This window comes from Burkholderia sola (genome assembly GCF_905400185.1).
Lineage (GTDB): Bacteria > Pseudomonadota > Gammaproteobacteria > Burkholderiales > Burkholderiaceae > Burkholderia > Burkholderia sola.
This window is the reverse complement of sequence record NZ_FR989675.1, coordinates 397903-455573: the sequence shown is the minus strand read 5'-3', so window position 1 is coordinate 455573 and position 57671 is coordinate 397903. Positions and strand designations below refer to the sequence as shown.

The following is a 57671-nucleotide window of genomic DNA, read 5'->3' as shown; positions in this document are numbered from 1 at the left end:
CGCCCCAGTAGTTCAGCATGAAGTAGACGACGACCAGCACGGCCGACAGCAGCAGCCCGAGCGTCTGTAATTCACCGTTCACGAACAGGGCGTGCGCCCACGGATACGGCCACGTGCTCATGTACTGGATCGATGCTTCGGCCTCGATCGGGATCACGGATACGATCGCGATCCAGTTGGCCCATGCGCTGATGAAGCCCACCAGCGAACCGTGCGAGTAGCGCGCGTAACGCACCATGCCACCCGATTCGGGGAACATCGCCCCCAGTTCCGCATACGTCAGCGCAATCGCGAGAATCACGACGGCGCCGATGATCCATGCGCAAATCGCCGCCGGACCGGCGATCTTCGCGGCCTTCCAGGCACCGAACAGCCAACCCGAGCCGATAATCGAACCCAGCCCCGTCAGCATCAATGCAAACGGGCCGATGTTCCGTTGAATAGAACTCTTCACATCCTCTCCTGTGTCTCAAAAAGCATGGTCGGCCTGCGATCCGGGATCGGCTCGGAGCGCGCCGCGCACGCATTCTTGGGGAGGAGGGTTACCCGATCGGGGCAACCCGTCCACGCGGCGCGTAGTTTAACGGTTGCACCTCGAACGTGGCGCCAAAATCGATCGCCCCCTACAAAAAATTCGCATCGCTTGCAAGCTTTGTAAACCAGATATCCGCAATAACCCTGAGAGCATGGGAATACGGTTGACCGTCAGAAGGATTAGCCGTATAAAGGACTTCGCAGGATTTCAAGCGGCGAGTGAATTGGTTCTTTCGTAGTTCGCCCATCAACGGTACTCCGGTTGGTCCTATTACCCCTTCCTTGATTTTCCGCACCCCATGGGCCTCGGCCCCGTTTTATTTTTTTAGGAACAAGTAACATGGCAACCGGTACCGTCAAGTGGTTCAATGACGCAAAGGGCTTCGGCTTCATCACCCCGGAAGGCGGCGGCGACGATCTGTTCGCGCACTTCTCGGAAATCCGCGTCGAAGGCTTCAAGACGCTGCAAGAAAACCAGAAGGTTGAATTCGAAGTGAAGACGGGCCCGAAGGGTCTGCAAGCTGCGAACATCCGTCCGGTCTAAGCTTGGCGCGATTATTCGTGTAAAAAAGCCCCGCTTCGGCGGGGCTTTTTGTTTTTGCGCGCCGGTCGTCCTACATGGTGGCGCATGGCGGCCCGTAGCCGCCCGCCGTTCAGCCGAACAGTCGCTGCGCGTGAATGCCGAGCCCCGTCGCGACACTCGCGAGGCGATCGCCGAACACCGGCTGCGCATCCGGGAACGCACCGGCGAGCGCGCCGGACAGGAATGCAAGCCCCGTCGAACCGCCGGTGAAATACAACGCACCGACGTCGCGCGGCGCCACGCCCGCGAGCCGCACCGTCTCGCGCGCGGCGTCGACGATGCGCGCGGTATCGTCGCGGCTCGCGTCGACGAGGCGATTCGCGTCGAATGCGATCAGCAGATCCTCTTCCACGTCGTTCAGGTCGATCATCGTCTCCCCGCCCGCCGCGACGCCGATCTTCGCTTCTTCCGCACGCGCCATCAGCGCGTGCCCGAGCCGCTGCTCGACCACGCTCGTGAGCCGGTCGTACTGCCGCACGTCCTGGTACAGGTGCTTCATCAGCTTCAGCTCGCCGACGCGCTTCGGCGTGTAGACGGTGTTGATCAGATGCCAGGTCGCGAGATCGAAGTAGATCTTGTTCGGCAGCTCGCGCCCTTCCGGGTCGAGCGAACGGTAGCCGAATGCGGGCAGGATCGCCGCCAGCTCGACACGCCGGTCGTAGTCGGTGCCCGCGACGTGCACGCCGTGGTGCGCCAGCACGTCGTCCTTGCGCTCGAGCCGCGCCATCCGCCCCGGGCCGACGCGCACCAGCGAGAAGTCGGACGTGCCGCCGCCGATGTCGGCGACCAGCACGAGACGCTCGGCCGGCTGGCGCGATTCGTAGTCGAATGCGGCGGCGATCGGTTCGTACTGGAAGTGAACGTCCGCGAAGCCGACCGATTGCGCGGCCGCCTCGAGCTGATCCTGGGCGAGACGGTCGGCGCGCGGATCGTCGTCGACGAAGAACACCGGCCGGCCAAGCACCGCGCGGCCGATCGGCGCGCCCGCACGCGCTTCGGCCTTGCGCTTCAGGTGCGTCAGAAAGCGCGCGATGATTTCGGTGTACGCGATCGCGCTGCCGTCGCCGAGATCGGTCGTCGTTTCCGCGAGCGGCGAGCCGAGGATGCTCTTCATCGAGCGCATCAGCCGGCCGTCGAAACCGTCGATATAGGAGGCCAGCGCCGCCCGGCCGTATTCGACCGTCTCTTCGTCGTTGTTGAAGAAGATCGCGGTGGGCAGCGTCAGGTGGTCGCCCTCGACGGGCGCGAGGCGCATGCCATCGCCGTCGGGCAGCGCCACGGCCGAATTGGACGTGCCGAAATCGATCGCGCAGTAAGTCATGGGAAATTGCCGCAGCAGGCCGGCGCGAAAACGGAAAGGACCGGCTTTTTAACATGAAGCCCGCGGGATCACAACCGGGGCCGGCCACCGGGGCCGCGCAACGGGCGCCGGTGGCGACGGCGCGCGGCGTGGCGCGCCGGAAACGGGCGCGGACAGGATGCGCGACGCAGCCTGCCCACCCGCGGGGTCAGGCCGCTGCGTCGAAGCTCTTCTTCCACGCACCCGCGTAGACGACTTCGCCGAGCGCGTGGCGCGTGCGCGGCGCCTTCTCGCGATCGCGCAGCACGGGATCGAGCTTGTCGACATTGCCGTAGTGGCCGAGCGAAATGATCGACACGATCGCGACATCCGCCGGAATCGCGAACGCGTCGCGGAATGCCTTCGCGTCGAACCCGCTCATCTGGTGCGCGGCGAGGCCGAGCGCGTGCGCCTGCAGCACCAGCGACATCGCGGCGGCGCCGGCGTCGTACAGCGCGGTCGGCGCCGGCTCGCCCTTCGGCGTCAGCGTGTGCGCGGTGACCGCGATCAGCACCGGCGCCGGTGCATTCCAGCCCTGGTTGAACGGCACCAGCGTCGCGAACGCGCGCTTGAACGCGTCTTCGTCCTGGGTGCGATCGAATACGATGAAACGCCACGGTTGCGCGTTGTACGCGGACGGGGCCCAGCGTGCCGCTTCGAGCACCGCGTGGAGATCGCCGGCGCTGACGGCTTCATCCGAATACGCGCGGGGGCTCCAGCGGCCCGCGATCAGATCGTGAATCGAAACAGTGGTGGGAGCAGGTTTGACGGACATGCGGTTCCTCGCTGACATCGATGAAGGGGCGCGAACGCCCGGCGAACCGCAAGCATACCCGCTTGAGCGACAGCGCGCCCGATCCTGCCGCGCTATGCAAATCGCCGCGCGTGCAATGGCCGGCCGCAGCGTGTGCGGCCGGCCGGTCCGCCGCGCTCAGGCCGCCTGCGCGGCCGCGCGCGACGGGCCGCGATTGATCCGCAGCACGATCAGCGCGCCGACGATACACAGCCCGCCCGAGATCATCGACGCGATCGTGTAGGTGCCGAGGCTCGCGCGCAGCAGCCCGGCGCCGAGCGCCGCGAACGCCGCGCCGAGCTGGTGGCCGGCGACGATCCAGCCGAACACGACCGGTGCGGCGGCCTTGCCGAACACGTCGGTAGCGAGCCGCACGGTGGGCGGCACGGTCGCGATCCAGTCGAGCCCGTAGAACATCGCGAACAGCGGCAGCCCGAAGAAATCGATCCCGAACGCATGCGGCAGGTAGATCAGCGACAGCCCGCGCAGCCCGTAGTACCAGAACAGCAGCACGCGGTTGTCGTAACGGTCGGACAACCATCCCGACAGCGTCGTGCCGAACAGGTCGAACACGCCCATCGCCGCGAGCAGCGACGCGCCCTGCACTTCGGTCATCCCGTAGTCGCTGCACATCGCGATCAGGTGCGTGCCGACATAGCCGTTGGTGCTCGCGCCGCAGATGAAGAAGCTGAAGAACAGCAGCCAGAAGTCGCGCGAACGGCTCGCCATCAGCAGCGTGCGGAACGCGACCGCGAGCGGATTCTCCTTCGTCGCATCGGGCGCCGCCGGCGTATCGGCCGGCTCGCCGTACGGGCGCAGCTTCACGTCGGCCGGCCGCTCGGGCAGCAGGAACGCGACCAGCGGAATCACGATCGCGGCCGCCACCGCGACGACCAGCACGACCGGCCGCCAGCCGTGGCGCTGCGCGATCGCCGCGAGCATCGGCAGGAACACGAGCTGGCCGGTGGCCGTGCTCGCGGTCAGGATCCCCATCACGAGGCCGCGCCGCGCATGGAACCAGCGCGTGACGAAGGTCGCGGACAGCGTCAGCGCGACGACGCCCGTCGAGCAGCCGACCATCAGCCCCCAGATCAGTACCATCTGCCAGCTCTGCGTCATCATCGACGACAGCGCGACGCCCGCGCTCATCGTCACGAGCGCGGTGAGGATCGTCGGACGCAGCCCGAAGCGCTGCATCGCGGCGGCCGCGAACGGGCCCGTCAGGCCGTACAACGCGATGTTCACCGAAATCGCCAGCGAAATCGCCGCGCGGCTCCAGCCGAGCTCGCGTTCGAGCGGCACCATCAGCACGCTCGGCGTCGCGCGCGTGCCGGCCGCCGCCAGCAGGATCAGGAATACCACCGCCGCCGCGAGCCATCCGTAATGGAAGCGCCCGCCGATTCGTGTCACTGCCCAGTTCATCTTCACGTTCTCCAGTTGGCGGTTCCGGCGCCATCGCACCACGCCGCCCCGACCAGGCCACCTCCGCCGCGCATTTCAACATCGGCTGACCCGGGCCGACGCTTGGCATTCGTCTGTCGATCCGGCCGCGATTGTTACCGACCGGTCACAACTGTGTTGCGATCGTAGTTACCAGTCGGTAACATGTCAAGCAATCCATTACGTAGTCGAGGGCCATCATGTCGGGCATCGAGGTCGCCAAACCGCTGGCGCGGCGCACGCGCCGGCCGATCGACGGCGCCACCGCGCAGGAGCATCTGCTGCGTGCCGCCGAGGAGCTGTTTTACAAGGAAGGGGTGCGCACGGTCGGCGTCGAGGCGGTGGTGGAACGCGCGGGCGTCAACAAGATGAGCCTGTACCGCCAGTTCTCGTCGAAGGACGAGCTGATCCTCGCGTATCTGGAACGGATGGACGCGTGCTTCTTCGAGCGGCTCGACACGAGCGCCGCGAAGCATCCGGGCCAGCCGAAGGCGCAGTTGATCCAGTACTTCGCCGATCTCGCCGAGCGCGCGACGCAAAAGGACTATCGCGGCTGCCCGTTCGTCAACGTCGCCGCCGAATTCCCGGATGCGTCGCACCCGGCGCGCGAACGCGTCGCGCAGAACAAGGAGCAGCTGATGAAACGGCTCGTCGCGCTGTGCGAAGGCGCCGGCGCGCGGCAGCCGAAGGCGCTCGCCGATGCGCTCGCGCTGGTGGTCGAAGGCATCTATGCGGCCAGCCAGACCTACCGGCATGGCGAAACGCCGATCGGCACCGCGCCCGCACTCGTCACGCAATTGATCGAGGCGGCCTGCGCGTGACGGGCCGCGCGCGTTCGTCCCCGGCGCGCCCGCTACAATGCGGCCCTCTTCGCCCTTCCGCCCGACTGGTATCACGATGACCGACACCCGCCCCGATTCGCACGACGACATCCTCGCCGCCACGCGGCACTGGCTCGCGCGCGCGGTGATCGGGCTCAATCTGTGCCCGTTCGCGAAAAGCGTCTACGTGAAGGAACAGGTGCGCTACGCGATCAGCGAAGCGACGACGCTGGAGGACGCGCTCGCCGAACTCGAAACCGAGCTGCGCGCGCTGGAAGCGGCGGACCCGCAGCAGGTCGATACGACGCTTGTGATCTACCCGCACGCGTTCGCCGATTTCGTCGACTACAACGATGCGCTGTTCTTCGCCGAGCGGCTCGTGCGGCAATTGCGGCTCGACGGCGTGCTGCAGATCGCGAGCTTCCATCCGCAATACCGGTTCGACGGCACCGAACCCGACGACATCGAGAACTACACGAACCGCGCACCGTATCCGATCCTGCACTTGCTGCGCGAGGACAGCATCGCACGCGCGGTCGACGCGTTCCCGGACGCGTCCGCGATCTACGAAAAGAATCAGGAAACGCTGCGCCGCCTCGGCCACGAAGGCTGGCGCGAATGGATGCGCCGGCCGGGCGACGACGTGTGATGCGGCGTGCCACGCGCGGCGCGGGCGCCATGCCCGCGCGACCGCGTCAGCCTTCGGCCGGCTCGACGGCGGCGTCGCCCGCCGCGGCGGCTTGCGCGACGAAGAAGCGCTCGTTCAGCTCGGCCAGCCCGAACATCGCGAGGATCTCGTTCAACCGCTCGCCCGGCTTGCGGCGCGGCAGGTTCTTGTACTGCGCGATGATCAGCTCGTTCTTCATCGAATGCTCCCAGCCGACGAGCTCGGTCACGCTGACCTGGTAGCCATGCGCCTCGAGCTGCAGGCAGCGCAGCACGTTGGTGATCTGGCTGCCGAATTCGCGCGTATGCAGCGGATGCCGCCACACCTCGGTCAGCGCATTCGCGAGCGACTTGCCCTTGTTCCTGCGCAGCACGCCCGCGACTTCCGCCTGGCAGCACGGCACCAGCACGATGTGCTGCGCGCGCTTCGCGAGCGCGAAGCGGATCGCGTCGTCGGTCGCCGTGTCGCACGCATGCAGCGCGGTGACGACGTCGACCGTGTCGGGCAGTTGCGGCGACGTGATCGAATCGGCGACCGACAGGTTCAGGAACGACATGCCGCCGAACCCGAGCCGCGCGGCAAGCTCGGTCGAGCGCGCGACGAGTTCTTCGCGCGTCTCGATGCCGTACACGTGCGACGCGAACGCCGGTGTGCCGTGCCCCGGCTGCTGCTTGAAGAACAGGTCGTACAGGATGAAACCGAGATACGACTTGCCGGCACCGTGATCGACGAGCGTCACGTGGCCCTTGTCGGCCTGCACGCCGGCGAGCAGCGGCTCGATGAACTGGAACAGGTGATAGACCTGCTTCAGCTTGCGGCGGCTGTCCTGGTTCAGCTTCCCGTCGCGGGTGAGGATGTGCAGTTCCTTCAGCAGCTCGACGGACTGCTCCGGGCGGATTTCGTGGGTCTTGTTCGACATCGTGAAGCGCCGCCGGGCCACGGTCGGTCGACCACGGCCCGGCGGCGGAAATTCGTGAGGAATGGCGGTAGTTTACCGAAAATACGCGGTCAGGCCCGGGCGCCCAGCCGCCACAGCGACGTGACCTCGGCGCGACGCGCCGCATGCAGCGGATCGTCGGCGTCTGTCGACTTCGGATGCGCGGGGCGGATGTCGTCGCGGCCGAGCACGACGAGACCGGCTTCGTCGATCCATTGCAGCAAGGTGTCGCGCGGCCGCAGCCCGAGATGCTCGGCGAAATCGGACAGGATCAACCAGCCCTCGCCGCCCGGCTCCAGATGCGCGGCCAGCCCCGCGAGGAAACCGCGCAGCATGCGGCTGTCCGGGTCGTAGACCGCGTATTCGATCGGCGCGCTCGGCCGGGCCGGCACCCATGGCGGGTTGCAGACCACGAGCGGCGCACGGCCGGTAGGAAACAGGTCGGCCTCGACGATCTCGACCTGGCCCGCATGGCCGAGCCGCGCGACGTTCTCGCGCGCGCAGGCGAGCGCGCGCGGATCCTGGTCGGTCGCGACGACGCGCTCGACGCCGCGCGACACGAGCACCGCCGCCAGCACGCCGGTGCCCGTGCCGATATCGAACGCGAGCGACGTCGCCGGCAGCGGCGCGCGCGCGACGAGCTCGACGTATTCGCCGCGCACCGGCGAGAACACGCCGTAGTGCGGATGGATCGGCGCGCCGCCGAGCGCCGGGATCGGCACGCCCTTCTTGCGCCACTCGTGCGCGCCGACGAGGCCGAGCAGTTCGCGCAGCGACACGACCGACGGCACACCGCCGGGGCCGTACGCCTCCTCGCAGGCCGCCCGCACGTCGGGCGCGCGGCGCAGCGGGATCGTGTAATCGGCGTCCAGCGGGATCAGCAGCATGCCGAGCGTGCGGGCGCGCTGCGATTGCGCGAGACGATGCAGGTTGAACGCATCGACGCCGGCCGCGGCTTTCGCCTTCTTCGGTTTGCGTTCGACACGGCGCGCCATCGCCTGCAGGAGCTGGCGCGCATTCTGGAAGTCGCCCTGCCAGACGAGCGCGGCGCCCTCGCAAGCGAGACGGTAGGCCGCATCGGCCGTGAGGCGGTCGTCGGCGGGCACCGCGCGCTTCGGCGGTTGCACGCCGGCTTCGGAACGCCAGCGCACGGCATGATCGACGCCGTCGGTGTCGGTCCAGTGGAAAAGGGGGAAATCGGTCACGCGAACTCGGTACGGTTGGCTTCAACGGCGGCGAGAATTCACCGCGCGGACCACACCATACCGCGCTTTGCCCGACCCGGCAAAACGGGCGCCGCGACGGCCGCCCGAAGGCATCCGCGCGGCGCCACCGTCAATCAGCCGAGATCGTAGGCTTCCGCAGTGGGCGCATCGCGCTTGACGGCCGCGATGCCGTTGTCGCGTGCCTGCGCGCTGCTGTACGTTTCGCTCGTGCCGATGACCTGGTGGTTCGCTGCCTTCAGGTTGAACATGGGCTCACCGTTGTGGGCGAGCTTGCGCTCGTAGCGCTCGTCGAGCGGCGCGTTTTCCCGCACGGACGCGATCCCGTTTCTCGCGCCGCTTTTCTCCTCGTACCGCTCGCTCGCGAGGATGATCTCGCCGTTCGCCGACTTCAGGTGGAAGTAGTACTGACCGTTCGTGGCCTTCTTGAGCTCGAATTTTGCCGCCATGGAATTCCCCTAAAAGAATGTCCGACCCTCGGACATCGACAAGTGTAAGGGGGCCCATCGACTAAAGTCGACATCTCGCGAAGATAAGCGTCAAAGACTGTCAAATGGTGAATTTTCCGACACATTTGGCCGCCGTTGAAGTCAGCCGAACGATCTATCCGCCCCACCCCGGCAGGGTCGGCAGGCGCAGCGTGCCCGCGTCGCTGAAGTGTACGGTGCCCAGCCCGCTGCCCGCGAGGCGGCCGCGCAGCGCATACGGCAGTTCGCCGTTCGCGGCCGCGCCGGGCAGGTTCCACGCCTGCCGCGCAGCCGCGAACGCCGACACCGAAACCGGCACGTCGAGCACGGCCTCGCCGAACCGCGGCACGGTGCCCGCCCGGTCGCTGACGCCGCTCGCGAACGGCGTGCCGTTCAGGTCGAGCGAGACCGAGATGCCGTCGTAGTCGATCGGCGCATCGGTCGGATTCTGCACGCGCAACTTCAGGCTGAAGCGCATCTCGAGACCCTGCCCGACGAGCGGGTCGAGCCCGGCGACCGACACGCGCACCGGCTCGCGCATGAGCCCCGCGCAACCGCCCAGCAGGAACCCGACGACGAACAGCAGCAGCACGGCGCGCAGCGGCGCGAGACGGGACTGGGTGCGTGGCATGGGAAGGTCTCCTCGCGGCAAGCGGTGAACGGGGCGCGTCGCTGCATTGTACCGACCGAGCCTGTACCGGCCGTGCCGCCCGTCACCGGATTTCGTAGTTTCCGCGGCAACGCAAGATCGTTAATAGATTAAAACTACGAAATTTCCGGCTAAACGGAAAGCGCATTAATGACTTCCAGCATTCAATGAAGCGCCCGGAATTCAATAGATGCTCTTTCTAAATTTTTCGTTTCCTTTACCCAAAACCATCAAGTATATTTACGCATCCTTGGAGCAAGCCGACAAACCTTGAAGCCGCATGACGGCGAATTTACGGGACGGCGACACGCTGTCCATCCGTCCTGCGGCCTGGCCCGGCCAGCCCCGTAGGTCGTCGGTTCAAAGGGATTGCGCGCCCGCGCCGGGCGCGCGGCCCCGTGTCGTGCGCGCGAAATCAATTCAGTACAACACGCGCCCGGCCATTTTGAACCGGCCAGTTAAACGACATCCGGAAATTCAGAGGGGGCAGTAAACCATGATTACCTTCACGTAGTCGGCCGCCGTCTTTTTCGAATAATCCGTCATTGGCATTTTTTCGCTGTTGATTAAACGGCGAGGGGATCGCTTTTGCCGGTGTTTTCGCAGCACTGAACGATTCATTCAACAATCGAGGTTTCAGTCATGTCGATTCATATTCGCAAGATGCGTTATCTGCCGCTCGTCGCCGCACTCGCGCTCGGCGGGTGCGGCGGCGACGACGGCGGTGCGGGCTCCGCTTCCGCGCTCAGCTCCGCCGGCGCGCCGCATACGGGCTCGTCGCCCGCCGTCACCGCGCCGCCGAGCGCATCCAACGTCGACAAGAGCGTCTCGCCTGTCGAATTGCCGGACACCGTGGTGCCTGTGAACTACCGGCTGTGGTTCCGCCCGAACGACGCGTTGAACGCGTTCGACGGCCGCGCCGACGTCGAGATCAAGGTGCTGAAGCCCGTCAACAACATCGTGATCGCCGGCCACCGGATCAAGTTCACCAACGGCCGCATCACGCTGCAGCCGGGCAACATCCAGCTGATCGCGACGCCGCAGGACAAGGGCGACTTCTATCAGCTGCGCCCCACTGCCGGCACGATCGCACCGGGCAACTATTCGCTGCACATGGAGTGGTCGGGCATCATCAACTTCAAGTCGTATGACGATCCGGTCAACCAGACGGGCGGCAGCTGCGGCGACGATCCGTACCCGGGCTGCTCGGCCGCGGAAGGCGTGTTCCGCGTCGACCTGAAGGGCACCGATGGCAAGACGAGCGGCGCGATCCTGACGCAGGGCGAAACCAACCTGTCGCGCCAGTGGTTCCCGGGCTGGGACGAGCCGGCGTTCCGCCCGACCTATGAAGTGACGGCCGAAGTGCCGCAGAACTGGCGCGTCGTGTCGAACGCGGCCGAGAAGCCGTCGACCAACGTCGGCGGCGGCTACAAGCTCGTGCAGTTCGAGAAGACCCCGCCGATGCCGTCGTACCTGCTGTTCTTCGGCGGCGGCCTGTTCGACACCTACGAGGACGACTTCACGAGCCCGCTGCCGGGCGGCAAGGGCGGCCTGCACCTGCGCGTGTTCACGCCGCCGGGCATGAGCGACTGGGCGAAGCCGGCGATGGACCGCACCAAGCAGGCGCTCGACTACTACTACCGCTACACGGGCATCCCGCTGCCGCTGACGAAGTTCGACACGGTGGCCGCGAACGACGCGTTCAAGGAGCAGAAGGACCTGAATTTCGGCGGAATGGAGAACTGGGGCTCGATCCTCGAATTCGCCGACGACATCCTGCCGCAGCCGGGCCAGCCGATGTCGCGCTACGGCAACGAAGTGCTGACGCACGAAGTGGCGCACCAGTGGTTCGGCGATCTCGTGACGACCGACTGGTGGGACAACGTGTGGCTCAACGAATCGTTCGCGACGTTCTTCGAGACGAAGACGACGATCCAGTTCTTCCCCGACGAGTTCAGCTGGCTCGACCAGGTGAAGAACAAGTATCGCGTGATCAATCGTGACATCGGCCCGAACGCGTTCCCGGTCGCGCCGAACTTCAACGACTGGGCGTCGAACGACTTCGTGCTGAGCGCGAGCGCGTTCACGTACGACAAGGGCGGCCACGTGCTGAAGACGCTCGAGAACTATCTCGGTGAGCAGACGCTGCGCAAGGGTCTCCAGCAGTACCTGGTCGACTACTCGTTCGGCAACGGGACGCCGAAGCGTCTGTGGGACGCGCTGTCGAAGGAAAGCGGCCAGTCGGTCGGCCCGATCGGCGACAGCTACGTGCGTCAGACCGGCGTGCCGCTGATCTCGCTCGACACGCAGTGCGACATGACGAAGAACCAGACGATCGTCACGCTGAAACAGCAGCCGTTCCCGAACAAGAACGCGTATCCGGGCCTGCAATGGACGGTGCCGATCACGCTCGCGTACGGCCAGGGTCTCGCGAAACGCACGACGCTCGCGCTGAAGGACACGCAGGCGCAGACGCGGATCGACGGCTGCACGGGCGTGGTCGCCGACCCGAGCGGTCTCGACTACTACGTCGTGAACTACAGCGACGCGGCGTGGAGCGGGCTGCTCACGCAGGTGAACGGCTCGACCGATCCGGTGCTGCTGGCAAACCTGAAGAGCGAAGCGGCGCTGCTCGTCGCGAACAACCTCGCGCCGGCTTCGCGCTCGACGTCGATCGGCTCGGTCGCTTCGCCGGCCGCGATGAAGCTGCGCCAGACGCCGACCTTCGGCGGCATCGAGCCGGTGACGAAGGAACGCCCGGCACGGCAATACCAGGGCCTCTTCAAGCCGCGCAAGGTAGTAACGCAGTAACGGTGCAGATCCGGCCGGCGCCGCGCGACCCGCGGCGCCGGCCGGCGTACCGGTTTCTCCGACCTGTTGACGGGCCTCGCATGCGAGGCCCTTTTTTCATGCGGCACGGCGTTCGCCGACCGTCACGCCCATGCGGCATCCCACGCCGGCTGCGCGAACCACGTGGCGAGGAACGCGACGAGCCGCGACGTGCGCGCACTGCCGCGCGGCTGCTGACGCAGCACGTGAATCGTCGCCGGCTCGGGCGCCGCCGCGTACTGCGGCAGCAGCGCGCGCAACCGTCCGTCGCGCAGCGCGTCCGCCACGAGCCAGGTCGGCAGGTGCGCGAGACCGAGCCCGTCGATCGCCGCCTCGAGCAACGCTTCCGAATGATTGCTGCGAAACCGCGGCTGCGCCGGCACGTGACGGCGCTCGCCGAAGCGCCATGCGCCGGGCGGCGGTGCGCCATGCCACGCGAGACAGTCGTGGCCGGCGAGCGCGTCGGGCGAGGCGGGCTCGCCGCGCCGGGCGAGGTAGGCCGCGCTCGCGCACAGCACGCGCCGCTGCGGCGCCAGCACCGTCGCGACGAAACGCGTGTCCTCGAGCGGGCCGATGCGCACCGCGAGATCGACGTCGGAGCCCAGCCGTGCGCCCTGCAGGTCGACCATGCTGTCGGTCAGCACGAGATCGACCTGCAGCGCCGGATGACGCTGCATGAACGCGGCCAGCGCAGCCATCAGGTGCCGCCGGCCGAACGGCGCCGGACAGTCGATGCGCAGCAGGCCGCCCGGTTCGTCGTGCTGGCTGTGCAGGTCTTCCTGTAGTCCGCGCAGTTCGGCCAGCATGCGGGCCGCGCGCCCATATAGAAGCTGCCCGGCCTCGGTCGGCCGCAGCGCGTGCGTGGTGCGATGCAGGAGCCGGATGCCGAGCTGCGTCTCGAGCCGGTCGATGCGCCGCGTGACCGACGACGCGGCGACGCCGAGCCGGCGCGCGGCCGCCGAGAAGCTCTGCTGATCGACCACGTCGACGAACAGCGCGAGGTGCGGGGAAAGGAAGTCGTCCATGCGGGGGCCTGCTGATTTGGCTATGCGGATAACGCAAAACAATCATCCACCTTTGCACGTTTCCGTGTCAAACCGGGCCCACTAGACTGCATTCACCGGTTTCATCCGCCGCACGCGCCGGCCCGCCGGGCCGGGCAGCCGCCATCTTCACGGAGATCATCATGCGCAGCATCCGCTTCGACACCCCCGCCGCCGACATCGAGTCGCTCGACGCGCGGGTCCGGGACATCGCCCCGCCCGTACCGGCCGACGGCCAGGTGCTGATCGAGGTGCGCGCGGCCGGCGTGAATCCGAGCGACGTGAAGGCCGCGCTCGGCCGCATGCCGCATGCGGTGTGGCCGCGCACACCAGGGCGCGACTGGGCCGGGATCGTGCGCAGCGGCCCCGACGACTGGATCGGCGCGCCGGTGTGGGGCTCGGGCGGCGATCTCGGCGTCGGGCGCGACGGTTCGCATGCGGAATGGCTCGTGCTGGACGCCGCGCACGTGCGTCGCAAGCCGGGCGTGCTGACGCTCGACGAGGCGGCCGGCGTCGGCGTGCCGTTCGTCACCGCGTACGAAGGCCTCCGTCGCGCCGGGATGCCGACGGCCGACGACGTCGTGCTCGTGTTCGGCGCGAACGGCAAGGTCGGTCAGGCCGCGATCCAGCTCTCCACCGCGCGCGGCGCGACCGTGATCGGCGTCGAGCGCGGGCCCGGCGACTATCGCGGTCACGCGTCGGGCGACGTCCACATGATCGACGCGTCGAGCCGCACGGTGGCCGACGCGGTGCGCGAGTTGACCGGCGGCCACGGCGCGGACGTCGTCTACAACACGGTCGGCAGCCCGTATTTCGACGCGGCGAACGCGTCGATGGCGATCGGCGCGCGGCAGATCTTCATCTCGACGATCGAGCGCAGCGTGCCGTTCGACATCTTTTCGTTCTATCGCGGCCAGCACACGTTCGTGGGCATCGATTCGCTGCAGCTCGGCGCGGCCGCGGTCGCGCAGATCCTCGACACGCTCGCGCCCGGCTTCGGCAACGGCACGCTGCGCCCGTTCCCGATCGGCGACGACCACGTGTACCCGCTCGAGCGTGCGCACGACGCGTATCGCGCGGTGCTGGCCGGCGCGCGCGAGCGCGTCATCCTCAAGCCCTGACGCCGGACCTACAGGAGACCGCCATGATGGATTACGTGACTTCGCTCGCGGTGGGCATCGGTGTCGGCGTGTTGTACGCGCTGCTGCACGTGCGCTCGCCGGCCCCGCCGCTCGTTGCGCTCGTCGGCCTGCTCGGGATGGTGATCGGCGAACGCGCGATCGCGCTGCTGCGTTGATGCGACGCCCGATGCCGCGCTAGCGATCGTCGCGGCGTCGGAACGCCCACCACGCGGCCAGCGCGGTGAAGCCGGCAACGAGCAGCACCATCAGCCAGAAGCCGTGCTTGTTCTCCGAGAACGGCACGCCGCCGACGTTCATCCCGAAGAAGCCCGCGACGATGTTGATCGGCAGCGCGATCACGGTGACGAGCGTCAGCGTGAACAGCGTCCGGTTGTTCTGCTCGTCGAGGCGCGAACCGATCTCTTCCTGCAGCAGCTTGATCCGCTCGTTGAGCCCCGCCAGATCGGCGAGCACCAGCGAGAATTCCTCGGTCGACTCGCGCAGCTCCTGCACGTCTTCCGTGTGCAGCCACGCGGGCGGCTTCGCGAGCAGCCGGAAGACCGAGCCGGGCTCCGGCGCGAGCATGCGCTGCAGGCGCGTCAGCGTGCGGCGCATCGCGCCGAGCTCGCTGCGGCTCGACGTGAGCCGCTGCGACAGGAAGCGATCCTCGATGCGGTCGACGTCGATGCTCGTGCGCCGCATGATCTGGATCAGCAGGTCGGCCTGATCGCGCAGCAGATGCACGAGCAGCTCCGCGGGCGAGCGGAACAGCTCGCCGTCGCGCACGGACGCGCGCAGCGTGTCGACCGAGCGCAGCGGCTTGAGCCGCGCGGTCACCATGATGCGCCGCTCGACGTGGACGAACAGCGTCGCGATCTCCGACGGCGTGAGCTCGAGATTGAACATCACGTCGTTGACGATCGCGCGCAACGCGCCGTCCTCCTGCTCGATGCGCGTCGAGCGCGAGCCTTCGTGCAGGAATTCGAAGAAGCTGTCGGGCAGCCCGAGATGCGTGCGCATCCAGCGCTCGCTCGCGCCGTGCGCGAGATTGAAATGCAGCCAGACGAAATCGCCCGATGCGGCCGCGCCGTGCTCGCGGCACGTGCGCAGCCACGCGGCGGCCGCGTCGGCATCGAGCAGCGCGCCGGCGCCGCCCGGAACGAAGCGGAATCCGCACACCATGCCGGACGTATCGGCGCCGTAAGTCTGTACGATCAGGTCCATCGTGTCGAAGGGGGTGCGGCGCGCGGCGCGCCGCACATCGCGGGTCGCGGACCCGCGCCGGGAAAAGAAAGGAAACGTATGCCCGACGGGCGTGACGCGTTCGTGACAGCGTCACGCGGCATCATACCGGCAGCTTCTCCGCGCCTCCGAAATCAACGCGCCGCCCGATGGGCGGCGCTGACAGGGAAGCATCGTGGCGTGCGCGACGCGCGTTACTGCCGCGTCTCCGACTGCGCGGCGCTCGGGCACGCGGGATCCTTGCCCCAGTGGCCGTCGCACACGCGCCAGCGGCACAGCTGATCCTCGAAGAAACCGCGCTCCGAACACTCCTTCACGCGCGTCCCCAGCGAGCCGCCGGTCGCGGCCGTCTTGGTCGGCACGGCCTGCGCCTTCTGGGCGGCGAGTTTCTTGTCGGCCGGCTTCGTGCGCGCGACGAGCGCGGCGAGCAGATCGGCATCCGGATCGTCCTTCGCGCCCGCCTTCGCGGTTCGGGTCGGCGCCGCTTCGCGGCGCTTCTTCGCCTGCGCGAGCTCGGCCTGCTGTTCCTTGCGATGCTTGCGGGCTTCGGCCTTCGTGTCGGCCTTCGCATCGGTCTTGCCGTGAGCCGCGGCCTTCGTGCTCTTCGACGCGTCGGCCTTCGCCGTCTTGGTCGTCGCCGCTGCCGCGGCAGCCGCCGTTGCGGCGACGCCGGCCGTGGCCGCCGCGCCCGAACCCTCGTCGGTGCCGTTGGCGAGCGCACGCGACAGGCGGCTGTTGTCCGCGGCGGAAGCGGATGCGGATGCAACGGTCTGGGACGCCGAATCGTCGTTGACGATCGTGGCCGGTTGCGCGGCCGGTGCAGCGGATGCGCCATTCTGCGCGACCTGCGCGGCGCCGCCGCTGGCCGGTGCGGCCTTGGCCGGCGCAGCCGCCGCCGGTGCCGGCGCGGCCGCGATCGCGGCAGGCTGCTCGCCCGGCGACTGCTGCATGCGCCACGCGCCCCAGCCGCCGACGGCCACGACCAACGCCACGACGGCGGCGATCGGCGCCTTCAGCGAACGGCGCGGCGGCTCGGCGGGCGGCGTGACACGCCCTTCCAGATCCGCGAGAATGCGCGACTGCCGAGGTCCTCCCTCGCCTGCCGGTTTAGTATCGGACAGCAGGCTGGGCGGAGTTTTCGAATTTGAATTTTCCGGCGCACTCATTCAGCGTCTCATTGAATCCTGGTTTAATTCACCGCGATAATATAGCCCGGCCTCTCGAAGCAGCCTGATTCTAAGAGCAAGCATTGCAAAACACAATCAATTCCAATTTCCGGGGATTTCGTTGATTGCCGTCGCACTCGTCGCCTATTTCGCCCTTGCCGTCGCCATCGCGGCACTGTTGCTTTTACCGGGTATCCGCGCGACCGTTTTCGAATCCGTGGCCCAGTTTCACGGCCGTCTCACGCGCCGTGCGAACGCTCGCGCCGCCCGCGCGCGGAGTCAGATTGTTAAATCGGCAAGCGTGACGCGCGGTGCATTTAGTGACGTGCAAAATTTACTGGTTCGGCGGCGCTTGATGATTATGGTGTCGGCAGGTATTCTTGCGACGCCGCCATTGGTGGCCATTGCGTTACGCGGTCGGCAATTATTTCAGTACGACGACACCGCGCGCGTGCCCGACGAGAAGATCGCCGCGCTGTTGCAGGGCGAACAACTCGTGCCGCCGCCGCCGTTGCCGCCGGAAGTCTTTGCCACGAAGGAAGTCGAACAGGTCCGCCCGGCGCTGAAGGACGCAAGCCGCGACTGGAACCTGCTGGACCCGGATTTCCGGACGCGTTTGCTGCTGGTCTACAAGATCATGCACGAACAACATGGTTATGAAATGGCGCTGCTGGAAGGCTACCGGAGCCCGGAACGACAGAACCGGCTTGCGCAGATGGGCACGAACGTGACCAATGCGGCGGCCTTCCAGAGTTATCACCAGTTCGGGCTGGCGGCCGACAACGCGTTCCTGCGCGACGGCAAGCTGGTCATTTCCGAGAAAGATCCGTGGGCGATGCGCGGCTACCAGTTGTACGGCCAGGTCGCCGAGCAAGTCGGCCTGACCTGGGGCGGCCGATGGAAAATGATGGATCTCGGGCACGTGGAATACCATAAACCCGGTTTTAAACTGGGACGCGGCAGCTAGTCAGCGCTGCCGGACAAGAAATAATGAGGGCGGCATGGGGCTTTTTAATCACCCGGCAGGAAACGATTTGGGCGGCGCAAACAATCGGGCATTCCGGTGCGCGATTTTTTCCGGCCGCCGCTTCCGTTTTAAATCTCACAGCGTCCTTTCGTTAATGCGCGCGCCTGCTCCGATGCCGCGAGCGCATTGATGCCAGCCTCCTTCATCCCGTTTGACAGCATGGCGACACATCGCGGCGCCACCCTTGCCGCTCGGCGCGCCTGCGTCGCCTCATCGAATCGCACCGGAACCTGAACGTCCTATGCAACGCATCCTCAACGTGCTGACTCATCCGCGTACGCTCTCGATCGTCGGGATCGTCGCGCTAGCGGCCATCCTGTTCATCGTCGCCGACATGTTGCAGCTGCCGCTCCTGTGGGCGGCGATCGCGTTCGCGGCGGTCCTCGCGCTGTGGCTCGTCGTCGCGCTGTGGCGCCGCTGGCGCGTGAAGCGCGCGAACCAGCAGCTCGGCCAGGTGCTGGAAGAGCAGGCGGAAACCGGCAAGATCGCCGCACCGGCCGCCGCCGCGCTCGCGCCGGACGCGAAGACGGCCGACCTCGACGTGCTGCGCACGCGCCTGTCGGACGCGGTGAAGACGATCAAGACGTCGAAGATCGGCCAGGTGTCGGGCGGCTCCGCGCTGTACGAACTGCCGTGGTACATCGTGATCGGCAACCCGGCCGCGGGCAAGAGCAGCGCCGTGCTCAATTCCGGCCTGCAATTCCCGTTCGCGGACAAGAACAGCGCCGTGATCCACGGCATCGGCGGCACCCGCAACTGCGACTGGTTCTTCACGACCGAGGGGATCCTGCTCGACACGGCCGGCCGCTATTCGGTGCACGAGGAAGACCGCAGCGAGTGGCTCGGCTTCCTCGGGCTGCTCAAGCGCTACCGTCCGAAGGCGCCGATCAACGGCATCATCGTCACGGCCAGCATCGCCGAACTCACCGGCAACCGCCCGGAATTCGCGATCAACCTCGCGAAAAACCTTCGTCAGCGCGTTCAGGAGTTGACGGAAAAGCTCGAAGTGTTCGCGCCGGTCTACGTGATGTTCACGAAGGCCGACCTGATCACCGGCTTCACCGAATTCTTCAGCAGCAGCGACAAGCACGAGTACGACCGCGTGTGGGGCGCGACGCTGCCCTACGAGCCCGACGACAAGCGCGACGTCGTCGCGCAGTTCGACACGCACTTCGAGGAACTCTACGAAGGGCTGAAGGAAATCAGCGTCGCGCAGCTGTCGCTGTCGCGCGGCAACCAGCTGTCGCCGGGCCAGCTGAGCTTCCCGCTCGAATTCTCGACGATCAAGCCGTCGCTGCGCGCATTCCTCGCGACGCTGTTCGAGAACAACCCGTTCCAGTACAAGCCGATCTTCCGCGGCTTCTACTTCACCAGCGCGCTGCAGGAAGGCGAAACCAACAGCGCGGCCGCGCAGCGCATCGCGCACCGCTTCGGCCTCGACGGCAGCGCGCTGCCGAAACCGCACAGCGCGTTCTCGAAGAACGGCTTCTTCCTGCGCGACCTGTTCTCGAAGGTGATCTTCGCCGACCGCCAGACGGTGCGCCAGTTCGCGAGCCCGACCAAGACGCGGCTGCGCTACGCGACCTTCTTCGGCTTCGTCGCGGCACTCGCGCTCGCGCTCGGCGGCTGGACCTGGTCGACGATCGGCAACCAGCAGCTCGTGTCGAACGTGCAGGCCGACCTCGACAACGTCACGCGCCTGCAGCAGGGCCGCAACGACCTGCAGTCGCGCCTGCAGGCGATGGACATCCTGGAAGACCGGATCGAGCAGCTCGAACAGTTCCGCCGTGACAAGCCGCTGTCGGTGTCGCTCGGCCTGTACCAGGGCGACCGTCTCGAGCAGCACCTGCTGACCGAGTACTACAACGGCGTGCGCCAGATCCTGCTGGCTCCCGTGTCGCAGAACCTCGCGTCGTTCATGAAGGACGTGAACGCGCACCCCGAGCAGCTCGTGCCGATGACGCGCCCGCCGGAATCGGGCGCCGTGCAGGGCGGCACGATGCCGGTGTCGACGAACGCGGCAGGCGCCGCGCCGCAGGCCGGCGCCGTGCTGGCCGCGTCGGGCGCCGCGCCGGCCGCCGCCCCGCAGCAGCCCGCCGCGCCGCAGGGCGGCCTCTACAGCGACGCGTCGCCGACCAACGTGCAGGACGCGTACAACGCGCTGAAGACCTACCTGATGCTGTCCGACAAGCGTCACGTCGAGCAGGCGCACCTGACCGACCAGCTCGCCCGCTTCTGGCGCGGCTGGCTCGAGACGAATCGCGGCAACATGCCGCGCGACGAGATGATCCGGAGCGCCGAGCGCATGATCTCGTTCTACCTGTCGCGCGTGAACGACAACGACTGGCCGATGATCGACGCGAACCTCGCGCTCGTCGACCAGACCCGCGAGAATCTGCGCCGCGTCGTGCGCGGCATGCCGGCCCGCCAGCGCGTGTACGAGGAAATCAAGGCCCGTGCGTCGACCCGCTTCGCGCCGATGACCATCGCGCGCATCGTCGGCGACGGCAACCAGGGGCTCGTGGCAGGCAGCTACGCGATTCCGGGCACGTTCACGCGTGAAGCGTGGTTCGACTACGTGCAGCCGGCGATCCGCGATGCGGCGACCAAGGAACTGCAGGCGAAGGACTGGGTGCTCAACACGTCGACGCAGGACGACCTGACGCTCGAGGGCAGCCCCGAGCAGATCCAGAAGACGCTCGTCGGCATGTACAAGACCGAGTACGCGCAGCACTGGCAGAAATTCATGCAGGGCATCGCGGTCCAGGGCTTCACCAGCTTCGGCCAGGCCGTCGACGGGATGAACCGCCTCGGCGACCCGCAGGATTCGCCGATCCGCAAGATCCTCGAGACCGCGTACGACCAGACGTCGTGGGACAACCCGTCGCTCGCGAACGTGACGATCAAGAAGGCGCAGACGGGCGTCGTGAACTGGGTCAAGCAACTGTTCACGCGCTCGCAGGCCGGCCAGATGGCGGCAGCCAACATCGACATCAACGGCAATCCGGCCGAGGTGCCGATGGGTCCGATCGGCCAGGAGTTCGTCGGCCTCGCGCGGATCGTCGCGACGCATGACGGCACGTCGATGCTGAAGGGCTACATGGAGTCGCTGTCGAAGGTCCGCACCCGCTTCAACGTGATCAAGAACCAGGGCGACCCGGGGCCGGGCGCGCGCCAGCTGATGCAGCAGACGCTCGACGGCAGCGGTTCAGAACTCGCCGATTCGCTGAAGCTCGTCGACGAGCAGATGCTGACGGGCCTGACCGATTCGCAACGCAAGTCGCTGCGCCCGCTGCTGGTGCGGCCGCTGATGCAGGCGTTCGCGGTCGTGATCCAGCCGGCCAGCGCCGAAGTCAACAAGGTGTGGAACGCGCAGGTCTACCAGCCGTTCCAGAGCTCGCTCGCGACCAAGTACCCGTTCGCGGCGAACGCGAAGGTCGAGGCCGGCGCCGGCGAGATCGCGCAGGTGTTCGGCCCGGACGGCTCGATCGCGAAGTTCGTCGGCACGACGCTCGGGCCGCTCGCGGTGCGCCGCGGCGACACGCTCGCCGCCCGCACGTGGGGCGACATGGGCATCGGGCTCACGCCGGACTTCACGAACGGCTTCGCACGCTGGGTCGCGCCGCTCGCGGGCGGCGCCGCCGGCAGCGCGGCCGCGTCGTCCGAGCCGCAGACCGTGTTCCAGATCCTGCCGCAACCGAGCACGGGCACGACGGAATACACGATCGCGATCGACGGCCAGCAACTGCGCTACCGCAACACGCCGCCGCAGTGGACCAACTTCGTGTGGCCGAACCCGCAGGGCGCGCCGGGCGCGACGCTGTCCGCGACGACCTTTGACGGCCGCACGGTGCAGCTCGTCAACGAGCCGGGCCGCTACGGTCTCGAGAAGCTGATCAACTCGGCGCAGCGCAAGCGCCGTCCGGACGGCACCTTCGACCTGACGTGGGCACAGGGCAGCGTGAACGTGTCGGTGACGATGCGCATCATCAGTACGTCGCAACCGTCGGCCGGTGGCGGCGACCAGCCGCAGCAGCAAAGCCTGCGCGGCCTGCAGCTGCCGTCGTCGGTCGCCGACGCGAGCGCAGGCGCCGCGCAGAACGCGACGCAAGCCGGCACCGGCACGCCGGGTGCCGCGCCGGCCGTCGCGGCCGCCAACGCAACGAATGCACAGAGGGCGCAATGACGCAAACCGTACAGGCGCAAATCGCCTACTTCGGCAAGATTCCGTCGCGCGGCGACTTCGTGAAGAGCGCGCACAATCCGCAGCTGCTGCAGACGCTCGATCGCTGGATCGCGCAGGCGCTCGAGCTGCTCGCGGAAGATCCGCGCTGGAAGATCGTCTACGAGGACGCGAAGCCGATGCATTTCGCGTTCCTCGGTTCGCGCAGCAAGCTCGCGATCGCGGGCCACATGGTCGCGAGCCACGACGTGTCGATGCGCCGCTTCCCGTTCCTCGGCGCCACCGCGCTGGAGGTCGACCGGCCGCTGGCGTTCCTCGCGCGCAGCCCGCTCGCGTTCGCGCGGCTGTGGTCGCGCGTCGCCGCGCAGATCCCGCCGCTGCTCGGCAAGGACGAGCCGCCCGGCGCGCTGCAGGCGCTCGGCGACACGCAGGTGCCGATCGACGTCGGCGGCCCCGGCACGTCGCATGACGGCACCTTCAACGATTTCGTCGAACACCAGTCGCTGCACGGCCTGCAGGAGATGCTGCTCGAAAGCGGTCATCCGGTGCGGCTGCGCGGCGCGATGCTCGCGCTCGGCTCGCTGCTGCGGCCGGTGATGCAGAGCGGCTCGTCGCACATCGAACGCGGCCTCACGCTGCCGCTGCCGGTCGATCCGTTCTACCGCAGCCTCGTCGCCGCGTTCTGGCTCGAGCTGATCGCGCCGTTCGTCGCGCAGGCCGACTTCGAGCTGGCGATCTTCATCGGCACGATCGCCGAACGCGAACGGCTCATCATCGGCTTCAACGGCGCGTCGGCGAAGACGCTGCTGAGCGTCGTCGACCCGCAGACCTACGCCGCCCACAACATCGACATCGACGATCCCGAGTGGATCGACGCCCATGCGCAAAACGATCACCAGATCAGCAAGCTCGTCAGCTACCTCGACCAACCGCAACTCTCGCTGCGTGTCGCCATCGACGCGTTCCGCGAAGCGTTCATCGGAGGCTGACGGCATGCATCGCACGATTCAGGTCCGGCGCGCGCGCCTGTCGTCCGCCGTCTCGCCCGCCCTCGCCGCGCTGTTCGCGGCCGGCCTCGTCGCGAGCGGCGCGGCCTTCGCGCAGAACACGGGCGCGACCGTCACGCCGGTCGGCAACGGCACGGTCGCGACGACCGCGCTGCCGCAGGCGAACCCGAACGCCGGCGGCGCGTCGGGCACGGTGGTGCACGGCACCACCGCCGGCACGATCGCGCCGCCGCCCGCGAATGCAACGCCCGGCCAGGTGGTTGTCGGCGGCAAGGTGCCCGACGAAGCGACCAAGGCCGCCGTGTTGCAGAAGCTGCGCGACACCTACGGCGCGACGAACGTCGTCGACCAGGTCGAGGTGGGCGACGTCGCGACGCCGCCGAACTGGAGCGCGAACGTGCAGAAGCTGCTCGGCGCGCAGCTCAAGCAGATCAGCAAGGGCCAGTTGAAAATCAATGGCACGCAGATCGAGATGAAGGGCGAGGTGCACAACGAGGCGCAGCGCCAGCAGCTCGCGAGCGACATGGCGAACACGCTGAACCCGACGTACACGATCAAGAACGGGCTGCGCGTGTCGGCGTCCGAACAGGGCGTGCTCGACCAGACGCTCGCGAACCGGACGATCGAGTTCGAGACCGGCAGCGCGACGCTGACGCCGCAAGGCAAGCTGATCCTCGACCAGATGGCGGCCGCGCTCGCGAAGATGCAGAACCGCACGGTCGACATCATCGGCCACACCGACAATTCGGGGAACCGGACGTCGAACATCGCGCTGAGCCAGGCGCGCGCGGATGCGGTGAAGGGTTATCTGATCACGAAGAGCATTCCGCCGCAGCAGATGACGACGACGGGGGTCGGGCCGGATCAGCCGATCGCGCCGAACGATACGGCGGATGGCAGGGCGAGGAATCGGCGGATCGAGTTCCGGGTGGGGCAGTAACGGGGATTCGGCCGACCGCTGGCTCAACGGCGAAGCGGCGCGGCGCGGCACACGACGGGCGGTGGCAGCGATGCGCCGCCCGTCGTGCGTTCACGCCTGCTCGTCGGGCCTCACCCCCAGCAACTCGCGAATATGCGACAGCGAGCCGTCGTCCTTCACGACGCTCTCGAGCCACTTGTGCAGCGGCATGTCGGCCCATTCGGCCGCCTTGTCGGCGAGATACGCGACCGGGCTGTGCGGCTCGGTCTGACGGAAATAGCGCGCCACCGCACGCAACTGGTCGACGGCCTGCGCACGGTTCTGGATGCCGGCGATCATCTGCGTCACCGGAGGACGCGAAGCGGTCTGCTGCTGCACGTGAGTCTCCTCGGTCTGGATCGGCTGGCCGAACACCGGCTCGATGCGTTCTGACTGGGCCTGCGGCGCCGCCTGCGTGTGCGGCGCGCTGCCCGTATAGCCCTGTTCGCGCGCAAAGCGCTCGGCGAGCCGGTACACGGTCTCGAACGCGTCGCGCGCCTGCCGGAAGCTCGGCGCCGAATCGCCCGCTCGCTCGACGAGCCGCTCCTCGAACGCATCGAGCGCGAATTCGAACGCCTTCAGGTTCGCCAGCAGCGCCGTGTAGAACGCGATCGACGTCACGCGCCGCGACGCATCGATCTGCTCGATCGACGGCTTGCCGCGCGCGATGTCGTCCGCGTGTTCGGGGTCGCGCTTGATCGATTGCGCGACGTGCTGCGCGACTTCCCAGTCGAGCGTGCTGAACGCATTCGATGCGCCGTCCGTCAGCGGCACCGCGCGCAGCAGCTCGGCCGTGCGGCCGGACAACCATGCGACGTTGCCGAGCCGGTGCTCGATGTCGTCGTCCTCGGGCAGCGGGTGGAAGGTGTCCCAGAAGTCGCGGCACAGACCCTCGAGCAGCGCATAGCCTTCGGTGAGGCCCGTGATGCCGTCCTCGAGCGCGAGTGCCTCGGTCAGCCATACGGCGAGCCGCAGGTCCTTCGTGCGCGTGCGCAGCAGCTCGCCCGCATGATCGACGACGAAGCCCCAGTCGGCCTCCTTGATCTCGGTCACCCATTCGCCCTGGTCGAGCGTCGGGTCGTCGTAGCGCCGCGCGTCCTGGATCGCGTCGAATTCGTTCGAAAACAGCAGGTCGTCGCCGCTGGGCGACGCGTCGCTGATCGGCGTCAGCAGCTCGGGGAGATTGATCGGCATGGTTCAGTGAATCCGTTGATGCATCAGATGTCGCGCGTGGGGCTCATTCGACGGTGTACGCGAATTCGCCGGCCTCGTCCGCACGCACCGCGATGCGCGCGATGGCCGCGCCGTCGGCGATCCGGCCGAGCACGTGGCCCGCGATCTCCGGCAGCAGCGTGCCGTTCAGGATGTGGTCGACGTTGCGGGCGCCCGAATCGACCTCGGTGCAGCGCGCGAGCACCGCGTCGACGAGCGATTCGTCCCATTCGAACGCGGCCTTGTGGTTCGCCTCGATCCGGCGGCGGATGCGTTCGAGCTTCAGCTCGATGATCTCGGCCAGCACGTCGTCGGAAATCGGGTAGTACGGCACGACCTTCATCCGGCCAAGGAACGCCGGCTTGAAGGTCTTGTACAGCTGCGGACGCAGCGTCTCGGCGAGCGCGTCCGGATCGGGCAATTCCTCGGCCGGCTTGTTCAGGCAGGCCTGCATCACCGCGGCCGAGCCGACGTTCGACGTCAGGATGATCAGCGTGTTGCGGAAGTCGATCTCGCGCCCTTCCGCATCGTCCATCGTGCCCTTGTCGAACACCTGGAAGAACATCTCGAGCACGTCCGGGTGCGCCTTCTCGACCTCGTCGAGCAGCACGACGGAATACGGGTTGCGGCGCACGGCCTCGGTCAGCACGCCGCCCTCGCCGTAACCGACGTAGCCCGGCGGCGAGCCCTTCAGGCCCGACACGCTGTGCGCTTCCTGGTACTCGCTCATGTTGATCGTGACCATCTTGCGCTCGCCGCCGTACAGGATGTCGGCCAGCGCCAGCGCCGTCTCGGTCTTGCCGACGCCCGACGGCCCGACGAACATGAACACGCCGCGCGGCTTGTTCGGATCCTCGAGGTTCGCGGTCGCGGTGCGCACGCGCTGCGCGATCGCCTCCAGCGCATGGTCCTGGCCGATCACGCGCGCGGTCAGCAACGACTGCAGGTTCAGCACGGTGTCGATTTCATCCTTCACCATCCGGCCGAGCGGAATGCCCGTCCACGCGGCGACGATCTCGGCGACGACGTGGCCGTCGACCTGCAGCGGCACCATCGGCTCGCCGCCTTGCAGCGCATGCAGCGCCGCGACGCGTTCGGTCAGCTTCTCGCGCGTGGCCGGCACATCGACGGGTTCGCCGTCTTCCGATGGTCCGCGCGCCTTGTCGAGCGCGTCGCGCAGTTCGGTGATCTCGGCGACGATCACGCGCTCGGCCTCATAGCGTGCTTCATCCTTCGCCAGGTGTTCGAGCGCCGTTTCGCGCGCGCCGCGCAGCTCGCCGAGCCGCTCGTCGTGCGCCGCGCCGCCCGCCGCCTCGCGCTCCAGCGACGCGATTTCCGCATCGATGCGCTCGATGCGCTTCTTCGTATCGTCGATCGCGGCCGGCGTCGCGCTGTGCGCGAGCGCGACCTTCGCGCACGCGGTGTCGAGCACGCTGATCGCCTTGTCCGGCAGCTGGCGGCCGCTGATGTAGCGGTGCGACAGGCGCACGGCCTCGGTGATCGCATCGTCGAGAATCCGCACGTTGAAGTGCTTCTCCATCAGGCCCGACATCCCGCGCAGCATCGCGGCGGCCAGCGGCTCGCTCGGCTCCTCGACCTTCACGACCTGAAAGCGCCGCGCGAGCGCCGCATCCTTCTCGAAGTACTTCTTGTATTCGCTCCACGTCGTCGCGGCGATCGTGCGCAACTCGCCGCGCGCGAGCGCCGGCTTCAGCAGGTTCGCGGCGTCGTTCTGGCCGGCCTGGCCGCCCGCGCCGATGATCGTGTGCGCCTCGTCGATGAACAGGATGATCGGGTGCGCACTCTTCTTCACCTCGTCGATCACGCTCTTCAGCCGGTTCTCGAACTCGCCCTTCACGCTCGCGCCGGCCTGCAGCAGCCCCATGTCGAGCACGTGCAACGCGACGCCGCGCAACGGCGGCGGCACGTCGTCGGCCGCGATCCGCAGCGCGAGCCCTTCGACGACCGCCGTTTTGCCGACGCCGGCCTCGCCGGTCATGATCGGGTTGTTCTGGCGGCGGCGCATCAGAATGTCGATCGCCTGGCGGATCTCGGCTTCGCGGCCGATCACCGGGTCGATCTTGCCGTCGCGCGCGCGCTGCGTGAGGTTGGTCGTGTACGTGTCGAGCGCGGGCGTCTTCGACGGGCTGGCCGCGGGTGCAAAGCCGTCGGCGGCCGGCGCGGCGTCGCTGCCCTCGTCGTCCGCCTGGTGCGGCTCGGCTTCGCTCGAGCCGGCCATGATTTCGTCGAACTTGTGCTTCAGGTCCGTCACGTTCATTTCCGCGAACCGCGACGACATCCGCTGCGCGAACTGCGCGAGATCCGGCGCGGTCAGCAGCGCGAGCAGCAGATGCCCCGACCGGATGCGGCCGAGCTGCGAATCGAGCGACGCGATCAGCCACGCCTGCTCGAACAGCGCGATCAGGTGCACGGAGAACACCGGCGTGCGCGTGTTGCCCGTCTTCAGGCGCGTGAGCTCGCGTTCGAGATCGGCATGCAGCGCATGCGGATCGACGCGGCTCGCGCGCAAGGCGAGCGGCAGGTCGCCCGTCGCTTCGTCGAGCAACGCGAGGAACAGGTGTTCCAGATCGACCTCGTAATGGCCGCGCGCCAGGCACGCGCTCGCCGCCCGCTCGGTCGCGTGGCGGCACAGCGGGTTCAGTTTCGTGATCAGGGTCTTCAGAGGCGTGCTCATGGCGTCGATCTCAGGTTCGATTGCGTGTTGTTGTTAGGTCAGTGAATCACGTGCAGTTCGTAGCGGGCGTCCGAGCGGTCCTCGAGCGCGTCGCGCGTGCACAGGAACGCGTCCCACCCGAGCCGCGAACCCGCGCCGAGCACGCTCGCGCCGACTTCCGTGCGCTTGAGCACGAGCTTCACCTCGTACTCGAGCGTGACGCCGGCGAGCAGCGTCAGCATCCGTTCGAGCGCGACGGCGTGCGCGCCGCCGGGCAGGAACGCCTCGTAGTCGCGCTTGGACAGCGGGCCGACGACGATCCGCGCGCGCATGTCGCGCTGCCACACGCGCTCGCCGACGAGCGCCGTCGCACCGAGCACCGCGTTGACTTCGCCGAGCACGCTCAGCTGGTCGGGCGGCACGTCGTACCACTTGCCGACGAACTGGTCGATATTCACCGGCACGCGGAAGTAATCGGACAGCGTGCGTTGCAGGTAGGCGGCCGACATCGGCCGGTGCCGCGCGGCGAGCGCGTAGCCGGCCACGGCTTCGTCGAGCACGCCGCCCGGGCCGGCCGCGAGACTGTCGCGCACCTCGTCGCTCGGCACGCCCGCGATCGCGAGCAACAGCGGCAGGTAGCGCTCGTCGCGGTCGAGTTCGTAATGGAACGGCAGTCGGTATTTCTTCCACGCCGCATAGAACAGCGCGGTCGCGCGGTTCGAGAACACGTCGAAGAACGCGCGCGCCGCGTGGTCGCGCCGCAGGTGCTCGCGCGCGACGATCTGTTCGGTGTAGTGCAGCGGCAGCGCGCCCTGCCCGCCGAGCAGCCCGAAGAACGCGGGCGTCAGCTCGACGCGACCGAGCTCGCCGGCGGCCAGCGCGGCGCCGCGCTGCTCGTCCGAGTTCAGCGGCGCGCCGTCGCCGTCGAACGAGCGCGCGCCTTCGATCTCGCTCGGCGGGAAGCCGAGCGACAGCGTGTTGCGGAATGCGATGCGCTGCGCGACCACGTCGCCCTGCCGCCACGCGCCGGGCGCATCCGACGCCTGCCGCGCGAACAGCCCTTCGAGCACGCGCACCGCCTGGAAGAACTCGAAGCGATGCGGCTCGTCGAGCAGCGCGTCGACTACGCCAGGATCGATTCGCCGGTTCGGGGCTTGCATCGGATGATCTCCTCGCCGGTGCGCTTCGACACGACGACCAATTGAACGAAACTGTTGAGGTGGACGTACAGCCCGAAGAAGCTGTCGAGCACGCGCACGAACGACGCGAGGCTCGCGCCGACGAAGTGTTCCTCGTCGATCGTCAGCCGGATCTCGATGCCGCGCACGAAGGTCGCGAACGGCTTGCCGGGCAGCCACTGCACGGCGCCGCGCTGCTCGACGCCGGCCAGGCCGTCGATCTGGCGCATCGACACGGCCGTGCGTCGCAGGTCGTACAGCGTCAGCATTTCCTTCAGCGGCGCGAGGCCGTGCGCGACGAGCGACACGTGATTGAGCGCGAGGTGCGACACGAGCCGCCAGTGAGCGGCGCGGCCGCGCTCGAAGCGCACGCTCTGCGTCGGGCGGCGCAGCATCGAGATGCCGCTCGTCTGCGCGCCGCCTTCCTGGAACAGGTCGCCGCCTTCGAGGCCGAACGCCAGCATCGCCGGCAGGTCGCGGTTCGTGCAGGTGAGGTCGAGGCTCAGCGTGTCGGTTTGCGGCGACGTCGGCTCGAAGTCGATGTCGACGATCGAGATCTCGGTTTCGTAACCGGGGCTCTTCTGCGCGACCCAGTCGTTGCGACGCGCGAACCAGTAATGGCCGATCCGCGCCGATTCGCCGTGATGCAGCGAATAGAACGGGCGGAACTCGATCACCGATTCCTCGTGCGCCTGCTGCCGGACGAGCTTCACCGAATCGATCGAGTACACCTCGTACGCGAATGCGCGCCGCGCCTCGGCGATCACCGGATACGACACCGCGCGGTGCGTGATGCGGATCGGCTCGCCGTGCTGGCGGAACAGGTTGACGATCGGCGTGCAGAACAGCCGGAAATGGCTTGCGGTCAGCAACTCCAGCAGGCGCGCGACGTGCGAATCGCTGCGCACGTCTTGCAGCACGAGATGCAGCGTCGCGCGCTGGCAGCGGCCCGATGCACGTGCGATCGCCGCGAGGTCGAAGTCGACGAAATCGAACTTGTCGGGAAACGCGAAGTATTCGGTGAGCAGCCGGTACGCGGGATGCGATTTCGCCGGATAGTCGATCAGCGCGTCGTCCTCGTCGAAGCCGGCCTGCGCGATCGGCAGCTTGCGCAGCGCGGTCCAGCGGCCGTTGCGTTCCGGCTCGACATACGCGCCGAGCACGTTGACGAACAGGCAGTCGGTCAGCGCGGCGACGAACGACTGCTCGCCGTGCAGATGCGCGCGCAGCGTCGACAGCTTCAGCGCGCCGAGATCGAGCTGCGCGGCGAGCGATTCGAACGTGATCGAGATCACGCCCGTCGCGTTCGACGGCAGCACCGTCGCGCTCGGCGCGAGCGCGACCGGCGTATAGCGCGCCTCCGAGATGCGAATCGGCGCGAGCGTCACGTCGTAGGCGGTGCGGAACCGGCATTGCACGCCGCGGATCGGGCGGCTCTTGAGCTCGGTGCCGCGATCGATCACGACCGGCTCGGTCTGCTGGCCGGGCGAAGCCGGCGTGAACTGCGCGATCGAGCACGACGGGAAGGGCCGCAGGTAGTGCGGATACAGCACTTCCAGCAGCGCTTCGGTGAATTCCGGGTAGTCGTCGTCGAGCTTCTTGTTGATGCGCGCGCCGAGCAGCGCGAACGACTCGATCATCCGCTCGACGTGCGGATCCTCGCAGTGCTCGCCCGACACCGCGAGACGCGCGGCGATCTTCGGATAGCGTTCGGCGAAATCGCGCGAATAGCGCCGCAAAAACGATAATTCGCGTTCGTAATACGGCAGCAATTCTTCCATCGACGACCCCGAACCTCAATATTTCTGCCGGACCTGATTGACCACCGGGCGGTCCGGCCCGCTCGGCGGCTTGATTTACTGCATTCGCGCCGCGCGTGCGCGCGTGACCGAGTATTGCAGCGTCGACGGTTGCAGCATCGCGTCGAAACTCACCGGCTCCTCGGCCGGGTGTACGACGAGCAGCGCCTGGATCGCGAAGTAGAGCGCGTTGGTGGCCTGCTCGTTCAGCTCGAACGTCACCTGCACCTGCTGCAGGCGCGGCTCATGGCGCGCGATCGCCTGCTGGATCGACTTGCAGATGAATGCGCGATCGTAGTGGCTCGCGAGGCTCAGCCCCGCGAAATCGTTCAGCCCGTAGGTCAGCACCGATTTCTGGCATTCCGGCAACGCGGCCAGCTCGTTCTCGGTGTGGGCGATACGGGTGTTGAGGATCGCCTCGACGTCGCGGGCGACCGTGTTCTTCAGCTCTTCCAGCGACAATTGCCGCATCGCTGCCGAGGCCGGCAGGTGCGGTTCGTCGTCGAACAGCTTGTCGAGAAAACTGGGTTCGAATCGTTTCATCGGCCGGGGTGGACAGCGAAAACGGCAACGGGACGCGAAGCGCCCCGTTGCCGCAACCGACCTTAGACCGCGTAGGTCTTGTCGTTCTTCGTCAGGCTCCAGGCGCCTTGCGTGTTGCCGCCCTGGTTGCCGCCGATCTTCTGCTGGGTTTGCTTCCACTGCACGGCTGCGTACTTCAGCGAGAACGTCTCGAGGGGCAGACCTTCCTCGCGAACGCTCGGGGCGATGCTCGAGATGATCACGTACTTGAGCTTGACTTCCAGATACTGCACGCGCTTGCCTTCACCGTCCGCGCGCGAGAAATGGACCGTCACTTCGTCGAACGTGGTACCGCCCGAAGCGTGCTGGTACAGCAGCGGGCTCGACGAATCGATTTCCTTCGTGAAGATCATGTCGCCGTGCTCGCAACGCGTCATCGTGTGACCGCCAGCGGTCGATGCGGTTGCCGAACGCGGCTGAACGATCGAGTGATCCCACGATTTCAGTTCGATCCAGCCCTGGTGGTCCTTGTCCGCGGATTCGCCCTTCACCGCGGGACTACCAAACTGCAAGTGCATATGTAACATGGCCCTTCGACTCCCCAAAGAGGTGGTTTTAACGTCCTACCCAGGCGGCCCGCCCGGGCGATCTACTCGCTTATGAATTTGCCGGTTTGGGCAGATCAGCGACAAGTCGCAGAGAAATCGAGAGTTCGTCGAGCTGAAAGTGCGGGCGCAGGAACGCGACCGAACGATACGAGCCCGGCTTGCCCGGAATCTCCGACACTTGTATGGATGCCTCGCGCAGCGGAAATTGCGCTTTCTGTTCCTGCGAGGCGTTGTCGTCGAGCAGGACGTATTGCGAAATCCACCGGTTGAGGAAAGTCTCCACGTTCTGCGCCGATGCGAAGCTGCCGATCTTGTCCCGCATCATCGCCTTCAGGTAGTGCGCGACGCGCGATACCGAGAAGATGTACTGAAGCTGGGCGGACAGGACGGCGTTCGCATTCGCGCTGTCGGTGCTGTATTTCTTCGGCTTCTGCACCGACTGCGCAGCGAAGAACGCGGCGTAATCTGAGTTCTTGCAATGGACGAGCGGGATGAAGCCGAGGTCGCTCAGCTCCTTCTCGCGGCGATCGGTGATCGCGATTTCGGTCGGGCACTTCAGCGCGACTTCACCGTCGTCGGTCTTGAACGTGTGGGTCGGCAAATCCTCGACGAGGCCGCCGCCTTCGACGCCGCGGATCGCCGCGCACCAGCCGAAGTCGTCGAACGCGGCCGTCAGGCGGGCCGCGAAGGCCCATGCCGCGTTGCACCACAGGTACTTGTCGTGATCGGTGCCGTCGACGTCCTCGACGAAGTTGAAGTTCTCCGCGGTCTGGCCGTCCTTCGGATTGAACGGCAGGCGGCCGAGGAAGCGCGGCAGCGTCAGGCCGACGTAGCGCGAATCCTCCGCGTCGCGGAACGACTTCCACTTCGCGTATTCGACGGTGTCGAACACCTTGCCGAGGTCGCGCGGCTTGCCGAGGTCGGAGAACGACTCGAGGCCGAGCAGCTCCGGCGACGCCGACGCGATGAACGGCGCATGCGCGGCCGCGGCGACGTGCGACATCTGCTCGATGAAGTACATGTCTTCGGGCTGACGCGAGATCTCGTAATCGCCGATCAGCGCACCGAACGGCGAGCCGCCGAACGTGCCGAATTCCTCTTCGTAGACTTTCTTGAACAGCGCGCTCTGATCGAACTCGCTCGCGCCCTTGAAGTCGCGCACGAGGTCGCGCTTCGGCGCGTGCAGCGCCTTGATCTTGATCGTCTGGCCCGTGTTGCTTTCCTTGACCAGATAATCCATTCCGCGCCACGTGCTTTCGAGGCGCTGGAATTCCGGCGCGTGCATCACGGCGGAAAGCTGCGTGGAAATCAGGCGGTCGAGTTCCGCGACGCGCGCGTCGATCGTGGCCGACAGGTTGTCCGACACGATCACCGTGCCGTCGAGCACCTGGTGCACGAGTTCGCCGATCAGGTCCTTCGCACGCGCATGCTCGGAATCGGATTTCGCGACCTTGCTCTTCTCGACGATGTCGTCGAGCAGCGAAGTCCCGGCGGCGTATTCCGCGCCGCTCGCTTGGGCCGCAGCCGTTTGCTGGTTCATCTCAACACTCCGTCGTCATTCGCCGTCTTTGTCGCCGCCGGTGCCCTTCGCGAGCTCCTGCAGCTGCTGCGTGTTCTTCAGCACCTCGGACAGCAGATCCTCGAGCTTGTCGTTGCCGGCGAGCTTGTTGCGCAGGTCGGCGAGCTTCGAGCGCGCCTCGAGCAGGCGGCGCAGCGGCTCGACCTGTTCGACGACTTCGTCCGGGCTGAAATCCGACAGCGAGCGGAACTTCAGGTCGACCGCGAACTTGCCGCCTTCCGGGCTCAGGCGGTTTTCCACCTGGAACGCGGCACGCGGCTCGATCGCCTTCATCACGTCGTCGAAATTGTCGCGGTCGATGTTGACGAACTTGCGGTCGCGCAGCTTCGGCTGCTCGATTTCGGACTGGCCCGCCAGATCGCCGACGACCCCGACGACGAACGGCAGTTCCTTCACCTCGATCGCATCGCCCTTCTCGACCTCGTAGGTCAGCTGGACGCGCGGCGGCCGTATTTTCTGCAAGCTTTTCTGAATGCTTTCTTTCTTGGCCATCTCGACGGCTCCCAGGTTAGTTGTGGTTATCGCGTCAGTTGCGGTTTCAGTTGCGCAGTGCGCCGAACGGATCCGCGCTGCCCTTTTGCGCGGCGGGCGGCGTCGGGGTCGGCGTCGGGGCGGCGCTCGCGGCCGTGTCCGTGGCCGGTGCGGCCCCCGCCTTCGCACGATGAACCGCACGGCGGCCGCCGTACTTCTTCGACTGCGCCCGCTGCTCCGGCGGGAACAGCGCCGACTCGCCGAGCGTGTCGCGCAGCTGCTTCGCGAGCGCCTGCGCGTCGGACTTCGCGTCGCCCGCGAGCGACGCATCCTGGCGCAGCTCGCCGAGCGACTGCGTCGCGATCCGCAGGCCGGCGACGGCCAGCACGCTCTTCGCCTGACGATCGGTCGCGTCGCGCTGCAGCGCTTCCTGGGCGGCGACGATCGCCTGCCCGTAATGGTTTTGTGCGAACTGGATTTGCGCGATGCGCGACCACGGCTCCTCGCGCGTCGGATCCGACTTCGCGAGCTGCTGGTACAGGCCCAGCGCCTTGTCCTGATCCCCCGCCTTCGCGACGGCGTCTGCATCGGCCAGCGACTTGTTGAACACTTCCGCAGTCGGCGGCGCGGACGGCTGGCTCGCACAGCCGGCGATCACGCCGCAAGCCACCACCACCCCAGACAGTTTTGCGAACAGACGGTCTTTCATCGTTATATCCACCGGCGCGTGAGTTTTAAATCGTTGAGAATCTGGTTCTTTTGCTTTGCAAGAAGCGCGCGGGTATAGTACCGATCAATTTTTCATAATTCAATCGTCGTGTGAAGAGTAATTCCTTTTAAAACCGGGCGCTACCCCCTCGAATGGCCTCTCGCTGCGGGCCCGCAGCGGTTTTTCCTCGGGCTGGAGCGCGCAAGTTTTACTGATCGCACGACGCGCCGCCGGGGCGGCGGAAAAAATTTCCGGGCGCTTGCCACGACGCGGGCGTGCTTAATAGTTGAACGATGCAACGTCGGGGATACGCAGCGCACGCGGCAATGCCCGGCAGTTTTGACAGGGATAAAGGCGGCACGCCGGAAAAACGATGAGATCGTCCATGATTCGCTACGCGCTGCCGCTGCTTGCGTGCGCCCTCCTGGCCGGATGCGCGGCCGCCCCGCTGCTCGGCTCGGCCGCGAGCGCCGTGATGTCCGCGGCCGGCATCGGCAAGCCCGAGGTGCCCGACGCGCAGAAGCCGCCGCGCAACATCGGGCTCACGCTGGCCGCCGCGCCGAACCTGAATGCCGCGACCGACCGCAAGCCGCTCGCGCTCGTCGTCCGGCTCTATGCGCTGAAGGACCCGACCTCGTTCCAGCAGGCGCCGTTCGACGCCTTTACCGATCCGACCAAGGAAAAAGCCGCACTCGGCGCCGATCTGCTGAACGTGCGCGAAATCACGCTGATTCCGGGCCAGCGCTATACGGCGACCGAGAAGGTATCGCGCGAGGCGCAGGCATTCGGTATCGTCGCGCTGTTCCGCGATCCCGCACTGCAACGATGGAAACTGACGTTCGATCCGGCGAAGTCGGAGAAATCCGGCATAATCATCGGCCTGCATAATTGCGCGATGACGGTCACCGACGGCACGGTCATCGCACCGCAACAGGGTGCGCCTTCGCAACCGCTGAATATGCTGTCTTCGGTGTCCTGCGGTTAAACATGACGCACGAATGTCAATTAACAAGAGTTAACAATTGGCGATTTAATTCGGGCACGAACAAATCGATTACGTCGCAACGCCACATTAACCGGATTTGACATGAGTTATTCGGCCAAGGTGCTGTGGGGGGAAGGACTGTTCCTCCGGCCTCAACACTTTCAACGGCAGGACGCGTACCACGAGGCGCGCCTGTTCGAGTCCATCCAGGCGATCCAGCCGTACAACTGGGGCGTGCGCTCGGTGCGCATCGATCGCGACGCGCTCGGCAGCAACGTGCTGCGGGTAGCCGAACTCGCGCTCGTGTTCCCGGACGGCGCGCTGTATGCCGCGCCGCAGGCCGACGACCTGCCGCCGCCGATCGCGCTGGACACGTTGCCCGACGGCATCAACGAATTCGTGTTCTATCTCGCATTGCATCCGCTGCGCGAGAACGGCACCAACTACAGCGACGATCCGGCCGCCGGCTTCATGACGCGGTTCGTCAGCGAGCAGACGAGCGTCGCCGACAACTTCACCGACGCCGCGGAAGCCGACATCACGTTCCTGAAGACGCAGGTCAAGCTGATCGCGCACAGCGAGCCGCGCGACCAGTTGCTGTCGGTGCCGCTCGTGCGCGTGCGCCGCACCGCGACGTCCGGCTTCGAGATCGACGACAGCTTCGTGCCGCCGTGCCTCGCGATCGAAGCGTCGCCGATCCTGCATCAGCGGCTGCGCCAGCTGGTCGACGCGCTGCAGGCGAAGGTGAACGCGCTGTACGGCTTCCACCGCGAGCCGTCGAAGAACATCATCGAATTCCGCTCGGGCGACATCGCGTCGTTCTGGCTGCTGCACACGGCGAACGCCGCATTCGCGACGCTCGCGCACCTGCACCAGCACGCGGCGCTGCATCCGGAACGGCTGTTCCAGGAACTGCTGCGCCTCGCGGGCCAGCTGATGACGTTCTCGAAAGGCTATACGCTCGCCGACTTGCCCGTGTATCGCCATGACGATCCGGGCCCGAGCTTCGCGCGTCTCGACCTGATGCTGCGCGAACTGCTCGACACCGTGATCTCGACGCGCTATTTCGCGATCACGCTCGACGAGGTGCGCCCGTCGTTCCACCTCGGCCGCCTCGATTCCGGCAAGATCGACGACAAGACAGAGTTCTACCTCGCGGTGTCCGCGGACATGCCGAGCGTCGAGCTCGTCGACGCGGTGCCGGCCCGCTTCAAGGTCGGCGCGCCCGACGACGTCGACAAGCTCGTGCTGTCGGCGATGCCGGGCGTGCGGCTGTCGTACACGCCGCAGGTGCCGCCCGCGATTCCGGTGCGCCCCGGCGCGTGCTACTTCGCGCTCGATTCGCGCAGCCCGCTGTACGAGCGCATGCTGCAGGCCCAGTCCGCGATGATCTATGCGCCGACTGGCATCAATGACCTGAAATTCGAACTGATCGCGGTCACATCATGAGCTACGCGCCTTCCCTGTTCGGCGACAACGTGCCGCCGCCCCTGCATAGCCCGGCGTCGACGGACTCCGCGTTCCAGGCCCGTTCGCTGCTCGATCTGCTGTACGACGGGTTCTTCATGCTGTTCCTGCTCAAGAACAAGCGGGAGCCGGACAGCGCCAGCGAGTTCAGCACGCGAATCCAGGAATTCCTGTCGGATTTCGAGCGCGGCGCGAAGAAGCTGAATATCGCCGCCGAGGACGTGTACGGCGCGAAGTTCGCGTTCTGCGCGGCGATCGACGAGATGGTGCTGTCGTCGCAGTTCAAGATCCGCGCGGACTGGGAACGCCGGCCGCTGCAGCTCGTGCTGTTCGGCGAGCAGCTCGCGGGGGAAAAGTTCTTCCAGTATCTCGAGGAATGTCGTGCGCAGGGCGCGGCGCGGTTGCAGTCGCTCGAGGTGTTTCACATGTGCCTGCTGCTCGGGTTCCAAGGCAAGTATCTGCTCGAGGGGCCGGAAAAGCTCGCTTATCTCACCGCACGGCTAGGCGACGAGATCGCGCATATGAAGGGCAAGCGCGCTGCGTTTGCTCCGCATTGGCCGCTGCCGGATCAGATCGCGCATCGGTTGAAGCGGGAGGTGCCGGTTTGGGCGATTGGGGCGGTGTTCGCGCTTGTGGCGCTGCTTGGGTATCTCGGGCTCAATACTTATCTCAAGGACAAGACGCTGCAGGCGTTGGCGCCTTATTCGCAAGTCATCAAGGTGGGGCCGGAGTCGGCTAATTTGACGATTTCGTTGCCGTAACAAGCGCGTGTTTTTCGACGCCGCTTCATGGAAAAAGGATCGCGTACGGTAATGCCGTTCAGTTAAGAACTGAACGGCATTACCGCTTGGCAGTCCTTTTTTACTGTGACGCGTGGTGTGCGTCGTCAGAGCAGAATGAATTCTTCGTTGTCGACGTAGAACACGAATGCGTCGAGCAATTGCGCGACGCTGGGTTCGTCGACCTGGTCATGTGCGTTGATCACGATGTCTTCGATCGTCGCGCTCGGTAGTGTGACGCACCAGTCGGGCTGCGCTACGGTTGTGGGTGGTGTGGCGGTTTCGGCATGTTCCGCGTCTTCGATGAACACGCCTTCTGTAGCGAGCGTCCATGGCATCGGCGGCAGACAGAGCCACCCGGAAAAGTCACCGGGGTGTTCGAGAATGTGTTTCAGCGACGCGGTCGTCGCGGAGGTTGTCGACATGGGTATTGCGGTTATAACTGGACTGAAGTCAATACAGGAGCTGTGATGTCACAGGCTCCGAAGGTGCCTGCGTCGTCGTAGCGCTCGCGTCAGGGGAGCCGCGATTATGCCCATTTCGGATACGCGAAGCCGGGTCGGTGGTCGCTGTCGGTCGAGCATCTTCGATGCGCATCGCTAAGGGCTCGACGGTTGCCTCCCGCGCAATGATCCCCGTTACCGTTATCCGAGGCGATCCAGCCTGGCGGTCATGGGTACGACGAGCGTGAGCGATGCCAGCCCTCCCGCCATGCGGAGGGAGGTGGATCGCGAAAGACGCACACGAGGAAAGAAAGATGCAAATTGCGCTCTCGACAAGCGCCGCTACGCGCGTGTCCAAAGTGTCGCCGGCCCTGCTGTAATTTGATCCAACTCGCCGGACGAGTCGTAATGGAAGTCCCACTGAGATTCGCGCGTCCATCCTTTCGAAAACGCCAGCGCAGTCAGCGGCTTTCCGTCAGCAGAGTATGTGTAACGATAAACCGCGAATGCCCCGCTCTCGCCGACAGCAACGTACACCTTGTTCGACTCATCGAGCGGTTTCATCCGCGCAATACCGATCACACGAGACGTCACCTTCTCGGGATGGTCAATTCCCTTGTACGTGATGCTACATACATCGATTACACCATCGTCTTCGCGGTACAAATCTGCACTAAGCGCTCGCACGGTCTTTTGACCTGGCATGACTGTCACAACATGCTTTCCAGCCCGGAAGCCCGCACTGTATTTCCCAAGCCAGCGTGCTTCGTCAACGCTTTCATAGCGTTTCTTAAGCAACTTCGGCGCGGAGAAGCCCTGTCGCAGCTCTTCATATGGAAGACACGAAAAATAATCGCCCGACGAAAACCTCCAATCGTCTACCGAATCTCTGATCTCACGATATCGATTGTAGAGGTTCGTCGTGTCGAACGACTCAAACTCCTGCCGAAGCGTAGCCAGCATATTCTCGACAATTGGCTCTTCCAATAGCATTTCGTCACCCTCCTAATCACAACAGCAACTGAACGTGCCTTTCCAACTGCCGTTTTCCATTCGTTGTCCAATATCACGGAGAGCATTTTCAACATTGCCCCCCCTCTTCTCCACACCCTTAAGCACTTGATATATCAACTTATCATTATCGGTGCCGTGGACGTGAGCGCCAGCGTGGTAAGTACCGTCAGCCCGCGCAGCAACTCGTCCTGGGTGCCCCGGCACCTGTACTTGAGCGTTACCAGTACCCCACAAACGAGCGCCATTCGAAGCTGAGTCGATATCAATATCACTCCGCTCCAAAATTTCGCGTGACTTTTGCACGTGGCTATTTGGCAAGCTCTTGCGGCAATTCTCCTGAACGATGTGGTGTGGCGTTTGGCCTGGTTGAAGAGGTCTACCTGCTCGAGCGAGGTTTCGCCCAAGTCGGTCTGCTGTTAGACCGCGAGGGTCTATGCTGTCGACCGGATTGGCTGAATATTCATATCCGTTTGAGCCACCCGTTAGCCCAATTGGATCCGCCGACGTAAACCGTCCGAACGCAGGATCATAGTACCGATGCCGGTTGTAATGCAGCCCCGTTTCCGCATCAACCTGCTGCCCCTGAAACCGTAGCGAGTTCTTCGCCACAATCCCCGCCGCCTTCGACGCCCGCGCAATCACTTCCCGCGCTTCGCCCCAAGCCTTGTACGACGCTTCCCAAACCACATCGCCATCATCGTCCGTTAGAAGCTGCGGCGTACCAATCTGATCGCAGTGGTAATAGAACACCGCCGCATCGCCCCGCCGCTCCGGCACCTTCTGCAGCGGATCCTCCTCCGGCACATAGCGGTCGGTACTCGTCCATACCGGCGTCGCGATCCCCTCAACCGGCCCCGCCACATACTGCGCCAGCGGCACGAACGTCCCAGGCTCGTAAAGATAATGCGTGCCGCGCTCGCCATCACTCTCGTACGCCAGCGTGTCACCATCCCACCCGAACACCGTCCGCTCGCCGTTCACCTCCTTCGCAATACGCCGACCGAACGCGTCATAGAAATACCGTGCCTGACTCTGCCGCGACGTCTCGGCAACGCGCGCAGACAGCATGCGATTGAACTCATCCCACTCGTATTCCTGCTCACCCGCCGGCGTACGCTTGCGCACCAGATTCCCACGTGCGTCGTACTCGAAGTGCATCCCTGCATACGCCTTCAGCAGGTTACCGAGCACCTTCGGCACCTCGACCGGCAACGTACTTTCCGGCCGCACCGGGCTCGGACGCGATGCCGGCGTCTCCGCGGTCCGCACCGGATCGATGATGTTGCTCGCCGGATCGAATGCAAACCGTTCCTTCGCGATGGGACTGATCGCTTCGATCAACCGTCCGACCGGATCGTATCGATAGTCGGTCCCGCCCTTGCGGCTGTCCTCGATTCGCGACAACTGCCCCATCGCGTCATAGCGATACCGCCGCTCGGCAAGCGGCGCGGGTGACGTCGACCGCTGGATCGTCTGCTGCAGCACGCGTCCGGCCGGATCGTAGTGCGTGCGCTGCCCGACCTTGCTCGACAGCACGCGCACCGTCTCGCGATGAAGATCGTCACGCTCGAACTGCACGCGCTCCTCGCCATCGAGCAACATTCCGTGCACATGCCCCGACCCATACATCAACCAGTCGACCACGTGCCCATCCGGCCGAACCGTGCGCCGCCGATTGCCGAGTTCGTCGTATTCGTGATGCCACACGTGGCTGCGCCGGTCGCCGAACAGATCGTAGGCGTGATGTTCACGCACGAGATTGCCGACCGGATCGTAGGCAAACCGTTCCTGGCGATGCGCTTCAGCTGACCTTATCAATCAAAGTGAGACCAGCCGTGTGGCAACAATTTCGCCCCTAAATAACGCCAAGGGCCGCTCGCGCGACCCTTTTTCCTACACCGACAATTCAAAATACCAAATCAAGAAATCGTTAAATGTAGCCCAGCGGGCCGGGATCTTCCCTTTTATAAAATCATTTAGCACGGAAATATCAAGGTCGTAGACGGCACCATCGTCCTTGCCGTACAGGTACATTCCCTCGCCTTCATCCGACGTTAAAGCCAAATACTCTTCTGGAATACCGTACAGATTCCTAACATATTCCGTTTGATCCGGGATTGCGGGAATAGATGGCCCCTCGACATCAAGCAACTCCGCAACAGGTCGCGGGCTTATAAAGCTCCCCTGATACTTGAGATAGAACTGTCCAAAATCAGTATCTGAAGCAACGCCGAGGTCCTGAAGTGTCCTCATGGCTGTTCTCGGATCACTCCTAGCGATGTCGCCAGTAGATCCAGCCAGATACCGCTCGACTGTTGATGGAATCACAGATCGCATCCCCCCATTTTTTGAGACGTTCGCCTCTGCCACTCGATCTTGCCAGTATTGTTTTCGATCAATATCAAAGGCATCACGATCAATGGGAAAATCCGGATTCTTTTGATTGCCATACGGATGCAGTGCCTCGACGAATATCTCTCCGACTTTACCGACGAGGCTTACCACACAGATCGCAAGAGCAGCGAATGAGATCAAGCATAAACTTTGCGTAATGATTCTTGATTTTATCGAATGAAACATTATTTTCTAGTCCATTCGCCTCAAGCGACTCAATCTCATTCACCCCCAATGATCACTCATTCCTTCACTTCGTCACACACTCCCAATTTCCGCATCACTTGAGCACAAAAGGGACAGAACTTCAAATGATCCCATCCTTTCAAATAGTTGTTGATGTTGCGTCTTGAGCAATATCTTTCAACGCATCAATTGACTTGACATTATTGCCTGCAGCAATTTAACTAAGCGAATCGAGTTCCCCACAACAACCATGAGCAAATGGAGAACGCGGATCCTCAGGAACAGCGCCGTAAATATCTTGGGCTACCGGATGCTGAATTTCGCCTCCGCCCGCATTCTCGCTATAATCCACTCCGCACGGCGGCGGCAGAGGACGGTTGCAGCATAGACAATCCCTTACTACAGCATCATTTTGCGAACCTGAACGTCGTCGGCAATGACCGTTAATAATGGTTCGTCGGTCCAGGCGGAAATAAAGCTGAACTCCCTGAACCCACCAACCGGCTCCTCCACCGCGATGCATACTTCCGAGAGAAATGAACTCGCGGAACTTTCCGCCAAATGAGACAAATCCTGCTCCTCCGGCGAAAATGCCTTCATCCCAAGGACCCTATGGAAGATCACATCAAAGGCTCCGTGGTCAGTTTTAACTGAGACGGCCAGGCTGTTCCCCTGGTAAGAGAATGCTTCGATCTGACCATCCGCGACAAGAATTTCGCTACCTTTCACTTTTACCCTCCCGGAAAATTTTCTCCCGGAGTAAAGCCAGTGCCACTTCCTGGCGTATAACCATCCGGTTTTGATTTGCTTATAGCCCCGCGACGCGCGGCTTGGCCCCAGCTTAGACCATCTGGCTTCGTTTCAACATGGTAATGCGCGCCATGATGACGTGGATTGAAGCCCCGCGAACATGGACACAACCCTTCTGGATGGCTTTCATAGCGAATACGTGTGTTGCTGTTCGGGAACCACGTATATCGAGGCGTTCCATCCGGCGTCGCGCCAATCTTAGGATCGACACCCAGGACTTTGGTCATATCATCTGGATTCGAGGGGAACGTGCCAGTCAACCCAAGTGGATCAATCCAAGTGATTGGATTCGGCGCGTACTGGAAGACGTTGATGCCACCGGCTAGACCGATTGGATCGTTCGATACGAAACGCCCCGAACTCGGATCGTAGTACCGATGCCGGTTGTACGCGAGCCCTGTCTCATCATCGAACTGTTGCCCCTGAAACCGCAGCGGATTCCTCGCCACAATCCCCGCCGCCTTCGACGCCCGCTCAATCACCTCCCGCGCTTCGCCCCAAGCCTTGTACGATGCTTCCCACACAACGTCGCCGTCGTCGTCCGTCAGCATCTGCGGCGTACCGATCTGATCGCAGTGGTAATAGAACACCGCCGCATTGCCCCGCCGCTCCGGCACCTTCTGCAGCGGATCCTCCTCCGGCACATAGCGGTCGGTACTCTTCCACTCCGGCGTCGCGATCCCCTCGACCCGCTCCGCCACATACTGCGCCAGCGGCACGAACGTCCCCGGCTCGTAGAGATAGTGCGTGCCGCGCTCGCCATCACTCTCGTACGCCAGCGTGTCACCATCCCACCCGAACACCGTCCGCTCGCCGTTCACCTCCTTCGCAATACGCCGACCGAATGCGTCATAGAAATACCGCACCTGACTCTGCCGCGACGTCTCGGCAACGCGCGCAGACAGCATGCGATTGAACTCATCCCACTCGTATTCCTGCTCACCCGCCGGCGTACGCTTGCGCACCAGATTCCCGCGTGCGTCGTACTCGAAGTGCATCCCTGCATACGCCTTCAGCAGGTTACCGAGCACCTTCGGCACCTCGACCGGCAACGTACTTTCCGGCCGCACCGGGCTCGGACGCGATGCCGGCGTCTCCGCGGTCCGCACCGGATCGATGATGTTGCTCGCCGGATCGAATGCAAACCGTTCCTTCGCGATGGGACTGATCGCTTCGATCAACCGTCCGACCGGATCGTATCGATAGTCGGTCCCGCCCTTGCGGCTGTCCTCGATCCGCGACAACTGCCCCACCGCGTCATAGCGATACCGCCGCTCGGCAAGCGGCGCGGGTGACGTCGACCGTTGGATCGTCTGCTGCAGCACGCGTCCGGCCGGATCGTAGTGCGTGCGCTGCCCGACCTTGCTCGACAGCACACGCACCGTCTCGCGATGAAGATCGTCACGCTCGAACTGCACGCGCTCCTCGCCATCGAGCAACATTCCGTGCACATGTCCCGAGCCATACATCAACCAGTCGACCACATGCCCGTCCGGCCGAACGGTCCGCCGCCGATTGCCGAGTTCGTCGTATTCGTGATGCCACACGTAGCTGCGCCGGTCGCCGAACAGATCGTAGGCGTGATGTTCACGCACGAGATTACCAACTGGATCGAAGAAGAACTGCACGCGGCTGTACCGATTCACCGCGTCGATCAACCTGCCGCTCGGATCGTAGGCAAACCGTTCCTCGCTTTCCCCCGCGACGCGCTTCAGCAGTCGGCCGCTTACATCGATGTCGACCGACGTCACGCAACCCGCTTCATCGATCGAAATAAGACTGCCGCTGTCCGGATCGTACTGATAGCGCGTCGACTTGCCGTCAAAGCCGATTTCCTCGATCAACCGCCCCGCAGGATCGTAGTGAAACTGATACGTCGAAAAGTTCGCATCGGTCAACGCGGTCAAGCGCCCGAGACGGTCATAGCGATACGCGACCGTCTGCCCGAGCGCATCGGCGCGACTCGCAATGCGACCGACCGCATCGTAGCCATATCGCGTCGAACGATTGAGCTGGTCCGTATGCCGGAGCAAGCGGCCTTCAGCATCGTATTGGAGCTGCTCGACGCCGGCAGGCGAGCGAACTTCAGTCGGCTGCCCGTTCGGTCCGTACCGATAGGCAGCCACACCGCCGGCCGCGTCCTTTGTCTCGATCACACGCCCGATGTCGTCGTAGCGCCACTCCGTCTTCTTTCCGGAGCAGTCCGTATAGCTCGTCATCTGCCCGGCATTGTTGTACTCGATCGTCTTCGAGCCGCCCTTTGCGTCGATGATCTGCGTCGGCAAACCCTTGTCGTTGTATTCGTACTTCGTCGAATGCTCGAGCGGATCGATTTCCTCGACGAGGTTTCCGGCATCGTCATATTTGCGCTGCCACACATGCCCGTTCGGATCGACGAGCCGGATCATCTGATCCTTGTCGTCATACGCCATCTCGACAACGCTGCCGTCCGCCCGTTCGTGCTGGACCAGATTGCCGCGCGCGTCGTATTCGCGCCGCTCGATGCTGCCATCCTGCCGGATATGCAATACCAGATTGTGGTGGGCATCGCGCCGGAACCACTCCTGGTTACCGTCCGGATACACGATCCGGTACACGTAGCCGTGGATGTTGAAGTAGTACCGCGTCGTCTGACCGAGGGCATCGGTCACGTAGGTCAGGCGGATGTTCGGATTCCATGCGAGCCGAAGATCGAGACTCCCGTCGTCGGCGTATTCGCGAATACATTTCGCGTCTGCGTTGTCTTCAGCATCCGCGCCATCCCATTCGAGCGTCATCCCGCGGCCCGTGCGATCGGTATAGCGCGTCACCAGGTGGCGGTGATATTGATACGTCCGCGCGTTGCCATGACGATCGACCGCGCGCACGAGATCGCCGTTCGCATCGTATTCGTAGCGAGCCAGCGTGCGACGCGCACCGTCCTTGAGCACATGCTCGATCTGTACGATCCGGCCATGCCGGTCGTGCTCGAACGCGAGCACATTGCCGCTCGCATCGATCACGCGTGCAACGCGATCAAGCGCATCGTAGTCGAGCGTGATCGTGTTGCCGGCACGGTCCTTCTGCATCGCGAGCCGGAACGCGTCGCCACGGCGCTCGTATACATGCAGCGCGTCATGGCCGTATGCGATCGTCACCCACGTATCGTCGAGCCGCGACAGCGTCAGATTCTCGGACAGATCATCGTGCGCCGCGCCGGCCGCCAGTGCCGGATACTCGATGCTGCGCCCTTCCACATCGCGATAGATCCACTGACCGTTCTTGATGTCGATTCGCGTCGTGTACGGCGTAATCCACCGCGCGCCCAGCTCTCCGTTGTCATAGGCCGACAGCCGGGAGCGATACGTACGCTCCCAAACGAGCGGCATGGCGCCCGGCAGGTCGAAATCCACGTGGGAGAACGTTTCGTCACCGAAAGCGAAGTCGATCGATGCCGGCGATGCCCCGACCCCACACGCCTTGCACGTGCTCTTCCCCGGCCCTTCGGCCGGCGCTTGCCCCTCCGTTTTCTCGAGCCCCTCCTGCCCGCGCGTCTTCTTCGCCTGGCTTTTCCCGCTCGCCTTGACGTCCGCAGTCTGCTCATGAAGCTTCGCACGTGCCTTCACCCGCCCGACCGCCTCGATCAGCTGCACGACCAGCCACATCATCTTGCCTTCCTCGCTGCCGGCGAGCGAACGGATCGACTTCGCGATCTTCGGCGCCTCGGTCCGAAGGAAGGTCACCGTGCTGCGAAACGGCTCGAGCCACGCATCCGGCGCAAGTTTCGCCGCCGTGCCCGCCGCCTTGTTGACAACCTTCTTCCCCAGCGCCTTGGTCCCCTCGTACGCGAACTGGATGCCGTCACCGACCCGGCTCGGGCTGTACCACGGCCGGTTGTCCGCCATCTTCTGCGCAAGCTGTTGCTGGCGTTTCAGATTGGCGTTGGCATCGAAGAGCTGTCCGTGCAGCGCTTTGTCCATGCCGGTCGCCAGCGCGATCATGAGCTCCTCGGCTTTCGACGCGCATCCGTCGAGCAGTTCGACGAGGCCAGCCTTCAGCTTGTTCAGAAAATCCTCGATCTCGGTCGCGCAGGTCGCATTGATATGCGTGACCAGCACGGAGATGATCGCCGCGCCGAGATTGTTGCGGGTCGCCAGCAATTCGTGACGGACGAGCGCGAGCAGCGGGCGCGCGGACATCCGGAACGGCGCGAGTGTCGGCGGAATCGGAATGATGCCGAGCAGGTTGATCGCAAGGCTCATGTAGTCGAGCACCTGGCCACCGCGCTTCTCGACGATTTCGGCAATATCACCCAGCGCGTCGACCATCGCCATGATGTTGCCGACGATCGGTACGGCGCCGGCAAACGTCTTCACGTCCTCGAACGTGATGTGATTGCCGCTGATACGGCGCAACCATGCGTCGAAGCGGTTGCCGACCGCCGCGACGTCCTTGGCGGAAACATCGCTGAGCCACGTAACAGCCTGTTCCTTCTCCGCGCCCGGTGGAAGTTGTTGTGCCATGTCGTTCTTCGTTCAATTCGTATTTTTTAAAGACGGCCGACAAGCCGCCCTCTCAGGATTTCAGCGGTCCGCCAAACCCGCTCGTCGGCAGCTTCATACCTGTCGCGCCCGCGGCCGACGCCACGGTCGTGGCGCCCTTGCCCGCGATGCCGGCGACGCCCGGCAATGCGCTCTGCAACGCGCCCGACGCGGCATTCGCAGCCGGCGCGGCAAGCGCGGCAAGCCCGCCCTGACGGGCGGCCTGAACCATCCCGGCCACCTGCTTCGCCGCACCGCTCAGGGTCGAGGCCGTCTGCAACGCCGACGCAACGCCGGCTCCGCCCAACGCGGTCGCCGCAGCCGGCAATGCCGAGCTCGCGAGCCCGCCGAGGGCCGCGCCCGCGCTGCCGCCGCTCACCAGCCCCATCGCCGCCGTCGTCGCGGCCGGCGCCATCCCCTGCAACTGGCTCGCGAGCTGTCCGCTCGCCGCGGCCTGCGCGGCTTCCGCCGACGGTTGCACGGGCTCCGCCGGCCACTTCGCCTGCTTGAAATAGTTCGCCGGCTGATCCGACTCGCGTGGGTCCTTCCCGAATTCGACGCGCACCGCGCCGGGTGGCAACCCGCTCACAACCGTATGACCGCTGTTGTCGAGTGCGCCTTTCTTCAGCACGGCGCCGTTCACGTCCTTCACCGTGAACAGTCCGCCTTTCACCGCCTCGCCGTTCACGTACTTGTGAAACAGTTCGAGCTGCCCCGGCTGATCCGGCCGCGGGCTCGGCAACGGATACCCCATGCTCGCCGGACCCGCGAACGTATGCGACGCCCCCTTCACATCGATGGCGCCCGGCGCATGAATCTCGATGTTGCCGTCCTTGATGCGGATATACCCGCCGCCGCTCGTCAGCAAAATGCCCTGATCGGCCGCGATCTCGATCCGGTCGGTTGCGGACACAACCTTTACCGCCTTCTGCGCGGTCACCTCGACGTTGTCCGACTGCGCCTGGATCTCGACCTTGCCCTTGCCCGCGAACAGCTTCATCCCCGCGTTCTGCACGAACAGGCTCAGCTTCTGCCCGATGCTGCCGATCAGCGACTTGCCCGCCGCGACATGCACGCTTTGCCCGCTCGCGACGTTCACGTGATCGTTCGCGACCACGTGCACCGACTGCTGCGTCGACATCCCGATCCCCGACGGGCTGCCGAACAGCATCACCGGTTCCTTGAATGCGTTCGCGCTGCCGGTGCCGCCGCCCGCCGTACGTCCGCCGGACGCGTTACCCGACGCACTGTCCTGCGTCGCGTCGGTGAACGCACGCATCGTGTCGTGCGCTTCCTTCAGGCTTTCCGCCTGATGCTGCTCGCTCACGCCCGACATCGCTTCGATCAGGCTCTCGCCCGTCACGAGCTGCTGCTGCGCTTCCTTCACGTCGAGCGGCTGGCTGTTCGCCGCCTTCGGATGGGTCGTGACGTACAGGCCCTGGCTCGCCCGCACCGCGCCGTACGCATCCGAGCGCAAGTCGAACCCGCTGCCGAGATACGACCCGCGCGAATTGCCGCTCTGGTCGATGATGTAGCCGAGATGCAGCAGGCTGTTCGCGCTGCTGCTCATCAGCTGCACGCGGTTCTGCCCCGTCGCGTCGTCCATCACGAGCTGGTTGTAGCCGCCGCCCGAATACTCCTTCGACCGATACCCTGACAGAATCCCGTCGCTATGCCACTGCGGCTGGTTCGCGCCGTTGTACACGCGCCCGACGGCCAGCGGTCGGTCGCAATCGCCGCCGACATAGTCGATCAGCACTTCCTCGCCGATGCGCGGCACGTGCACGCCGCCGTAGCCGCCACCCGTGTCCGACTGCACGACGCGCACCCAGCACGACGCGTTTTCGTTACCCGGGTTCAGGCGATCCCACACGAACTGCACGCGGATCCGGTTCAACTCGTCGGTATAGACTTCCTCGCCCTGCGGCCCGACGACGATCGCCGTCTCGAGATGCATCTTCGGCTTCTCGTGTTCGAACGGGCTGCGATACGGCACGCTGACGCGCTGCGCTTCGACCTCGACGAGATAGAAGCCGACCGAGCCGTCGTCGTGCTGCACGCGAAACGCGGGGTCGGCGCCATAGCCGTCCTGCGCCTGCGTCAGCGCATCGCGCAGGCTGTACGGGAAGTCCGCACTGCTGTTGGCAACGGGCAGGTTGTTCTCGATCCACCATTCGACGCCGATCGTCGCGAATTCGCGCTGATCGGCCGGATCGCGATCGTGTTCGGGATGGTCCGCCAGCGTGAAGCGCCGGCCGGCATCGATCGCACGCACGCCGCCCGCGCCGTGAAAGCGCTTCGCCTCCGACTCCCACTGCTCCATCCGGATCTTCGTCAGATGGTCGCCGCGCGTCTGGTCCAGATAGGTGTACGCACCGGTGTATTCGTAGACTTCGAGCTGGTCGGGCAATTCACCCTGGCCAGCCATCGTCGGCAGCGTCGTGCCCTTCGGGTTCGACGGTTGCGACGGATTCTTGTAGTCGAACGTGCGTGTCGATCGGGCCACGCTCTGCAGCGTGCGCGTGCCCGACCATTGCGTGAGCGCGTCGGCTTCGCTCGCCGCGCCGCCGTGATAGAAGCGCACGGCCTGCGGCGACAGCGGCGCAAACGCCTGCAGGTTGTCGGTGATCACGAGCGTATGCGACTTGCCGTCGTCGGCCTGCTGCCAGATGGTGTAAAGGCCTTCGCTCTCCATCAGCCGATGTACGAAATGCCAGTCGGTGTCGTGCTGGCGCGTGTACGAACGGTTCGGCAACGGCTTCGACAGCGCAAAGCGAAAATGGCCCTTCGCCTGCGGATGCTGGTCCAGCACGTCGCTGATGATCTGGTCGACGGTCGTATCGTTCCAGATCCGCTGGTCGCGACGGAACTTCAGGAAATGGGTGAAATCGGCGAACGTGAGCTGATAGGTCGTGAGCCCGCCGTCGGCGCCCAGACGACGCGCGGTGTGCACATAGCCATTCACCGGCCGGTAGCTGCGATCGCCCTGCTGGATCCACAACGTGACTGGCTGCGCGATCAGCTTTTTAAGCTCCAGATCGCTGTCGGTCGACAGCACGTCCAGCGTGAATTCGTACGCGCGCCCGATGCGTGAGCGGCCGACCGCCCGCTGCACGGTCAGCACGTTCGCCCCCAACGGGGTGTCGAGCTTCAGCAGCCGGTCCTGCTGAAGCAACCCGCCGCGCAATGCGGCAACAGTGTTCTGCATGTTCATGGCAACGGCCTTTTCTTCTTTTGACGCGCCCTCGGATGGCGCGCTGAGCGATTTCGCTCGCGCGATTTTACAGACAAATTACGGCCCGAATCGGAAAAATGACCTGATTTAAAAGACTATTTTTAAGCGGATTCCGAATGCCCGCGGCGAACGCTCGAACAGGCAGGCGCCGTGCACAGCGGTTGCCGTCACACTGCATTGCCGCCTTCAATCCGCTGAAATCGAGTGCAATCAGGGCCAATTCGACTTCCGGTGCGGCGCGGTTGCGAGTAGTGTCTACGTGCCCGTATTGCGGCCCACCGAGGCCGGTCAGCGCCCGGTGCCCGGCACTCACCACAACACCCTGCTGACCACTGGAGATCTGCGATGAAACGTTCGAAGTTCCTGCTGTCGGGCCTGCTGCTCGCGTCGGCCCTCGGCTTCACGGCCGTCGCCGCGCACGCGGACGACCTGCTCGATTCCGTGAAGAAAGCCGGCGTGCTGCGGGTCGGCCTCGAAGGCACGTATCCGCCGTTCAACTCGCGCGGCACGTCCGGCCAGCTCGAGGGCTTCGACGTCGACGTCGCGAACGCGGTCGCCGGCAAGCTCGGCGTGAAGACACAGTTCGTCCCGACGGAATGGAGCGGCATCATCGCGGGGCTGCAGGCCGGCAAGTTCGACGTGATCGTCAACCAGGTCACGATCACGCCGCAGCGCAAGGAGGCGCTCGACTTCAGCGAGCCGTACACGTACTCGGCCGCGCAACTGATCCAGCGCAAGGACGACACGCGCAACTTCAAGTCGCTCGAGGATTTCAAGGGCAAGAAGCTCGGCGTGACGCTCGGCACCAACTACGACCAGATGGCGCGCAGCGTGCCGGGCATCGAGGTGCAGACGTATCCGGGCGCGCCGGAGAAGCTGCGCGACCTCGCCGCGGGTCGGATCGAGGCGACGCTCGACGATCGGCTGATGCTGCCGTACATGATCAAGACGTCGAACCTGCCGCTGCGCTCGGGGGCGGTGCTGAACGGCGGCAAGCAGGAGATGGCGATCCCGTTCCGCAAGGGCAACCCGAAGTTCGAGAAGGCGATCAACGATGCGCTCGAGTCGCTGCGCAAGGACGGCACGCTGAAGAAGATCTCGACGCACTGGTTCGGCAGCGACGTGACGGTGCCGGTCGCGCAGTAAGCGGTTCGGCGCGCGCTCAATGCGTCACGCTTTTCGCTGCGGCGAAGGCGTGACGCGCAGATGCAAGCGTCTTGCCTCCTTCCTCCTCTTTTCCGTTTTCCGTCAGGCCGCCTCGTCGAAGCGGGCAAGCAGCATCTGGCCAATCGGCGTCAGCGCCGGGCGCGCCGCTATCTCGTCTACGCGTACCTGCGTGTCGTCGACCAGCTGCTTTTCGACGAGCACGGCGAACGCCGGGTTCGCGAGGTCGACACTGTCGGGCGCGCGCGCAATGCGCAGCAGCATAGAGAATTCATGCGGACTCAACATGGTCCATGTCTCCTGATCGTCCGCGATGCATTCGATCGGCGTCGATCACGTTTTCGAATGGAATGGATGGGAGGCCGAAGCCGATGCGCTGCCGGGAGCGAGATCCCGGGTGATCCTGCGCGACGCGGGCACGGCGTCGGATGCGATCACGCACACCCCGATCGCGACAATGCTGCCGCGGCGGGAACGTGCAACATTAGAGATGCGGCGTGACGCGGGCGTGACAAGAAAAAGGGGAGAACGACAGCGCTCGCGACATCACGGCGCGCAGCCCCATGAACGAAAAAGGGGTTACGGAAAACTCCGTAACCCCTTTTCGGATTTGGTGCCGGCTGCAGGACTCGAACCCGCCACCTGATGATTACAAATCAACTGCTCTACCAGATGAGCTAAGCCGGCGTAGCGCGAGATTCTACCTCATTTCACGATCTTGAGGCGAGGTCTGCTACCGCCTTTCGAGCCGTCGCCGTCGGTTTTCGGCGGTTCGTCGACGCCTTCGGACGGCTCCTCGTTCGCCCCGCTGTCGGCGACGGGCGCCAACGGCGGTACGGACTCGTCGCGCTGCGCGTCATCGGCCAGCGCGGCGTCATCGTCGAACGCACCCGAATCCGCACCCTCGCCTGCGACCGCATCGACCTGAAACGCCATGCCCTGCCCGTTCTCTCGCGCGTAGATCGCGAGCACGTTGGCCACCGGAATCTCGATCTTGTGCGCCTTCCCGGAGAACCGGGCCGTAAACTCGATCCACTCGTTGCCCATCTGCAACTGGCTCGTCGCCTCGAAGCTGATGTTGAGCACGATCTCGCCGTCACGCACGAACTGACGCGGCACGCGCGTCGAGTTGTCGACCCTCACCGCGATATGCGGCGTGTAACCGTTATCGGTGCACCACTCGTACAACGCGCGCAGCAGATAAGGCTTCGTTGAAATCTCTTGCATCACAATCCTCGAACCCGGAGCGGGCGCGCGGCACGCCGCCGCCCGCTCCGTCATGCCTTCATTGCAACATTAACGACGCATGACCTTTTCGGACGGCGTCAGTGCTTCGATGTAGGCCGGACGGCTGAAGATCCGTTCGGCGTACTTCATCAGCGGCGCGGCGTTCTTCGACAGCTCGATGCCGTAGTGATCCAGGCGCCACAGCAGCGGTGCGATCGCGACGTCGAGCATCGAGAACTCTTCGCCGAGCATGTACTTGTTCTTCACGAAGATCGGCGCGAGCTGCGTCAGGCGATCACGGATCGCGAGGCGTGCCTTCTCGTGATTCTTCTCCGCCGCCTTGCCCTTCTCGTTCTCGAGCGTGCTGACGTGGACGAACAGTTCCTTCTCGAAGTTGAGCAGGAACAGGCGCGCGCGGGCGCGCTGCACCGGGTCGGCCGGCATCAGTTGCGGATGCGGGAAGCGCTCGTCGATGTACTCGTTGATGATGTTCGATTCGTACAGGATCAGGTCGCGCTCGACCAGGATCGGCACCTGACCGTACGGGTTCATCACCGAAATGTCTTCCGGCTTGTTGAACAGGTCGACGTCGCGGATTTCGAAGTCCATGCCCTTCTCGAACAGCACCAGCCGGCAACGCTGGGAGAACGGGCAAGTTGTGCCGGAATACAGAACCATCATATTTGCGTTTCCTCAAAAAAGCCGAGGGCCGGCACGCGGCGAAACCCCTTTCACGGGTTCCGCCTTGCGCCGGCCCCACGCCGGTCAGGCGTGTTTACTTGATATCTTTCCAGTACGCGGCATTGAGCCGCCAGGCCAGGAAAGTCAGGACACCGAGAAAGATCAGCACCCACACGCCGAGGCGCTTGCGGGTCTGCTGGGCCGGCTCGGACATCCATGTCATATAGGCCACCAGGTCGGCCACCGCAGCATCGTAGTCGGGCGACGACAGCGTGCCCGGCGTGACCTGCTGGAAGCCGACGAGCACGTGGGCCTTCTCGCCCGTCTCCTCGTCCGTCTTGTCTTCGAATTTGGCAACGCGCTGCCCCTGCAGCTGCCACAACACATGGGGCATGCCGACGTTCTCGAACACCGCGTTGTTCCAGCCGGTCGGCCGCGTATCGTCGCGGTAGAAGCTCCGCAGATACGTGTACAGCCAGTCGCGGCCGCGCGCACGCTCCTCGACCGACAGGTCGGGCGGCGTGGTGCCGAGCCAGTTCTTCGCGTCGTCGGACCGCATCGCCACGGACATCGTGTTCCCGACCTTGTCGGTCGTGAACAGGAGATTCGTTTCGATCTCCTTCTGGGATATGCCCAGATCCGTCAGACGGTTGTAGCGCATCAGGTTCGCGCTGTGGCAGTTCAGGCAATAGTTTACAAACAATTGCGCGCCGTGCTGAAGCGAAACGAGATTTTCCGTGTTATCGGGCGCCCGGTCGAGCGGAAAATTACCTTCCGCCCGCACGGCCGGTGCCGCCAGCAGCGCACAGGCGGTGGCCCCGATCAGCGCGAGTGTCGAAAGCAGTTTCTTCATGTCGTTCTCTCCTCGCTCACGTTAATGGGGCTTGAAGCGCACCCGTTCCGGCGGCTGCTTGAACGTGCCAAGCGGCGTCCAGACGGGCATGCCGAGGAAGAACGCGAAGTAGACCAACGCGCAGAACTGCGCGATCAGCGTCGCCGCCGGCGACGGCGGCCGCGTGCCGAGGAACGCGAGGGTCAGGAACGCCGCGACGAAGATCCCGAGGAACACCTTGTGGAACAGCGGCCGGTAGCGGATCGACTTCACCGGGCTGCGGTCGAGCCACGGCAGAAAGAACAGCGAGATCACCGCCGAGCCCATCACGACGACGCCCCAGAACTTCGACTCGGTCAGATACATGAACACGACGATCGCGGCGGCCAGCACCGGCAGCCCGATCTTCCACTTGCCGCGCGCGCGGATCAGCGCGAGCACGCCGAGCAGCGCGATCACGATCATCAGCACGATCTTGAACGGGTCGGTGGTCGCGCGCAGCATCGCGTAGAACGCGGTGAAGTACCAGACCGGCGCGATCTCGGGCGGCGTCTGCAGCGGGTTCGCCGGGACGAAGTTGTTCGCCTCGAGGAAATAGCCGCCCATCTCCGGCGAGAAGAACACGATCAGCGCGAACACCATCAGGAACACGCACACGCCGAGGAAATCGTGCACCGAGTAGTACGGGTGGAACGGGATGCCGTCGAGCGGAATGCCGTTTTCGTCCTTTTTCGCCTTGATCTCGATGCCGTCCGGGTTGTTCGACCCGACTTCGTGCAGCGCGACCAGGTGCGCGACGACGAGGCCGACCAGCACGAGCGGGATCGCGATCACGTGGAACGCGAAGAAGCGGTTCAGCGTGACGTCGGACACGACGTAGTCGCCGCGAATCCACAGCGACAGGTCCGGGCCGACGAACGGGATCGCCGAGAACAGGTTCACGATCACCTGCGCGCCCCAGAACGACATCTGGCCCCACGGCAGCAGGTAGCCGAAGAACGCCTCGGCCATCAGGCACAGGAAGATCGCGCAGCCGAAGATCCACACGAGCTCGCGCGGCTTGCGGTACGACCCGTACAGCAGCCCGCGGAACATGTGCAGGTAGACGACCACGAAGAACATCGACGCACCGGTCGAGTGCATGTAGCGGATCAGCCAGCCCCACGGCACCTCGCGCATGATGTACTCGACCGACGCGAACGCGAGCGTCGAGTCGGGCTTGTAGTTCATCGTCAGGAAGATGCCCGTGACGATCTGGTTCACGAGCACCAGCAGCGCGAGGGAGCCGAAGAAGTACCAGAAGTTGAAGTTCTTCGGCGCGTAGTACTCGGATACGTGCTTCTTCCAGGTGGACGTGAGCGGGAAGCGCTGGTCGATCCAGCCGGTGAAACCTGTCGTGGAGACTTCCTTGTTGTCGGCGGCCATCACGCTTCTCCTTTCTCGTCCTTGCCGATCACGAGGGTCGTCGCCGACGTGAACATGTAGGGCGGGATGTCGAGATTCTGAGGCGCCGGCTTGTTCTTGAACACGCGACCGGCGAGGTCGTAGGTCGAACCGTGACACGGGCACAGGAAACCACCCGGCCAGTCGTCCGGCAGGTTCGGCTGCGGACCCGGCGTGAAGCGTTGGCTGGGCGTGCAGCCGAGATGCGTACACACGGCCATCACGACGAGAATGTTCTTGCGATCGGCCCGTGCCCGATATTCGTTCGCGCAATACGCGGGCAACGGCATCGAATACGGGGATTTCGTGGTCGGATCGGCCACTTCCTTGTCGGCCTTGACCACGTCGGCCAGCATCGAATCGGTGCGATTCAGGATCCAGACGGGTTTGCCGCGCCACGGCACGGTGACCATTTCGCCGGGCTTCAGGCCACTGATATCGATCTCGACCGGTGCACCGGCCGCTTTCGCTTTCGCGGACGGCGCAAGCGACGCCGCGAAAGGTATGACGGTGGCTACGCCTCCTACGCCACCTGCTACGGATGTCGCAATCAGCCAGGTACGGCGGCCGCTGTCGACGCGTTTCTCTTCCTTGTCTCGCATCACACGCCCCACTTCTGAGTTGGATTTTCCGTCACGACTTTCCATTCCGCCGCTAGTTTGCGCGAATGGAGTCGCCATTTACAAGGCCCGGAGATGAAAATCCCTTCGAAGTGTTTGATAGTTAAGGGTTATCCCCCACTATCGGAGCGATTAAATCATTTCGCTTTTAAGCGGATGCTACATAGAGAAATTTCGATGCGCCGCCGCAAATCCGTCGCTCAGACCGGATTATGAATATCGATAAAAAGGTGTTCGAGATCGAATTCCTCGGACAAGTGGCGCCCCAGCGCCTGGATTCCGTAGCGCTCGGTCGCATGGTGCCCCGCCGCAACGAACGCGACGCCGCTTTCCGCGGCCGCGTGCGTGGTCGACTCGGACACCTCGCCGGTCAGGAACACGTCCGCGCCGGCGTCGATCGCGGCGTCGAAGTAGCTCTGCGCGGCGCCCGTGCACCACGCGATGCGGCGCAGCTGCGTGTCCTGATCGCCGAGCACGAGCGGTGTGCGGCCGAGCGTGCGCTCGACCTTCGCGACGAAATGCTCGAGCGTGACCGGCATCGGCAGCGTCGCCATCCAGCCGAGATCGCCTTCGCCGAAACGCTGCTCGCCGATCAGGCCGAGCTTTTCGCCGAGCTGCGCGTTGTTGCCCAGTTGGGGATGCGCGTCGAGCGGCAGGTGGAACGCGAACAGGTTCAGGTCGTTCGCGAGCAGCAGCTTCAGCCGCTGATACTTGCGGCCGGTGATCTGCGGCGCCTCGTTGCGCCAGAAATAGCCGTGATGGACGAGCACGGCATCCGCCCCCCATTCGAGCGCGGCTTCGAGGAACGCGACCGACGCCGTCACGCCGGTGGCGATCTTCTCGATCTTGCGGCGCCCTTCGACCTGGAGGCCGTTCGGGCAATAGTCCTTGAAGCGCGCGGTTTCAAGGGTATTGTTCAAGTACAATTCGAGTTCGATCCGATCCATATAAACCTCTAATCCATTCAGATGCTTAGACGCTTCTGGCTGTTCTTCGCGCAGGCGGTAACCATACTGCTCGCGCTGATGTTCATCGTCGTGACGCTCAAGCCGCAATGGCTGCAACGGCAAGGACAGCTCGGCAAGCAGCT

Annotated in this window: 50 protein-coding genes, 1 tRNA gene and 1 pseudogene (2 of these 52 only partly in view); 16 read left to right on the top strand and 36 right to left on the bottom strand. The window is 64.9% G+C overall.

All coding sequences use genetic code 11. From position 1 onward, the window contains the following. Positions 1 to 454 carry the beginning of an APC family permease gene (locus tag KR541_RS02140; RefSeq protein WP_050013080.1) on the bottom strand. Its footprint begins 1145 nt before the window's first position, so the window shows 454 of its 1599 coding nt (coding positions 1-454); its start codon is at positions 452 to 454; its stop codon lies off the left edge, out of view. A 420-nt stretch (positions 455 to 874) separates the two neighbouring features. Between KR541_RS02140 and KR541_RS02135 the strand changes: the two genes are divergently transcribed. Then, entirely contained in the window at positions 875 to 1078 is a 204-nt protein-coding gene (locus tag KR541_RS02135; protein WP_006477070.1) for a cold-shock protein, read from the top strand. Between the two features lie 109 nt (positions 1079 to 1187). On the opposite strand, the gene KR541_RS02130 is transcribed toward KR541_RS02135, so the two are convergent. From KR541_RS02130 to KR541_RS02120, 3 genes are all read right to left on the bottom strand, one after another. After that, positions 1188 to 2438 carry an Hsp70 family protein gene (locus KR541_RS02130; RefSeq protein WP_216089328.1) on the bottom strand — a complete coding sequence of 417 codons (1251 nt, stop codon included), beginning with the start codon at positions 2436 to 2438 and terminating at the stop codon, positions 1188 to 1190. Between the two features lie 187 nt (positions 2439 to 2625). Further along, positions 2626 to 3231, bottom strand: coding sequence for a nitroreductase family protein (locus tag KR541_RS02125; RefSeq protein ID WP_069619473.1), 606 nt, complete (start codon positions 3229 to 3231; stop codon positions 2626 to 2628). A 156-nt stretch (positions 3232 to 3387) separates the two neighbouring features. Beyond that, positions 3388 to 4671: an MFS transporter gene (locus KR541_RS02120; RefSeq protein ID WP_050013083.1), complete on the bottom strand. Its 1284-nt coding sequence runs from the start codon at positions 4669 to 4671 to the stop codon at positions 3388 to 3390. 218 nt (positions 4672 to 4889) lie between these two features. On the opposite strand from KR541_RS02120, the gene KR541_RS02115 reads away from it, so the two are divergent. Both KR541_RS02115 and KR541_RS02110 read left to right on the top strand, forming a co-directional pair. Further along, positions 4890 to 5510: a TetR/AcrR family transcriptional regulator gene (locus KR541_RS02115; RefSeq protein WP_050013084.1), complete on the top strand. Its 621-nt coding sequence runs from the start codon at positions 4890 to 4892 to the stop codon at positions 5508 to 5510. Positions 5511 to 5586: 76 nt separating this feature from the next. Beyond that, positions 5587 to 6159, top strand: coding sequence for a DUF1415 domain-containing protein (locus tag KR541_RS02110; protein WP_050013085.1), 573 nt, complete (start codon positions 5587 to 5589; stop codon positions 6157 to 6159). A gap of 46 nt (positions 6160 to 6205) precedes the next feature. Here the strand turns inward: KR541_RS02110 and KR541_RS02105 are convergent, their stop codons facing one another. The 5 genes from KR541_RS02105 to KR541_RS02085 all read right to left on the bottom strand — a co-directional run bounded on the left by KR541_RS02105 (position 6206) and on the right by KR541_RS02085 (position 10078). Then, a complete protein-coding gene (locus tag KR541_RS02105) occupies positions 6206 to 7096 on the bottom strand; it encodes a class I SAM-dependent methyltransferase (protein WP_050013175.1) in 891 nt (296 codons plus the stop codon). Between the two features lie 89 nt (positions 7097 to 7185). Then, complete coding sequence (locus KR541_RS02100; RefSeq protein ID WP_050013086.1) at positions 7186 to 8319, bottom strand: methyltransferase; 1134 nt, start codon at positions 8317 to 8319, stop codon at positions 7186 to 7188. A 134-nt stretch (positions 8320 to 8453) separates the two neighbouring features. Next, positions 8454 to 8786 (bottom strand): YegP family protein, encoded by a 333-nt coding sequence (locus KR541_RS02095; protein WP_050013087.1) that lies wholly within the window; start codon positions 8784 to 8786, stop codon positions 8454 to 8456. A gap of 154 nt (positions 8787 to 8940) precedes the next feature. Then, on the bottom strand, positions 8941 to 9435 hold the full coding sequence (locus KR541_RS02090; RefSeq protein WP_050013088.1) for an LEA/WHy family protein: 495 nt from the start codon (positions 9433 to 9435) through the stop codon (positions 8941 to 8943). 433 nt (positions 9436 to 9868) lie between these two features. Beyond that, positions 9869 to 10078, bottom strand: coding sequence for a hypothetical protein (locus KR541_RS02085; protein ID WP_160300508.1), 210 nt, complete (start codon positions 10076 to 10078; stop codon positions 9869 to 9871). A 17-nt stretch (positions 10079 to 10095) separates the two neighbouring features. Between KR541_RS02085 and KR541_RS02080 the strand changes: the two genes are divergently transcribed. Then, positions 10096 to 12264, top strand: a complete 2169-nt coding sequence (locus tag KR541_RS02080; protein ID WP_204383638.1) for a M1 family metallopeptidase — start codon at positions 10096 to 10098, stop codon at positions 12262 to 12264. Positions 12265 to 12386: 122 nt separating this feature from the next. Here KR541_RS02080 and KR541_RS02075 read toward each other — a convergent pair whose 3' ends face one another. Beyond that, positions 12387 to 13307, bottom strand: coding sequence for a LysR family transcriptional regulator (locus KR541_RS02075; RefSeq protein ID WP_050013090.1), 921 nt, complete (start codon positions 13305 to 13307; stop codon positions 12387 to 12389). Between the two features lie 161 nt (positions 13308 to 13468). On the opposite strand from KR541_RS02075, the gene KR541_RS02070 reads away from it, so the two are divergent. Both KR541_RS02070 and KR541_RS02065 read left to right on the top strand, forming a co-directional pair. After that, entirely contained in the window at positions 13469 to 14446 is a 978-nt protein-coding gene (locus tag KR541_RS02070; protein WP_050013091.1) for a quinone oxidoreductase family protein, read from the top strand. 23 nt (positions 14447 to 14469) lie between these two features. Continuing rightward, the gene (locus KR541_RS02065) at positions 14470 to 14622 is read left to right on the top strand and encodes a DUF1427 family protein (protein ID WP_080334215.1); all 153 of its coding nucleotides are present in this window, start codon (positions 14470 to 14472) and stop codon (positions 14620 to 14622) included. 19 nt (positions 14623 to 14641) lie between these two features. Here KR541_RS02065 and KR541_RS02060 read toward each other — a convergent pair whose 3' ends face one another. Further along, on the bottom strand, positions 14642 to 15670 hold the full coding sequence (locus KR541_RS02060; RefSeq protein WP_050013092.1) for a transporter: 1029 nt from the start codon (positions 15668 to 15670) through the stop codon (positions 14642 to 14644). Between the two features lie 212 nt (positions 15671 to 15882). Further along, on the bottom strand, positions 15883 to 16854 hold the full coding sequence (locus KR541_RS02055; protein ID WP_050013093.1) for a cell envelope integrity TolA family protein: 972 nt from the start codon (positions 16852 to 16854) through the stop codon (positions 15883 to 15885). A gap of 121 nt (positions 16855 to 16975) precedes the next feature. Here KR541_RS02055 and KR541_RS02050 point away from each other — a divergent pair, with 121 nt between their 5' ends. From KR541_RS02050 to KR541_RS02035, 4 genes are all read left to right on the top strand, one after another. Beyond that, positions 16976 to 17821, top strand: coding sequence for a M15 family metallopeptidase (locus KR541_RS02050; RefSeq protein WP_050013094.1), 846 nt, complete (start codon positions 16976 to 16978; stop codon positions 17819 to 17821). Between the two features lie 301 nt (positions 17822 to 18122). Beyond that, the gene (tssM, locus tag KR541_RS02045) at positions 18123 to 22067 is read left to right on the top strand and encodes a type VI secretion system membrane subunit TssM (RefSeq protein ID WP_050013095.1); all 3945 of its coding nucleotides are present in this window, start codon (positions 18123 to 18125) and stop codon (positions 22065 to 22067) included. After that, complete coding sequence (tagF, locus tag KR541_RS02040; RefSeq protein ID WP_050013096.1) at positions 22064 to 23053, top strand: type VI secretion system-associated protein TagF; 990 nt, start codon at positions 22064 to 22066, stop codon at positions 23051 to 23053. Before tssM ends, tagF begins: the two co-directional genes overlap by 4 nt. 4 nt (positions 23054 to 23057) lie before the next feature. Beyond that, complete coding sequence (locus KR541_RS02035; protein WP_050013097.1) at positions 23058 to 24011, top strand: OmpA family protein; 954 nt, start codon at positions 23058 to 23060, stop codon at positions 24009 to 24011. A 90-nt stretch (positions 24012 to 24101) separates the two neighbouring features. On the opposite strand, the gene tssA is transcribed toward KR541_RS02035, so the two are convergent. The 9 genes from tssA to KR541_RS01990 all read right to left on the bottom strand — a co-directional run bounded on the left by tssA (position 24102) and on the right by KR541_RS01990 (position 34781). Continuing rightward, on the bottom strand, positions 24102 to 25223 hold the full coding sequence (tssA, locus tag KR541_RS02030) for a type VI secretion system protein TssA (protein WP_050013098.1): 1122 nt from the start codon (positions 25221 to 25223) through the stop codon (positions 24102 to 24104). A 43-nt stretch (positions 25224 to 25266) separates the two neighbouring features. Then, positions 25267 to 27936 (bottom strand): type VI secretion system ATPase TssH, encoded by a 2670-nt coding sequence (gene tssH / locus KR541_RS02025; protein ID WP_216089327.1) that lies wholly within the window; start codon positions 27934 to 27936, stop codon positions 25267 to 25269. Positions 27937 to 27974: 38 nt separating this feature from the next. Beyond that, entirely contained in the window at positions 27975 to 29075 is a 1101-nt protein-coding gene (tssG, locus tag KR541_RS02020) for a type VI secretion system baseplate subunit TssG (protein WP_050013100.1), read from the bottom strand. Continuing rightward, positions 29039 to 30874, bottom strand: a complete 1836-nt coding sequence (gene tssF / locus KR541_RS02015) for a type VI secretion system baseplate subunit TssF (RefSeq protein ID WP_050013101.1) — start codon at positions 30872 to 30874, stop codon at positions 29039 to 29041. The genes tssG and tssF overlap by 37 nt, the downstream gene beginning before the upstream one ends. 75 nt (positions 30875 to 30949) lie before the next feature. Beyond that, a complete protein-coding gene (gene tssE / locus KR541_RS02010; protein WP_050013102.1) occupies positions 30950 to 31435 on the bottom strand; it encodes a type VI secretion system baseplate subunit TssE in 486 nt (161 codons plus the stop codon). A 62-nt stretch (positions 31436 to 31497) separates the two neighbouring features. Next, a complete protein-coding gene (locus KR541_RS02005; protein WP_006477093.1) occupies positions 31498 to 32001 on the bottom strand; it encodes an Hcp family type VI secretion system effector in 504 nt (167 codons plus the stop codon). A gap of 70 nt (positions 32002 to 32071) precedes the next feature. After that, positions 32072 to 33562, bottom strand: a complete 1491-nt coding sequence (gene tssC / locus KR541_RS02000; RefSeq protein WP_006477094.1) for a type VI secretion system contractile sheath large subunit — start codon at positions 33560 to 33562, stop codon at positions 32072 to 32074. A gap of 15 nt (positions 33563 to 33577) precedes the next feature. Beyond that, positions 33578 to 34093: a type VI secretion system contractile sheath small subunit gene (gene tssB / locus KR541_RS01995; RefSeq protein WP_006484395.1), complete on the bottom strand. Its 516-nt coding sequence runs from the start codon at positions 34091 to 34093 to the stop codon at positions 33578 to 33580. 46 nt (positions 34094 to 34139) lie between these two features. Beyond that, entirely contained in the window at positions 34140 to 34781 is a 642-nt protein-coding gene (locus KR541_RS01990) for a tetratricopeptide repeat protein (protein WP_050013103.1), read from the bottom strand. A gap of 373 nt (positions 34782 to 35154) precedes the next feature. On the opposite strand from KR541_RS01990, the gene tssJ reads away from it, so the two are divergent. From tssJ to icmH, 3 genes are all read left to right on the top strand, one after another. Continuing rightward, positions 35155 to 35766: a type VI secretion system lipoprotein TssJ gene (tssJ, locus tag KR541_RS01985; protein ID WP_050013104.1), complete on the top strand. Its 612-nt coding sequence runs from the start codon at positions 35155 to 35157 to the stop codon at positions 35764 to 35766. A gap of 102 nt (positions 35767 to 35868) precedes the next feature. Next, the gene (gene tssK, locus KR541_RS01980) at positions 35869 to 37215 is read left to right on the top strand and encodes a type VI secretion system baseplate subunit TssK (protein WP_006477098.1); all 1347 of its coding nucleotides are present in this window, start codon (positions 35869 to 35871) and stop codon (positions 37213 to 37215) included. After that, complete coding sequence (gene icmH / locus KR541_RS01975; protein ID WP_050013105.1) at positions 37212 to 37994, top strand: type IVB secretion system protein IcmH/DotU; 783 nt, start codon at positions 37212 to 37214, stop codon at positions 37992 to 37994. Before tssK ends, icmH begins: the two co-directional genes overlap by 4 nt. A gap of 125 nt (positions 37995 to 38119) precedes the next feature. Here the strand turns inward: icmH and KR541_RS01970 are convergent, their stop codons facing one another. The 7 genes and pseudogenes from KR541_RS01970 to KR541_RS01940 all read right to left on the bottom strand — a co-directional run bounded on the left by KR541_RS01970 (position 38120) and on the right by KR541_RS01940 (position 50593). Further along, positions 38120 to 38437, bottom strand: coding sequence for a DUF7716 domain-containing protein (locus KR541_RS01970; protein ID WP_050013106.1), 318 nt, complete (start codon positions 38435 to 38437; stop codon positions 38120 to 38122). 360 nt (positions 38438 to 38797) lie between these two features. After that, positions 38798 to 39448 carry a hypothetical protein gene (locus KR541_RS01965; protein WP_216089326.1) on the bottom strand — a complete coding sequence of 217 codons (651 nt, stop codon included), beginning with the start codon at positions 39446 to 39448 and terminating at the stop codon, positions 38798 to 38800. Between the two features lie 12 nt (positions 39449 to 39460). Further along, positions 39461 to 41251 (bottom strand): annotated as a pseudogene (locus KR541_RS01960) (RHS repeat-associated core domain-containing protein); the annotation flags it as partial. Between the two features lie 111 nt (positions 41252 to 41362). Then, positions 41363 to 42004 (bottom strand): SMI1/KNR4 family protein, encoded by a 642-nt coding sequence (locus KR541_RS01955; RefSeq protein WP_143328866.1) that lies wholly within the window; start codon positions 42002 to 42004, stop codon positions 41363 to 41365. A 444-nt stretch (positions 42005 to 42448) separates the two neighbouring features. Beyond that, entirely contained in the window at positions 42449 to 42778 is a 330-nt protein-coding gene (locus KR541_RS01950; RefSeq protein WP_050013109.1) for a hypothetical protein, read from the bottom strand. A gap of 2 nt (positions 42779 to 42780) precedes the next feature. Then, positions 42781 to 47361: an RHS repeat-associated core domain-containing protein gene (locus tag KR541_RS01945; RefSeq protein ID WP_080334216.1), complete on the bottom strand. Its 4581-nt coding sequence runs from the start codon at positions 47359 to 47361 to the stop codon at positions 42781 to 42783. A gap of 52 nt (positions 47362 to 47413) precedes the next feature. Continuing rightward, positions 47414 to 50593, bottom strand: coding sequence for a type VI secretion system Vgr family protein (locus tag KR541_RS01940; RefSeq protein WP_216089325.1), 3180 nt, complete (start codon positions 50591 to 50593; stop codon positions 47414 to 47416). Between the two features lie 366 nt (positions 50594 to 50959). Here KR541_RS01940 and KR541_RS01935 point away from each other — a divergent pair, with 366 nt between their 5' ends. After that, positions 50960 to 51760: a cystine ABC transporter substrate-binding protein gene (locus KR541_RS01935; protein WP_050013111.1), complete on the top strand. Its 801-nt coding sequence runs from the start codon at positions 50960 to 50962 to the stop codon at positions 51758 to 51760. Between the two features lie 102 nt (positions 51761 to 51862). Here KR541_RS01935 and KR541_RS01930 read toward each other — a convergent pair whose 3' ends face one another. Beyond that, on the bottom strand, positions 51863 to 52066 hold the full coding sequence (locus tag KR541_RS01930; RefSeq protein WP_050013112.1) for a hypothetical protein: 204 nt from the start codon (positions 52064 to 52066) through the stop codon (positions 51863 to 51865). A gap of 25 nt (positions 52067 to 52091) precedes the next feature. Here KR541_RS01930 and KR541_RS01925 point away from each other — a divergent pair, with 25 nt between their 5' ends. After that, positions 52092 to 52424, top strand: coding sequence for a hypothetical protein (locus tag KR541_RS01925; protein ID WP_124594052.1), 333 nt, complete (start codon positions 52092 to 52094; stop codon positions 52422 to 52424). Here the strand turns inward: KR541_RS01925 and KR541_RS01920 are convergent. The 7 genes from KR541_RS01920 to KR541_RS01890 all read right to left on the bottom strand — a co-directional run bounded on the left by KR541_RS01920 (position 52390) and on the right by KR541_RS01890 (position 57528). Continuing rightward, a tRNA-Thr gene (locus KR541_RS01920) sits at positions 52390 to 52465 on the bottom strand. The genes KR541_RS01925 and KR541_RS01920 overlap by 35 nt on opposite strands. Positions 52466 to 52483: 18 nt before the next feature. Continuing rightward, positions 52484 to 53005: a ClpXP protease specificity-enhancing factor gene (locus KR541_RS01915; RefSeq protein WP_050013113.1), complete on the bottom strand. Its 522-nt coding sequence runs from the start codon at positions 53003 to 53005 to the stop codon at positions 52484 to 52486. Between the two features lie 69 nt (positions 53006 to 53074). After that, the gene (locus KR541_RS01910; protein ID WP_006400565.1) at positions 53075 to 53686 is read right to left on the bottom strand and encodes a glutathione S-transferase N-terminal domain-containing protein; all 612 of its coding nucleotides are present in this window, start codon (positions 53684 to 53686) and stop codon (positions 53075 to 53077) included. A gap of 94 nt (positions 53687 to 53780) precedes the next feature. Continuing rightward, positions 53781 to 54539, bottom strand: a complete 759-nt coding sequence (locus tag KR541_RS01905; protein WP_050013114.1) for a cytochrome c1 — start codon at positions 54537 to 54539, stop codon at positions 53781 to 53783. Positions 54540 to 54560: 21 nt separating this feature from the next. Next, complete coding sequence (locus KR541_RS01900; protein WP_050013115.1) at positions 54561 to 55943, bottom strand: cytochrome b; 1383 nt, start codon at positions 55941 to 55943, stop codon at positions 54561 to 54563. Then, on the bottom strand, positions 55943 to 56563 hold the full coding sequence (gene petA / locus KR541_RS01895) for a ubiquinol-cytochrome c reductase iron-sulfur subunit (RefSeq protein ID WP_050013116.1): 621 nt from the start codon (positions 56561 to 56563) through the stop codon (positions 55943 to 55945). Before petA ends, KR541_RS01900 begins: the two co-directional genes overlap by 1 nt. A gap of 218 nt (positions 56564 to 56781) precedes the next feature. Beyond that, positions 56782 to 57528 (bottom strand): Nif3-like dinuclear metal center hexameric protein, encoded by a 747-nt coding sequence (locus KR541_RS01890; protein WP_050013117.1) that lies wholly within the window; start codon positions 57526 to 57528, stop codon positions 56782 to 56784. Between the two features lie 21 nt (positions 57529 to 57549). Between KR541_RS01890 and KR541_RS01885 the strand changes: the two genes are divergently transcribed. Next, positions 57550 to 57671: the beginning of a Do family serine endopeptidase gene (locus tag KR541_RS01885; RefSeq protein ID WP_050013118.1), read on the top strand. 1084 nt of this gene lie beyond the right edge of the window; only the first 122 of its 1206 coding nucleotides appear in the window; it begins with the start codon at positions 57550 to 57552; the stop codon falls past the right edge of the window.

Coding starts and splice junctions, on each gene's coding strand:
- KR541_RS01930 (WP_050013112.1), bottom strand. CDS start 52,066: ATGTTGAGTCCGCATGAATTCTCTATGCTGCTGCGCATTGCGCGCGCG.
- tssC (WP_006477094.1), bottom strand. CDS start 33,562: ATGAACCAGCAAACGGCTGCGGCCCAAGCGAGCGGCGCGGAATACGCC.
- KR541_RS02125 (WP_069619473.1), bottom strand. CDS start 3,231: ATGTCCGTCAAACCTGCTCCCACCACTGTTTCGATTCACGATCTGATC.
- KR541_RS02105 (WP_050013175.1), bottom strand. CDS start 7,096: ATGTCGAACAAGACCCACGAAATCCGCCCGGAGCAGTCCGTCGAGCTG.
- KR541_RS02135 (WP_006477070.1), top strand. CDS start 875: ATGGCAACCGGTACCGTCAAGTGGTTCAATGACGCAAAGGGCTTCGGC.
- tssJ (WP_050013104.1), top strand. CDS start 35,155: ATGAGATCGTCCATGATTCGCTACGCGCTGCCGCTGCTTGCGTGCGCC.
- KR541_RS02075 (WP_050013090.1), bottom strand. CDS start 13,307: ATGGACGACTTCCTTTCCCCGCACCTCGCGCTGTTCGTCGACGTGGTC.
- tssE (WP_050013102.1), bottom strand. CDS start 31,435: ATGAAACGATTCGAACCCAGTTTTCTCGACAAGCTGTTCGACGACGAA.
- KR541_RS01970 (WP_050013106.1), bottom strand. CDS start 38,437: ATGTCGACAACCTCCGCGACGACCGCGTCGCTGAAACACATTCTCGAA.
- tssA (WP_050013098.1), bottom strand. CDS start 25,223: ATGCCGATCAATCTCCCCGAGCTGCTGACGCCGATCAGCGACGCGTCG.
- KR541_RS01945 (WP_080334216.1), bottom strand. CDS start 47,361: ATGGCACAACAACTTCCACCGGGCGCGGAGAAGGAACAGGCTGTTACG.
- KR541_RS02070 (WP_050013091.1), top strand. CDS start 13,469: ATGCGCAGCATCCGCTTCGACACCCCCGCCGCCGACATCGAGTCGCTC.
- tssH (WP_216089327.1), bottom strand. CDS start 27,936: ATGAGCACGCCTCTGAAGACCCTGATCACGAAACTGAACCCGCTGTGC.
- KR541_RS02055 (WP_050013093.1), bottom strand. CDS start 16,854: ATGAGTGCGCCGGAAAATTCAAATTCGAAAACTCCGCCCAGCCTGCTG.
- KR541_RS01905 (WP_050013114.1), bottom strand. CDS start 54,539: ATGAAGAAACTGCTTTCGACACTCGCGCTGATCGGGGCCACCGCCTGT.
- KR541_RS01965 (WP_216089326.1), bottom strand. CDS start 39,448: ATGCTATTGGAAGAGCCAATTGTCGAGAATATGCTGGCTACGCTTCGG.
- KR541_RS01900 (WP_050013115.1), bottom strand. CDS start 55,943: ATGGCCGCCGACAACAAGGAAGTCTCCACGACAGGTTTCACCGGCTGG.
- KR541_RS01940 (WP_216089325.1), bottom strand. CDS start 50,593: ATGAACATGCAGAACACTGTTGCCGCATTGCGCGGCGGGTTGCTTCAG.
- petA (WP_050013116.1), bottom strand. CDS start 56,563: ATGCGAGACAAGGAAGAGAAACGCGTCGACAGCGGCCGCCGTACCTGG.
- KR541_RS02005 (WP_006477093.1), bottom strand. CDS start 32,001: ATGTTACATATGCACTTGCAGTTTGGTAGTCCCGCGGTGAAGGGCGAA.
- tagF (WP_050013096.1), top strand. CDS start 22,064: ATGACGCAAACCGTACAGGCGCAAATCGCCTACTTCGGCAAGATTCCG.
- tssG (WP_050013100.1), bottom strand. CDS start 29,075: ATGCAAGCCCCGAACCGGCGAATCGATCCTGGCGTAGTCGACGCGCTG.
- KR541_RS02035 (WP_050013097.1), top strand. CDS start 23,058: ATGCATCGCACGATTCAGGTCCGGCGCGCGCGCCTGTCGTCCGCCGTC.
- KR541_RS02095 (WP_050013087.1), bottom strand. CDS start 8,786: ATGGCGGCAAAATTCGAGCTCAAGAAGGCCACGAACGGTCAGTACTAC.
- KR541_RS01910 (WP_006400565.1), bottom strand. CDS start 53,686: ATGATGGTTCTGTATTCCGGCACAACTTGCCCGTTCTCCCAGCGTTGC.
- KR541_RS02130 (WP_216089328.1), bottom strand. CDS start 2,438: ATGACTTACTGCGCGATCGATTTCGGCACGTCCAATTCGGCCGTGGCG.
- KR541_RS01915 (WP_050013113.1), bottom strand. CDS start 53,005: ATGCAAGAGATTTCAACGAAGCCTTATCTGCTGCGCGCGTTGTACGAG.
- icmH (WP_050013105.1), top strand. CDS start 37,212: ATGAGCTACGCGCCTTCCCTGTTCGGCGACAACGTGCCGCCGCCCCTG.
- tssK (WP_006477098.1), top strand. CDS start 35,869: ATGAGTTATTCGGCCAAGGTGCTGTGGGGGGAAGGACTGTTCCTCCGG.
- KR541_RS02090 (WP_050013088.1), bottom strand. CDS start 9,435: ATGCCACGCACCCAGTCCCGTCTCGCGCCGCTGCGCGCCGTGCTGCTG.
- KR541_RS01990 (WP_050013103.1), bottom strand. CDS start 34,781: ATGAAAGACCGTCTGTTCGCAAAACTGTCTGGGGTGGTGGTGGCTTGC.
- KR541_RS02120 (WP_050013083.1), bottom strand. CDS start 4,671: ATGAACTGGGCAGTGACACGAATCGGCGGGCGCTTCCATTACGGATGG.
- KR541_RS01925 (WP_124594052.1), top strand. CDS start 52,092: ATGCATTCGATCGGCGTCGATCACGTTTTCGAATGGAATGGATGGGAG.
- KR541_RS02065 (WP_080334215.1), top strand. CDS start 14,470: ATGATGGATTACGTGACTTCGCTCGCGGTGGGCATCGGTGTCGGCGTG.
- KR541_RS02080 (WP_204383638.1), top strand. CDS start 10,096: ATGTCGATTCATATTCGCAAGATGCGTTATCTGCCGCTCGTCGCCGCA.
- KR541_RS01935 (WP_050013111.1), top strand. CDS start 50,960: ATGAAACGTTCGAAGTTCCTGCTGTCGGGCCTGCTGCTCGCGTCGGCC.
- KR541_RS02115 (WP_050013084.1), top strand. CDS start 4,890: ATGTCGGGCATCGAGGTCGCCAAACCGCTGGCGCGGCGCACGCGCCGG.
- tssB (WP_006484395.1), bottom strand. CDS start 34,093: ATGGCCAAGAAAGAAAGCATTCAGAAAAGCTTGCAGAAAATACGGCCG.
- KR541_RS02060 (WP_050013092.1), bottom strand. CDS start 15,670: ATGGACCTGATCGTACAGACTTACGGCGCCGATACGTCCGGCATGGTG.
- tssF (WP_050013101.1), bottom strand. CDS start 30,874: ATGGAAGAATTGCTGCCGTATTACGAACGCGAATTATCGTTTTTGCGG.
- tssM (WP_050013095.1), top strand. CDS start 18,123: ATGCAACGCATCCTCAACGTGCTGACTCATCCGCGTACGCTCTCGATC.
- KR541_RS01890 (WP_050013117.1), bottom strand. CDS start 57,528: ATGGATCGGATCGAACTCGAATTGTACTTGAACAATACCCTTGAAACC.
- KR541_RS02110 (WP_050013085.1), top strand. CDS start 5,587: ATGACCGACACCCGCCCCGATTCGCACGACGACATCCTCGCCGCCACG.